The organism is Paenibacillus sp. QJM3NY_38 (assembly GCF_056173265.1).
The window spans coordinates 4,481,292-4,538,962 of the sequence record NZ_CM149665.1 but is presented as its reverse complement, the minus strand read 5'-3'; the positions used below and the strand labels follow the sequence as shown (position 1 = coordinate 4,538,962).

49 protein-coding genes (2 of these 49 cut by a window edge) are annotated in these 57,671 nt (G+C 48.3%); 40 read left to right on the top strand and 9 right to left on the bottom strand.

Annotation, left to right across the window (positions count from 1 at the left end; translation table 11 throughout):
* From essC to AC0VZ8_RS20825, 9 genes are all read left to right on the top strand, one after another.
* Positions 1–3,207: the 3' portion of a type VII secretion protein EssC gene (gene essC, locus AC0VZ8_RS20865; protein WP_475484280.1), read on the top strand. It extends 783 nt beyond the left edge of the window; 3,207 of the gene's 3,990 nt are visible here — the last part of the coding sequence; its start codon lies off the left edge, out of view; it ends in the stop codon at positions 3,205–3,207.
* Positions 3,208–3,223: 16 nt separating this feature from the next.
* Positions 3,224–4,030, top strand: a complete 807-nt coding sequence (locus AC0VZ8_RS20860; RefSeq protein WP_260065259.1) for a hypothetical protein — start codon at positions 3,224–3,226, stop codon at positions 4,028–4,030.
* 27 nt (positions 4,031–4,057) lie between these two features.
* Positions 4,058–4,570 (top strand): WXG100 family type VII secretion target, encoded by a 513-nt coding sequence (locus tag AC0VZ8_RS20855; protein WP_475484279.1) that lies wholly within the window; start codon positions 4,058–4,060, stop codon positions 4,568–4,570.
* A gap of 157 nt (positions 4,571–4,727) precedes the next feature.
* A complete protein-coding gene (locus AC0VZ8_RS20850; RefSeq protein WP_006211202.1) occupies positions 4,728–5,003 on the top strand; it encodes a WXG100 family type VII secretion target in 276 nt (91 codons plus the stop codon).
* 158 nt (positions 5,004–5,161) lie between these two features.
* Entirely contained in the window at positions 5,162–7,240 is a 2,079-nt protein-coding gene (locus AC0VZ8_RS20845; RefSeq protein ID WP_475484278.1) for a protein kinase family protein, read from the top strand.
* 43 nt (positions 7,241–7,283) lie between these two features.
* The gene (locus tag AC0VZ8_RS20840; RefSeq protein ID WP_071220489.1) at positions 7,284–8,036 is read left to right on the top strand and encodes a vWA domain-containing protein; all 753 of its coding nucleotides are present in this window, start codon (positions 7,284–7,286) and stop codon (positions 8,034–8,036) included.
* 13 nt (positions 8,037–8,049) lie between these two features.
* Positions 8,050–8,892 carry a hypothetical protein gene (locus tag AC0VZ8_RS20835; RefSeq protein ID WP_071220207.1) on the top strand — a complete coding sequence of 281 codons (843 nt, stop codon included), beginning with the start codon at positions 8,050–8,052 and terminating at the stop codon, positions 8,890–8,892.
* 161 nt (positions 8,893–9,053) lie between these two features.
* Positions 9,054–9,851, top strand: a complete 798-nt coding sequence (locus AC0VZ8_RS20830) for an SDR family oxidoreductase (RefSeq protein ID WP_475484277.1) — start codon at positions 9,054–9,056, stop codon at positions 9,849–9,851.
* Positions 9,852–9,960: 109 nt separating this feature from the next.
* Positions 9,961–10,341 (top strand): DnaJ family domain-containing protein, encoded by a 381-nt coding sequence (locus AC0VZ8_RS20825; RefSeq protein ID WP_475484276.1) that lies wholly within the window; start codon positions 9,961–9,963, stop codon positions 10,339–10,341.
* A gap of 120 nt (positions 10,342–10,461) precedes the next feature.
* On the opposite strand, the gene gluQRS is transcribed toward AC0VZ8_RS20825, so the two are convergent.
* Complete coding sequence (gene gluQRS / locus AC0VZ8_RS20820) at positions 10,462–11,439, bottom strand: tRNA glutamyl-Q(34) synthetase GluQRS (protein WP_475484275.1); 978 nt, start codon at positions 11,437–11,439, stop codon at positions 10,462–10,464.
* A 180-nt stretch (positions 11,440–11,619) separates the two neighbouring features.
* Between gluQRS and hrpB the strand changes: the two genes are divergently transcribed.
* The 7 genes from hrpB (at position 11,620) to AC0VZ8_RS20785 (ending at position 20,011) form a co-directional block, all read left to right on the top strand.
* A complete protein-coding gene (hrpB, locus tag AC0VZ8_RS20815) occupies positions 11,620–14,130 on the top strand; it encodes an ATP-dependent helicase HrpB (protein WP_475484274.1) in 2,511 nt (836 codons plus the stop codon).
* Between the two features lie 78 nt (positions 14,131–14,208).
* Positions 14,209–14,760: a general stress protein gene (locus AC0VZ8_RS20810; RefSeq protein ID WP_475484273.1), complete on the top strand. Its 552-nt coding sequence runs from the start codon at positions 14,209–14,211 to the stop codon at positions 14,758–14,760.
* Between the two features lie 230 nt (positions 14,761–14,990).
* A complete protein-coding gene (locus tag AC0VZ8_RS20805) occupies positions 14,991–16,187 on the top strand; it encodes an acyltransferase (protein WP_475484272.1) in 1,197 nt (398 codons plus the stop codon).
* Between the two features lie 307 nt (positions 16,188–16,494).
* Positions 16,495–16,854, top strand: coding sequence for a replication termination protein (locus AC0VZ8_RS20800; protein WP_071220214.1), 360 nt, complete (start codon positions 16,495–16,497; stop codon positions 16,852–16,854).
* A 42-nt stretch (positions 16,855–16,896) separates the two neighbouring features.
* Positions 16,897–17,901, top strand: coding sequence for a Gfo/Idh/MocA family protein (locus AC0VZ8_RS20795; protein WP_475484271.1), 1,005 nt, complete (start codon positions 16,897–16,899; stop codon positions 17,899–17,901).
* 190 nt (positions 17,902–18,091) lie between these two features.
* Entirely contained in the window at positions 18,092–19,369 is a 1,278-nt protein-coding gene (locus AC0VZ8_RS20790) for an MFS transporter (RefSeq protein ID WP_475484270.1), read from the top strand.
* 81 nt (positions 19,370–19,450) lie between these two features.
* A complete protein-coding gene (locus AC0VZ8_RS20785) occupies positions 19,451–20,011 on the top strand; it encodes a winged helix-turn-helix domain-containing protein (protein ID WP_071220217.1) in 561 nt (186 codons plus the stop codon).
* Positions 20,012–20,077: 66 nt separating this feature from the next.
* Here AC0VZ8_RS20785 and AC0VZ8_RS20780 read toward each other — a convergent pair whose 3' ends face one another.
* On the bottom strand, positions 20,078–20,641 hold the full coding sequence (locus AC0VZ8_RS20780; protein WP_475484269.1) for a TraR/DksA C4-type zinc finger protein: 564 nt from the start codon (positions 20,639–20,641) through the stop codon (positions 20,078–20,080).
* 237 nt (positions 20,642–20,878) lie between these two features.
* Between AC0VZ8_RS20780 and AC0VZ8_RS20775 the strand changes: the two genes are divergently transcribed.
* Complete coding sequence (locus AC0VZ8_RS20775; RefSeq protein WP_071220219.1) at positions 20,879–21,256, top strand: DivIVA domain-containing protein; 378 nt, start codon at positions 20,879–20,881, stop codon at positions 21,254–21,256.
* 62 nt (positions 21,257–21,318) lie between these two features.
* Here the strand turns inward: AC0VZ8_RS20775 and AC0VZ8_RS20770 are convergent, their stop codons facing one another.
* A complete protein-coding gene (locus tag AC0VZ8_RS20770; protein ID WP_074961832.1) occupies positions 21,319–21,885 on the bottom strand; it encodes a cupin domain-containing protein in 567 nt (188 codons plus the stop codon).
* A gap of 250 nt (positions 21,886–22,135) precedes the next feature.
* On the opposite strand from AC0VZ8_RS20770, the gene AC0VZ8_RS20765 reads away from it, so the two are divergent.
* The 4 genes from AC0VZ8_RS20765 to nagE all read left to right on the top strand — a co-directional run bounded on the left by AC0VZ8_RS20765 (position 22,136) and on the right by nagE (position 28,312).
* Positions 22,136–24,820 (top strand): CHASE3 domain-containing protein, encoded by a 2,685-nt coding sequence (locus AC0VZ8_RS20765; RefSeq protein WP_071220220.1) that lies wholly within the window; start codon positions 22,136–22,138, stop codon positions 24,818–24,820.
* Between the two features lie 268 nt (positions 24,821–25,088).
* The gene (locus tag AC0VZ8_RS20760; RefSeq protein ID WP_071220221.1) at positions 25,089–25,976 is read left to right on the top strand and encodes a PRD domain-containing protein; all 888 of its coding nucleotides are present in this window, start codon (positions 25,089–25,091) and stop codon (positions 25,974–25,976) included.
* Between the two features lies 1 nt (position 25,977).
* A complete protein-coding gene (locus AC0VZ8_RS20755) occupies positions 25,978–26,475 on the top strand; it encodes a PTS sugar transporter subunit IIA (RefSeq protein WP_071220222.1) in 498 nt (165 codons plus the stop codon).
* A gap of 361 nt (positions 26,476–26,836) precedes the next feature.
* Positions 26,837–28,312 carry an N-acetylglucosamine-specific PTS transporter subunit IIBC gene (gene nagE / locus AC0VZ8_RS20750; protein ID WP_071220223.1) on the top strand — a complete coding sequence of 492 codons (1,476 nt, stop codon included), beginning with the start codon at positions 26,837–26,839 and terminating at the stop codon, positions 28,310–28,312.
* A gap of 92 nt (positions 28,313–28,404) precedes the next feature.
* Here the strand turns inward: nagE and AC0VZ8_RS20745 are convergent, their stop codons facing one another.
* Genes AC0VZ8_RS20745 through AC0VZ8_RS20735 form a run of 3 tightly spaced genes read right to left on the bottom strand, consistent with a single transcriptional unit; the run spans position 28,405 to position 32,065 of the window.
* On the bottom strand, positions 28,405–29,544 hold the full coding sequence (locus AC0VZ8_RS20745) for a Ger(x)C family spore germination protein (protein ID WP_475484268.1): 1,140 nt from the start codon (positions 29,542–29,544) through the stop codon (positions 28,405–28,407).
* Entirely contained in the window at positions 29,541–30,953 is a 1,413-nt protein-coding gene (locus AC0VZ8_RS20740) for a spore germination protein (RefSeq protein ID WP_071220225.1), read from the bottom strand. The genes AC0VZ8_RS20745 and AC0VZ8_RS20740 overlap by 4 nt, the downstream gene beginning before the upstream one ends.
* Positions 30,950–32,065, bottom strand: coding sequence for a GerAB/ArcD/ProY family transporter (locus AC0VZ8_RS20735; protein ID WP_475484267.1), 1,116 nt, complete (start codon positions 32,063–32,065; stop codon positions 30,950–30,952). The genes AC0VZ8_RS20740 and AC0VZ8_RS20735 overlap by 4 nt, the downstream gene beginning before the upstream one ends.
* Before the next feature lie 213 nt (positions 32,066–32,278).
* Between AC0VZ8_RS20735 and AC0VZ8_RS20730 the strand changes: the two genes are divergently transcribed.
* Positions 32,279–33,655: an amino acid permease gene (locus AC0VZ8_RS20730; RefSeq protein ID WP_475484266.1), complete on the top strand. Its 1,377-nt coding sequence runs from the start codon at positions 32,279–32,281 to the stop codon at positions 33,653–33,655.
* On the opposite strand, the gene AC0VZ8_RS20725 is transcribed toward AC0VZ8_RS20730, so the two are convergent.
* On the bottom strand, positions 33,652–34,287 hold the full coding sequence (locus tag AC0VZ8_RS20725; protein WP_427488795.1) for a LysE family transporter: 636 nt from the start codon (positions 34,285–34,287) through the stop codon (positions 33,652–33,654). The genes AC0VZ8_RS20730 and AC0VZ8_RS20725 overlap by 4 nt on opposite strands.
* 249 nt (positions 34,288–34,536) lie before the next feature.
* Here AC0VZ8_RS20725 and AC0VZ8_RS20720 point away from each other — a divergent pair, with 249 nt between their 5' ends.
* The 4 genes from AC0VZ8_RS20720 to odhB all read left to right on the top strand — a co-directional run bounded on the left by AC0VZ8_RS20720 (position 34,537) and on the right by odhB (position 40,466).
* Positions 34,537–35,046 carry a metallophosphoesterase family protein gene (locus AC0VZ8_RS20720; RefSeq protein ID WP_071220229.1) on the top strand — a complete coding sequence of 170 codons (510 nt, stop codon included), beginning with the start codon at positions 34,537–34,539 and terminating at the stop codon, positions 35,044–35,046.
* Positions 35,047–35,163: 117 nt separating this feature from the next.
* A complete protein-coding gene (locus tag AC0VZ8_RS20715; RefSeq protein WP_475484265.1) occupies positions 35,164–36,063 on the top strand; it encodes a DUF72 domain-containing protein in 900 nt (299 codons plus the stop codon).
* A gap of 246 nt (positions 36,064–36,309) precedes the next feature.
* Positions 36,310–39,186 (top strand): 2-oxoglutarate dehydrogenase E1 component, encoded by a 2,877-nt coding sequence (locus tag AC0VZ8_RS20710; protein WP_260065293.1) that lies wholly within the window; start codon positions 36,310–36,312, stop codon positions 39,184–39,186.
* 5 nt (positions 39,187–39,191) lie between these two features.
* The gene (gene odhB / locus AC0VZ8_RS20705) at positions 39,192–40,466 is read left to right on the top strand and encodes a 2-oxoglutarate dehydrogenase complex dihydrolipoyllysine-residue succinyltransferase (protein WP_194543476.1); all 1,275 of its coding nucleotides are present in this window, start codon (positions 39,192–39,194) and stop codon (positions 40,464–40,466) included.
* Between the two features lie 75 nt (positions 40,467–40,541).
* Here odhB and AC0VZ8_RS20700 read toward each other — a convergent pair whose 3' ends face one another.
* On the bottom strand, positions 40,542–40,709 hold the full coding sequence (locus AC0VZ8_RS20700) for a hypothetical protein (RefSeq protein WP_260065296.1): 168 nt from the start codon (positions 40,707–40,709) through the stop codon (positions 40,542–40,544).
* 173 nt (positions 40,710–40,882) lie between these two features.
* Here AC0VZ8_RS20700 and AC0VZ8_RS20695 point away from each other — a divergent pair, with 173 nt between their 5' ends.
* The 3 genes from AC0VZ8_RS20695 (at position 40,883) to AC0VZ8_RS20685 (ending at position 43,336) form a co-directional block, all read left to right on the top strand.
* Positions 40,883–41,965, top strand: a complete 1,083-nt coding sequence (locus tag AC0VZ8_RS20695) for a lactonase family protein (protein ID WP_260065298.1) — start codon at positions 40,883–40,885, stop codon at positions 41,963–41,965.
* A 239-nt stretch (positions 41,966–42,204) separates the two neighbouring features.
* Entirely contained in the window at positions 42,205–42,996 is a 792-nt protein-coding gene (locus tag AC0VZ8_RS20690; RefSeq protein WP_475484264.1) for an SDR family oxidoreductase, read from the top strand.
* A gap of 91 nt (positions 42,997–43,087) precedes the next feature.
* Positions 43,088–43,336: a YuzB family protein gene (locus tag AC0VZ8_RS20685; RefSeq protein ID WP_260065715.1), complete on the top strand. Its 249-nt coding sequence runs from the start codon at positions 43,088–43,090 to the stop codon at positions 43,334–43,336.
* Positions 43,337–43,436: 100 nt separating this feature from the next.
* Here the strand turns inward: AC0VZ8_RS20685 and trhO are convergent, their stop codons facing one another.
* Positions 43,437–44,342, bottom strand: coding sequence for an oxygen-dependent tRNA uridine(34) hydroxylase TrhO (gene trhO, locus AC0VZ8_RS20680; RefSeq protein WP_260065300.1), 906 nt, complete (start codon positions 44,340–44,342; stop codon positions 43,437–43,439).
* A 201-nt stretch (positions 44,343–44,543) separates the two neighbouring features.
* On the opposite strand from trhO, the gene AC0VZ8_RS20675 reads away from it, so the two are divergent.
* The 11 genes from AC0VZ8_RS20675 to AC0VZ8_RS20625 all read left to right on the top strand — a co-directional run.
* On the top strand, positions 44,544–45,182 hold the full coding sequence (locus AC0VZ8_RS20675) for an SGNH/GDSL hydrolase family protein (protein ID WP_076322084.1): 639 nt from the start codon (positions 44,544–44,546) through the stop codon (positions 45,180–45,182).
* Between the two features lie 291 nt (positions 45,183–45,473).
* Positions 45,474–46,514, top strand: a complete 1,041-nt coding sequence (locus AC0VZ8_RS20670) for an ABC transporter substrate-binding protein (RefSeq protein WP_260065716.1) — start codon at positions 45,474–45,476, stop codon at positions 46,512–46,514.
* A 58-nt stretch (positions 46,515–46,572) separates the two neighbouring features.
* Entirely contained in the window at positions 46,573–47,493 is a 921-nt protein-coding gene (locus tag AC0VZ8_RS20665; RefSeq protein ID WP_475484263.1) for an ABC transporter permease, read from the top strand.
* Positions 47,493–48,287 (top strand): ABC transporter ATP-binding protein, encoded by a 795-nt coding sequence (locus tag AC0VZ8_RS20660; protein ID WP_475484262.1) that lies wholly within the window; start codon positions 47,493–47,495, stop codon positions 48,285–48,287. Before AC0VZ8_RS20665 ends, AC0VZ8_RS20660 begins: the two co-directional genes overlap by 1 nt.
* A 322-nt stretch (positions 48,288–48,609) precedes the next feature.
* Positions 48,610–49,293 carry a response regulator transcription factor gene (locus tag AC0VZ8_RS20655; RefSeq protein ID WP_475487732.1) on the top strand — a complete coding sequence of 228 codons (684 nt, stop codon included), beginning with the start codon at positions 48,610–48,612 and terminating at the stop codon, positions 49,291–49,293.
* A complete protein-coding gene (locus AC0VZ8_RS20650; protein WP_475484261.1) occupies positions 49,294–50,295 on the top strand; it encodes a sensor histidine kinase in 1,002 nt (333 codons plus the stop codon).
* 94 nt (positions 50,296–50,389) lie between these two features.
* The gene (locus AC0VZ8_RS20645) at positions 50,390–51,073 is read left to right on the top strand and encodes an ABC transporter ATP-binding protein (RefSeq protein WP_475484260.1); all 684 of its coding nucleotides are present in this window, start codon (positions 50,390–50,392) and stop codon (positions 51,071–51,073) included.
* The gene (locus AC0VZ8_RS20640) at positions 51,070–53,661 is read left to right on the top strand and encodes an ABC transporter permease (RefSeq protein WP_475484259.1); all 2,592 of its coding nucleotides are present in this window, start codon (positions 51,070–51,072) and stop codon (positions 53,659–53,661) included. Before AC0VZ8_RS20645 ends, AC0VZ8_RS20640 begins: the two co-directional genes overlap by 4 nt.
* An 81-nt stretch (positions 53,662–53,742) precedes the next feature.
* On the top strand, positions 53,743–55,179 hold the full coding sequence (locus AC0VZ8_RS20635; RefSeq protein WP_475484258.1) for a VanZ family protein: 1,437 nt from the start codon (positions 53,743–53,745) through the stop codon (positions 55,177–55,179).
* A gap of 296 nt (positions 55,180–55,475) precedes the next feature.
* Positions 55,476–56,864 carry a helix-turn-helix transcriptional regulator gene (locus AC0VZ8_RS20630; RefSeq protein WP_475484257.1) on the top strand — a complete coding sequence of 463 codons (1,389 nt, stop codon included), beginning with the start codon at positions 55,476–55,478 and terminating at the stop codon, positions 56,862–56,864.
* 498 nt (positions 56,865–57,362) lie between these two features.
* A protein-coding gene (locus AC0VZ8_RS20625) for a helix-turn-helix domain-containing protein (RefSeq protein WP_475484256.1) crosses the window boundary here: on the top strand, positions 57,363–57,671 show its 5' portion. Its footprint extends 1,071 nt past the window's final position; only the first 309 of its 1,380 coding nucleotides appear in the window; its start codon is at positions 57,363–57,365; its stop codon lies off the right edge, out of view.

Genomic DNA, 57,671 nt, shown 5'->3' with positions numbered 1-57,671 from the left:
CAATGGCTGCGCTGGCTCCCACATACGTGGGATGATGATCGATCCAGCCGCTATCTTGCGGATCGACGGAGCAATGCCCATCAGCTTGCCGATGAAATATTTACTCACCTATACCGGCGTAAAAATAATCGCGCCGAGCATGGGAAGAAATCGATTGAGACACCGGCATACGTGGTGATTTTATCCGCTACCCAATTAATCGAGGAAGAACCGCTGCTGCCTCTGTTGATGGAAGATGCCGAAGCGACCGATGCGGTTACCATCATCTTGTCCGACCGCAAGGAAAGCTTGCCGATGCACTGCCAGCTTATTGTTGAGGTTGACCGGGAGCAGGCGGCGTATACGATTAAGAAAGCAGATGGCACGGTCTCCAAGCAAACTTTCCAATCCCATCATATTAGCAGGGAGCAAATTGAAGCCTTGGCCCGATACATGGCGCCGATCCGGCTGAAACGATCCTCTGCGTCGGATATCCCAAGCGTTTTGGCACTCTTCGAGATGATGGATATTCAAAAAATCAACGATTTGGATGTACACAGACGCTGGCAGCAGAACCGATATCCGGATTCATTACCCGTTCCGATGGGGGTCCGGGCGGGCGGAAAGAAGATAAATTTGAATCTTCATGATAAAATAGAGCGTCAAGGTCATGGACCGCACGGTCTGATTGCGGGAACGACCGGTTCCGGGAAAAGTGAGGTTATTCAATCCATTGTTGCCTCCCTGGCATCCGAATTCCACCCTCATGACCTGGCATTTATGCTTATTGATTACAAGGGCGGCGGCATGTCGAACACGTTTGTCAATTTGCCGCACGTTGTAGGAACCATAACGAACCTGGATAACAATCTAATCGAGCGCGCGAAGGTGTCGCTGAAAGCCGAGCTGGTCCGCCGCCAGAAAATATTGAACGATGCGGGAAATCTGCAGCATATCGACGAGTACTACAAGCTGCTGCGCAATCGGCATGGCGAACCGCTTCCGCATCTCGTTATTATCATTGATGAATTTGCACAGCTGAAGAAAGACCAACCGGAATTCATGGATGAATTGATCAGCATTGCCGCTATTGGACGAACACTCGGAGTCCACCTGATTCTTGCGACTCAGAAGCCGGCAGGCGTCGTGGACGATAAAATTTGGAGTAATTCGCGCTTTCGGATCTGCCTTCGGGTACAAAGCGAGGGCGATAGCCGTGATATGCTGAAGATTCCGAATGCAGCCTGGATTAACAAGCCCGGACGAGGCTATTTTCAGGTGGGCAGTGATGAAGTGTTTGAAGAAATGCAATTTGCCTGGAGCGGTGCTCCTTACATTGAAGAGAAGGATACGCCTGGCGCAGTGGTTATTCGCGAGGTGCGAATCAACGGGAAGACGGAGCCTCTGCTTGCATCTAATCCTTCCCTGGGAGCGCATCTGGAGGTACCCAAACAGCTCCAGGTGTTTATCGACCATGTAGCGGAAGTTGCCAAAGAGCAAGGAATCGAACGGCTACAGGGGCCTTGGCTTCCACCGCTTCCGGAGAGCTTGGATCTGGAGAGCATTCAGTCAGAGACCGAGCAGCAGAAGCAGGAGCTGTTCGGCGATTCGGCGCTTGTGTCCTACGTTGGGATGGTTGATGATCTGCCAAACCAATGCCAGAAGCCGTTGATGCTTAATCTCGAGCAAGGCCACTGGGCCGTGTACGGCATGCCCGGACTTGGTAAGACCACCTTTATTCAAACGATGCTGATGTCGTTAGCCAGTCGGTACACCCCGGACTTTTGGCATGGGTATATCGTGGATATGGGCCGAATGATGCGGGACTTTACAGGGCTGCCTCATATCGGAGGAGTCATGACGGCGGAGGAAGAGGATCGCATCAAGCGCCTGTTCCGTTTTCTGACGAAAACGGTGGCGACTCGCAAGGACATGATTGCCGAAGCGGGTGTGAAGACTGTTGCATCCTATCGCCGGGGCAACACAGGACCCGTTCCGCAACTGGTCGTGGTTATTGACGGTTATCTGAATTTCCGGAACTCCTATCCGGATGAGAATGATATGCTTGAATACCTGCTGCGAGAAGGCGGCAGTCTGGGAATAACGTTTGTCATTACGGCGAACCGGATTTCGGATATGTTCGAGAAGGTTCGAAGCAACATTTCGCAAGCAGTGTCGTACGAACTGGCCGATCCTGCTGATTACTACTATGCGGTAGGGCGTCCAACAAGAGCTCCCAGCCAGCTTCCTCCGGGAAGAGGTCTGGTCAAGGGGCAGGTGCCGCCGCTTGAATTTCAGACGGCCTTGCCGGCTTCAGGCCAGGAAGAGGGGGACCGCTCCGCAGCGCTCCGCGATATGATTCGCACTCACCGGGCAGCGTGGCACGGGGAGGAAGCGCCGCGGATTGAGTCACTGCCGGACAAGATTCCGCTTCATCAACTGCTGAAGGTACAAAAGCCTTACGAAACAGCAGGTATGGCGAAATATCGGGTTCCTGTCGGGGTGGCTACGGACGATCTGACTCCTTTTGCTATCAATTTGGAGGATGGGCCGCATTTTATTGTGGCGAGTCCGATGGAAGGCGGTAAAACGTCATTCCTTCTTAGCTGGATGTTATCACTTGCATATCATACATCGCCGGATGAGCTGGAAATCTATACGGTAGATACGCGCTATGGAAGCAGCGGTCTGAGTCGGATGAATCATCTTCCGCATGTCCGTGGACATGCGGAGAATGAGGAAGACCTGGCTCCGCTCATTTCAGGTCTTTATGAACGGGTTCAAACCCGGTCGAAAGACAGTGAAGACCCGACGATCCTGCTTATGATTGATGACGCTGACGTGCTCAGCAAGCAGCTTTCCGATTTCACCTTGAAAGACCAGCTGTCAGCCATCGTCAGACAGGGGAGGGATCGCCGGGTACACGTTATCGTTGCCGGTGTGCCGGCCGATTTCCCGACGTATGGCGTCGATTGGTTTACTGATATCAAGGCTGCACAAAACGGATTTTTATTCGGAACATTGGATTCCAACGATTTATCGTTCTTCAGAATTCCTTTTTCCGAATCTGCTAATAGTCCTGGAGGACTAAAAATACTCCCGCCAGGACAGGGGTACTACGTAAAACGCAAATTTTCCAGAATAAAAGGCGCAGTTCCGTTTGATGACGAATGGAACGCCCAAAGATGGGTCACAGAAATTCGCGACCGATGGCATGTTGTAGTTTGAGGGGAGGTGGCTCATAATGTTGACAATTCATGCTTCCAAACAAGAAACGATCACGCTGAATGACAAGGAATTTTTCTTCTTGGCTGGAATTATCGGATCGGACCGATTACTTGGTGTTGAAGATCCTTTTGTAGGATACTTAACGGAAGAAATCGCGGTTGAGTGGGAGAAAACCAAACAATCGCTCCTAAGCAAGCAATATTTGATTCAAGAGGAAGGCGGGGAATTGTCGATTCCACCCGAGGTCTTCTCAAGAGTGGCTATTGCCGGACTTGCGGAACGTGCGTGCTGGTTGAAATATGAAAATCAGGATTCGGCGTTTGAAGGATATCTGCATGTTACTGACGAACGGGTAATACAAGTATGCAGAAGCGGCGAAGACAACCGTTGTTACCTGCTAAGCGAACTTGGCACGATCGAACAAACCTGCGATCAACTGGTGCAGGATCTGGCCCTAAGCGACCAAAACTGGGGGGATATTCCGGCACTGCTCCTTAGCCGGAAAGAATTCGGAGATATTTACACTTCCGCTTCCGAACAGAACAGCGATGATATCGGCGATCGCTTGGCCAGGTTGACGGATGATGCGGAAGGTTCCATCGCTTTAGCGAAATGTATGAAAAACAAGGTGTCTTCGGGGGAACTCCAGCTGTCGATTTGGAACGGAAACAGCTGGGAAAGTCAAAATGCAGCATTTATAGTGAACGAGTCCATGAATTGGCTGCTGCGTATGAGCCTGGAGGGAGACCAGGACTGGTTAACCGCAGCGCCAGCGACCAAAGAGCAGTTTCGTCATATGCTACTCATGTGGCTGAAACAGTAACAGAGCCTGTATGAAAGGTGAGGACCAATGCGTATTTCTGTCGAGCCGGAGTCTCTCCGGACGTTAAGCCGTCAGCTGCAGCATAGTGGCGATGAATATTTAGCGATTACGAGAACGCTCAACCAAGCTATGGAATCACTCGTTTGGGAGACGTCTCTCAAAGCGGCGGTTATTGATGAGTGGCAGTCTGCCCGGAATCTTGGAGAGCATCTGGGAGCTCTTCTTGCTCAGCTGGGCAAGCATCTTCAAAGCAAAGCCGATCAATTTCAAGAAACGGATCATCAGTACCATACGATTTTGGAGCATGCCATCGTAAGTACAGTATCACCGACGGCTCTGTTTGCCGCTTCCGGCATGGAGGGGCGCTCATCCATATTACCGGAATATGGCAATTCATCGACGGTTATATCGAACCCGAGTTCGGTAGCCGCTGCCGTGGGCATGACCAGTGGAGACAACGGGGATTCGGCTAAACAAGCCGCGTTAGCCGGGCAAAGCTGGACCTTTACCGATCCGTCTTCGTTTGGCATTGCCAACTAAATCCCTATTCCTTTCGGGAAAATCGGGATGGTAAATGTTTCAAATTGGGACGTATAGGGTAACTGGAAATTAGGTCTGAGGACGCTTTGATAAACTGAGGCTCATGGGCTAAGATGTCAAGTGTCACCAGAAAACGAATTTCTAGGAGGTTACATAAATGGCAGGACGTATTTTAATTACGCCAGAACAAGTTGAACAAGTAGCAAACCAATTTAAACAGAGCGGTGATCAAAGTCAGCAAATCGTTAACAGCCTGACTCAATCGATCAACGGCATGGAAGGTCAATGGGATGGTATGACGAAGCAGCGCTTTTTCCAGGAATTCCAGGAAGCAAGCCGCTTGATGAACTCCTTCGTTCAAACGCTTGACAGCATCAGCAATGAGCTGAAAGCGATCGCTCAGAAATTCCGTATGGCTGACGAATCCCGTTAATATCCATTCGGAGACTTTTGCTTTATAATAGTTTAATAGGCAGAATAAACCGGGTGGTAGACAACCCGGTTTTCTTGCAATTTTGGATGTTTAGAATATAACCATGTGGTTAATAGAGTTATATAGTTAGGTAACGGAGTTAAGAGAGGATGACGTTCATGACATTTCAGCCAAACCCGGGCGATGGAATTGTTGTAAATGGAACGGCTTATACAGTAGGGCAGCATCCCGCAGCGCCAGGCGTAGCCTATGCCCAAGCTGGGCGTCAGGGAATCGTCTACCAGTTGATTCCTGTGGACGGGGAACTGCATGAAGCCAAAGCACTAAAGGTATTTTTTCCTAAGTTCAGAATTCCGGCTATGGTGTATCAATCCGAACATATGGGGAATTATCGCGAGATACCGGGTTTGCAGGTAAGCAGTCGAGAGGTGCTCACTCCCGAAAGAAACGGAGATTTGATAGCGGAATATCCGGATTTGCTCTACGCGGTCATCATGCCATGGATTCATGGATGTACTTGGTTTGACGTTATAAGCGATCAGCGTAATCTGGGACGTTCTGATAGTCTGATGCTTGCCAAGGCATTGGCAGCCATCGGCTCAAGCATGGAGCAGCGCGGATTAGCCCACTGTGACCTGTCTGCGCCTAATGTCATGCTTCCGTTTTTTTCGGAAGTGAAGCTGCCGGAAGGCGCTGCCGCCGTTGAGCTTGTCGATGTGGAGCAGATGTACAGCCCCAAAATGGATCGGCCTGATGTTTTGCTTGCTGGCTCTCCTGGATATGCGGCTCATCGTACGGTGCATAGCGGGTTATGGAGTTCATATGCCGATCGTTTCGCAGGTGCTGTTATCATTGCGGAAATGCTGGGATGGAGCGATCCGGCTATCGTGAATCGGGCATGGGGCGAAAGCTATTTTGATCAGCATGAAATGCAGACCCCGTGCGAGCGTTATTTTTTACTGAAAAAATCGCTGGGTCTGCGTTGGGGCACACGGATTGCGGATCTGTTTGGCAGAACCTGGGACAGTCAGGATTTGAGCAGCTGCCCTACCTTTGGTGAGTGGCTGATTGCTCTATCATCCTTAAGCGAGGAAGAAGTAGTCGAGGAAGCGCAAACTCCTGTAGCTGCTGCTGCCCATGACGACGATACGAATGAAGCCCGCTCTGAAACCGTCAAAGAGGTGCCGGCTGAAATTATGGCATCGCTTGGCATAGAGCCAGGCACCCGAGAGGTCAACGACAATGTGGTTGGACGCTTGTTTCATCAAGCCCGTGATCTGGAGGATGCGGGTAATCTTTCCGGGGCGTTGGAAATTTTCCGCTCCGCGTATCATTTCGTTAAGAAGGACAGTCCGCTTGAAGTGGAGCTTGCCGCCGCTATACAGGGGCTCGAAGAGCAGCTGCGTCCGGCTGAAGAATCATCCAACAAAGGCATAAAAGCACTGTTGTTATCCCGTAAATTCATGCTCTCAACCGCTGCGGCCATCGTCATATTGGCAGGTTCTGCGATTACGGTGAATCAGATTCTGGCGGAGAAGGCAGAGAGCCGTCAGCTTACTGCTCAGCGATTAGCCGAGCAGCAAGCGCAGGAGAAGGAAGAAGCAGCGCGTAAGCAAGAGGAAGAAGCACGGAGGCAGCAGGAAGAGGCTGCCCAGAAAGAGGCAGAGGCTAGGAAAGCGGAAGAGGAGCGCAAGAAGGCTGAGGAGGCCAAGAAGGCTCAAGAAGCTGAGCAGGCACTGAAGGAACAGGAGAAAGCTGAGCTTCAGGCCAAGTATGAGAAGCAGGCGAAGTATGAAGCTTATCTGGCATCACTTGAAGAGAAGAAAAAGAAGCAGGCATTGCAAGAGAAGTATGATAATCAGGCCAAGTATGAGGCGTATTTAGCTCAGCTGGAAGAGAAGAAGAACAGGCAGGCACAGGAAGAGGCGGCGGCTAGGGAAGCTGCCAAGGCGGAGGCGGAGCGCCAGGCGCGAGCCAGAGCTGCCCAACAAGCCCAAGCCGCAGCGCTTCAGAAACAGCGTTCCCAAAACGTTGTAGAACTGGTTGCTTTATATAATAAAGCGTATAATGCGCAGGTGGCCGGGAACAAAGACCGTGCTAAGAATGCCGCACGTGAATTCATACAGTTATATAACAAGGATAAGGCCTATTATAAAACCGTTGGTAAAATGAGCAGCCGCCTTAGCAATCTGCAGCAATTCATAAGTGACGACAGCCACTGGATACCAAAACTGTAAGGAAGTAAACATGACGAAAATGCAGGGGTGAATGTTATTCACGATGAACTATACCATTCAAGCATCACAGCGCACGCCAGCGCTTATTATATATCTGATTGATATCAGCGCGTCCATGAACATGCTGATGGAGGACCGGAGGCGGATCGATGTCGTTTACGAGGCCTTGTCCCTGGCCATTCGGCAAATGGTATTTCGGTCCACGAAGGGCAATCGGCTGACGCCTAGATACCGGATTGCCATCCTTGCTTACAGCGATGATGTCTATGATTTGTTAAACGGGATTAAGGGCATTGACGAAATTGCGGCGATCGGATCGCTTCCGGATTTAACGCCGAAGCGTTTCTCCGATTCGGCGAAAGCGTTCCTGCAGGCCGAGAAAATCCTGCAGTCGGAGATTCCGAACATGCAGGATTGCCCTGCCCCGCTTGTGTGCCATATGACGGATGGCGTGGCTACGGGGGAGGATCCGGAACCGATTGCCCGCCGCATCATGAACATGAGTGTTCCGGACGGCAACGTGCTTGTGGAGAATATATTCATATCCGATCATCTGATGAACCAGCCGATATCCGAACCGCGCCGCTGGAAAGGGATTTTGGCCGATACTTCGCTTGAGGATGAACACGCGCGCAAACTTAAAATGATGTCTTCCGTTCTTCCCGAAAGTTATCGAGAAATGCTGGTTGAGGCGGATTATCAACTGAGCCCGGGAGCTTTGATGATGCTTCCAGGCACTTGCTCTGAGCTGGTGTCCATCGGGTTTCAGATGTCAGCTGCCACGCCGGTAAGGTAAGAGGGTCACAAAGATGAAGCGATCATACGCAAGAAGCATGGAATCGTTGGGAATTCGTAAACGGAAGGCTCAAGCAGCATCGTTTTATTACGAGAGCAAGCAGACCGTGGAAGAACCGGTTACGAAGATTAAAGATTTGTTCACATGTCGTTATGCGTATGGCAGAGCGGCAGAATCTGTCATGCTCTCCGAGATGGGTCAGGATTTCATTGCTTTGAAGATGAATGAAGATGTGTGCCATTTTGTATTGTGCGATGGTGTCGGATTGAGTTATCGGGGCGATGTGGCCTCACGTCTGCTTGGCCAAGGGTTAATGAATTGGCTGGAGACGGTTGAGGAACTCACGACCGCATCGCTTGAACGCAGACTGAAGGAGCTTACGCAGGAAGCCGATCGGGAAATGCGGACTCATTCCCTGAGTTCCGAAACGCCCAAGCTGCTTCGCGAAGTGCTGGAAGAGAAGCAGCGCAAGGGAAGCGAAGCTATGTATATTTGCGGCCGCATAGAGCTCTCCTCGGGTTTTCGCCGCAAAGGAAGATTGTGGCTCGCCTGGCAGGGTGACTCCAGGGTACGCTTGTGGCGTAAGGAAGACGAGATTACCTCGGTATTCGGAGATCGTTTCCGGACGTCGGAACGTTGGTCTTCCCGTAGTGGTCCGATCGGAGGCAGTCCTCATGTGTTTTCGTGCAAATTAGATCCGGAGACCGAATATCGGCTTCAGTTATACAGCGATGGGCTCAACGATCTGGATCCGATGAAGGAGCCGATTCCTGATGAGCAAGTGCAAGTATTAATGAATGCTCGCCATACAGACGGTCTGGAAGATGACGCTTCGTTTCTGGAGATTGTATGGTAGGTTTCTAATAATGTCAGATTATGGTAAACAATGGTCGGACCCAAGAGGTCCGGCTTTTTTGTGCAAAAAATTAGAAATCATGATTATAAAACAACTCCTTTTGGGTAATCTTGTGACAGATGAATGCATAACGGATTACGATAATAAGGAGCGTGTTGATAATGAATGAAGGACACGGACGTTTTCATGGGAGAACAGCGATCATTACCGGAGCCGGATCAGGCATAGGGAAGGCAGCCGCCATTCAGCTGGCGAAGGAAGGCGCAAATGTTGCTTTATTCGATCTGTTGGATGACCGAACGAATAAAGCGGAATCGGAGATCAACTCTATTCGCGAAGGTTCCGCCAGAGCCTTTGACGTAGATACTACAGATCCTGACCGGGTGGAGAAGGCGGTCCTCGAAACGGTGGAGATTTTTGGCGGTGTTGATATTGTATTCGCCAATGCAGGGATAAACGGTGTGATGACGCCAATTGACGAAATGAAGCTGGAGGAATGGACCAAGACGCTGAACGTAAATTTGAACGGGACGTTTCTGACGGTCAAATATGCGATTCCGCACCTTAAGAAAAGGGGGAAGGGCAGCATTATCATTACCAGCTCCGTCAATGGTACCCGAACCTTCTCCAACTTTGGGATGAGCGCATACAGCACAACCAAAGCGGGACAGGTGGCTTTTGCGAAGATGGCTGCGCTGGAGCTGGCGAAATTCAAGATTAGGGTGAATGTCATCTGCCCCGGCGCCATATCCACCAACATTGATCAAAGCACGAAGAAGCAGGGAGATCTGGAAGAGATCGTGATTCCGGTTGAATATCCTGAAGGGAGCCAGCCGCTGTCTGATGGACCGGGTACGCCTGAAGAGGTCGCGGATTTGGTGGCGTTTCTCGCTTCCGATCAATCAAGACATATTACAGGGGCACAAATCTTCATAGATGGAGCCGAATCCCTGTTGTAAATGAGATCGGGAGAGTTCTCGAGGGTTTCCTGCATTCAGAACTTGGAATATAAACTGCGCTGCTATATGATGAAGAGGACAAAGGGAAAAAGGAGGAGGCTGTGTAATCATGAGCATCTTTTCCAGATTGGCTGAGCAGAAGATCGAAGAAGCGATCCGCAACGGAGAGCTCGATCATATGCCATATGCCGGAAAGAAACTTCCGATCGACGATCTTTCGCACATTCCGGAGGATCTGAGAATGTCTTATCGCATCATGAAAAATGCGGGTTATGTCCCTGAAGAAGTTACGCTTCGCAAGGAATGCGTTCAGCTGTATGACTTGCTCGGTGCTGCCCGCAGCGACGGTGAGCAGGAACAGCTTCAACGCAAGCTCAATGAAAAGCATCTAAGACTGCAATTGCTGATGGATCAGCGCGGGCTTAGCGGCAATAGCGCGTTTACGCAGTATGAGTCCAAGGTCAGGGAACGATTAACTCATGAGGAATAGCAGAACAGCGCCAGCCTTTCTTCTCTTAGCGAGGATGAAAGTGCTGGCGCTGCTTGTTTATCTGGATAAGAAGATGTAGTTTAATAACTCCTGCGAATCCCTTATTTCGATGAGTTGCATCTAGGATTCAAAGAGCTGATTTTTGACATGATCCGTCATTTTGATCGGGACAGAAGATACTTTCGATAAGTCAAACACAGGAATTAAATCGACAGGTCGAACGGGTTCCGGATTGTCCAGGAGACCGGCGGTCCAAGCGAGCCAGCCGATGATGCGCTCGGGCAGGATGCCCTGGCCGCGAAGAAAGGAGAGGCTAAGCCCGCGGGTCCTCTTGGCAAGCCTTCTGCCTTCAGCATCGACCATTAGCGGGGTATGTGCAAAATGTGGTGGCTGATAGCCTAACGCATGGTATAAGAGCAGCTGACGTGGCGTGGAGTCCAGTAGATCGGCTCCTCGGAGTACATGGGTTATGCCCATTAAAGCATCATCCACAACCACCGCGAGTTGATATGAGATGATATCGTCCGCCCTGCGAACCACAAAGTCTCCTCCGTCAGATAGTCGATGGCACTGCACCCCGGCGATGCCGTCGACGAAGGAAACGATGTCTTCCGGTACCTTCATCCGCAGCGAAGGCTTCTTATGAAGCTCTCGAAGCGCCGCTTCCTCTCGAGTCAAGTCTCTACAAGTTCCCGGATAACGGAGGCCTTCCGATGCAATGCCGTGCGGTGCGCTGGCTGCGGCCGTAATATCGGCCCGACTGCAATAGCAGGGGTACAGGTTATTGGTTTCCAGCAGCTTGGTGATTTCCCGCTCATATAACGCTTGGCGCGCCGCCTGATGATAGGGTCCGTAGTCTCCGGCAACACCGGGACCTTCATCCCAATCCAAGCCGAGCCATTCCAGATCTCTCATCATCTCGACGGCAAGTTCCTGGCGGGAACGCTGGACATCGATATCTTCTATACGGAGTATATACTGTCCGTTCATACTCCTCATTTGCAGCCATCCAAGTAAAGCGGTCAATGCATTGCCGATGTGCATCTTTCCTGATGGCGTAGGGGCAAAGCGGCCGCGAAATGTGGCATGCTGCTCCATACATTTCACCTTCCGACTACATGAATCTTGATGTTGACATGGGAATGATATTCCTATTGTATCGCAATTATATCGATACTTTCCAGCCGTGGCGACAAGCAGCTCCCCTTGACGTACATCGGCTGTTTTATATAATTAAGGGATTATATTGATATTTGATAGGATAACGGAGATGTATCCATGACTGAATTACCGATTCACCGAATACTTCCACAATTGAAAATGGCTTTATCTGCTGGAACCCGTGCGGTTTTGATCGCTGAACCGGGGGCGGGTAAGACAACCCAGGTGCCCTTGGCATTTCTGAATGAACCGTGGCTGGAAGACAAGCGGATCATTATGCTGGAACCTAGAAGAATTGCAGCTCGCTCGGCTGCGAGTTATATGGCATCCTCTTTGGGAGAGGTTGTTGGTGAGACGATCGGATATCGCGTCCGAATGGACAGCAAGATCGGTCAGAACACTCGGATCGAAGTTGTGACGGAAGGCATCATGACGCGTATGCTGCAGGATGATCCGGAATTAACCGGCATCGGTATGATTATATTCGACGAATTTCATGAACGAAATTTGCAGGCTGATACCGGCCTGGCTTTTGCGATGGAATCCCAGTCGGTGCTTCGGGAAGATTTAAGGCTGCTCGTCATGTCTGCTACCCTAGAGGCTGAGCCAGTCGCGAAGCTTCTTGGCGACGCACCGGTCATCGTTAGCGAAGGTCGTGCTTTTCCAGTGTCCACTCACTATTTGCGCTCATTCTCTCTCGACGAGCTGAATAAAGGTGCGGCGAATGCCATTATGCGAGCGCTCTCCGAACAGGAAGGCGATATCCTTGTATTCTTGCCGGGTGCCCGCGAAATCAGGAGAACCGCTAATGAATTATTAAGAACAGGTTTAAGCCAAGATGTCGTCATTCGGGAGTTGTACAGCGCGCTTCCGGCAGACAAGCAGGACGAAGCGATCAGACGCGATTCGAACGGCAGGCGTAAAATTGTACTCTCCACAAGCATTGCCGAGAGCAGTATTACCATTGAGGGGATCAAGACGGTTGTTGACAGCGGTTATATGCGCACGGAGGTGTTCTCGCCCAGAACGGGACTGCCGCAATTGATTACGAGACGGTTATCCAGGGCATCCGCGGATCAGAGAAGGGGAAGGGCCGGGCGCGTATCGGCTGGTGTATGTTATCGCTTATGGAGCGAGGAAGAGCATCGTCATCTGTCGGAAAGCACCATTCCGGCGATCCGTGAATCCGATTTGACGCCGCTGGCCTTGGAATTGGCGGTGTGGGGAACGCGTGACCCGGAGGAGCTTGCTTGGCTTGATGCGCCGCCCCGACTAGCTCTTGCGCAAGGACAAGCGTTATTGAAGCAGCTGTCGGCTCTGGACGATTCAGGCAGTATCACACAGCATGGCCGAGCGATGGCGCTTCTTGGGCTTCATCCGAGGCTCACTCACATGCTGCTGAAAGCACAAGAAATAGGTGAAACATCGCTGGCTATCCGAATTGCTGTACTGCTTCAAGAGCGTGACATCATGAGCAGAGGTGAAGCCATCAGGGATCAGGATTTGCGCTCACGTGTGGAGCGGCTTCTCTTGATTGAACGACAAGGTCAGCGATCGGCTGAACAAGACATGACAAATGAAGCCGTGCTGCAGCGGATGAAACAAGAGATCAGAAAACTGCATGCACAGCTGAATATCGCATATACGACTAGCGGGGACTTGAATCTCTGCGGCCTTTTGCTGTCGTTCGCCTATCCGGATCGGATCGCGAAGAACAGGGGAGGAACCGGTTTTTTGATGCGCAGCGGCAGAGGCGTGAAATTGGTGTCGGTTCAGCCAATGAGCCGCGCACCGTATATTGTGGTCGCTGCCGTTGATGATCAAGGCCCGGACGGGAATGTTCAGCTTGCTTCTGAAATGGATGAATTATGGCTCGATAAGTATTACCATGACGAGATGGAACAGCATAATGAGGTTGTGTGGGATTCAGCTTCCGGCAGCATCAGGGCGAGACTGAAGCTGATGCTTGGAGCCCTCGTTATCAAGGAACAAGCCTATTCGAATCCGACAGGGGAGGAAATAGCGGAAGCCATGCTGCAAGGGATCAGGCTGGAGGGTCTTGGATTGCTGCAGTGGAGCAAGGCGGCATTGCAGCTGAGAGAACGACTGGCCTTCATGTTCCGGCATGATCCCGAGGGGGAATGGCCTGATGTTTCGGACGAAGGCTTGCTGAATCAGGCGGAGGAGTGGCTGCTCCCATACTTGGAAGGGCTGCGGAATCGAAATGATATGAGACGACTTGCTCCGGGAACGCTCTTGGAGCATATGCTGAGCTGGGAGCAAAAGCAGAAGCTTCAGAAGGAAGCGCCGACTCATATTAGGGTCCCGAGCGGGTCCTTGATCCCAGTTAACTACAATGACCCTGAACAACCGTTCCTGGCCGTTCGACTGCAGGAGATGTTCGGACTTCAGGATACGCCGCGAATTGCTGGCGGACGGGTTGCGTTGACCTTACATTTGCTGTCGCCGGCTCAAAGGCCCGTTCAGGTTACCTCGGACCTGTCCAGTTTCTGGCGCAGCGGCTATTTCGAGGTGAAAAAAGACTTAAAGGGAAGATATCCTAAACATTATTGGCCTGATGATCCCATGGAGGCGACTGCAACCCATCGGACTCGGCCCAAGGCATAACACAACAGCGTCACGTTTAATTTCCCCCTCCGTCGGGTAATGTTAATTATGAACGACCACCGATGAGGAGGGTTTATCATGGAGAAGAAAATTGTTGGAGTATTCCGTTCGGAACAGGAAGCAGCCCAAGCAATCGAGCAGCTTCAGCGGCATGGGATTCCGAACGAGGCCATTTCCATTATAGCGAAGGATCAACGCGAAGCAGACATGATAGCCGAGCAGACGGGGACGATGGCGCCTGAAGGGGTAGCTGCAGGCGCAGCAACAGGCGGCATTCTTGGAGGTACGGCAGGTTTGCTGGCAGGACTCGGGGCTTTGGCTATTCCCGGCATCGGCCCGATACTTGCCGCAGGACCTATAGCGGCGACGCTCGCCGGCGCAGCAGTCGGTGCGGGAGCCGGGGGGCTGGTCGGTGGTTTTATCGGCCTTGGCATCCCGGAAGATGAGGCAAAAGAATACGAATCCTATATAGAGCAAGGACGGATTCTGGTGCTGGTGGACGCCGATCAAGAAAACACAGGCATCTACGATATATTCCGCGATTATGATTACAGAAACGAGGGCCGTGCGGGAGCAGTTGATCTGGAACGGGACGACACGCTTCCGCCGCGCGGCACTACGCTGCTGTAAGGAAAACAAAACCCGGTTCCGATGGGAACCGGGTTTTTTAATAGAGATCAATCGCATTCTGTCTTCGGTAAAGGTACGATCGACAGGTGTTTTTCTTGATACATAGCCCAATAGAACGTACTTAATAGTGCTGGTAACATCAGAATCAGTAAATAATTGGATTACCCGATCAGGGGCAGTGTCCCTTACAATGAGGTGTGCGCACGAAGTCAGACCAAGGGGGGAGCAGTATGCCCAAAGAAAGAATACCGGAAATCGAGCGCTTACGGGGAATTGCATTTCTAGCCGTGGTCTTGCAGCACTCCATCGCACATTATTCGGTCGCGCCGGGAATGACGACAGGTGATGGTTTGATGATGGCAGTTCTTCTGATGGCGACGAAATTTGCTGTACCCGTCTTTATTTTTATTACAGGCATGGTGCTGTTTTATAACGATAAAGGTCAGCTGCATTACGGAAGGTTCATCAAGAGGCGTTTTGGCGACATCTACGTTCCGTTTGCTGTATGGACCTTGATTACTTTATTAATCAATCATAGGTTTAATCCTGCTGTCATTGAGGATTGGAAATATCTTGGAGAAGTATGGCTAACCGGGAAATCGAGCTCGCATTTTTGGTACATCATTATGCTGTTTCAATTCTATCTGCTATACCCGTTGTTCCGCTCCGCTATACTAGGAGTCAAAGAAAGATGGGGCTGGCAGACGCAGCTTACGATATTGATCTTATCCGGACTATTGTACGTGGGTTTGACAGGAATGATTAACGATATTGGCCAATGGATGGGGAGCTTGAATATCCCGGTATGGAGTGAGCTGTTCACAACCTACGCAGATCGGAATGCACTTTATTACTTCTTCTATTTTGCGCTGGGGGCGGCAGCCGGTTTATACCATGACTCTTGGAAAAAATGGATTCAAAAGGCACGGCCGGTCATATGGCTGGTCTTCGCATTTTTGTTCGGATGGATGCTCATGCAAGCCGTCCATGAAATCCGTTCTGCTGAGAATGGCGCGATTACGTTCTATTCCTTATCGCTGCTTCGCCCGATGATGGCACTTTTCCTGATTAGCTCTATATTGGTCATGTACGATGTGGCCGGCTGGATATGTCGTCATGCCGGAGCGGGTGCGAATGCGCTTTTGTCCTCCATTGGGCTCTATTCGTATGGCGCTTACCTGATGCATCTATTGACACTGCGTATAAGCTATGCAGTCGATGAATCTTTGCTGATCAGCATGCACCCTCTGGTTCGGATCCTCTCTTCATGGATTATCAGCGTGGGCGTGGCTTATGGTGCCACTCGCATGCTAGCCAAGCTGCCGTTCGGGAAGTGGCTTGTCGGAATCGCGGGAGCAGGAAAAAGCCGCGGGGTTCGCCCATACGGCAAATCGCGACCAAGCACAGACACGTCCGCCGGAATGTGAAGAAATTAAACCCACCCTTCAGGGTGGGTTTTTTGTTTGAAACAATCTGAACGAGCCACGCCAACAACCCATAAAACAGCAGATGAAAAATCATATACTATATAATTTCAACATATGAAAAATTCACAATAGAATAAAAGCTGACGTTATTGCATCACATTTATTCAATTAACACCCGACCACGTTTCAATCTACACCTTCTTGGTTTAAAAAGAGGGGGATACTTCCTATTGTGCAAACTGGGAAACTGTGGGTTATAATTAGGTATATTATGGGACAAGTAGCTCGTGAAGGAGGAGGCGTCCAGATGGCATTTATGATCGCCCAGCGTGCTTTTATCAAAGTGTATCTCATTACCATGGTTGAGCAGCAGCGCGGATATGGATATCAGATGCTGGAAGAACTGCGGCAAGAATTCAAGAGCCATGGGTACTCACCGCCGCAAAGCGAAATTTACCGGGCTCTGCATGAGCTGGTGCAGGAGGGTGTGTTATACCGTACCAAGCAGCTGAAAGGGAATGATCCGCGGGTCGATTTTCAAGAAATCGTTCTTTACCATTTTACCGATGACGGTGCGGAGAAAGCCAAACTCTACAAAAAACAGGTTAAAACAGATTTGGATCGGTGTTTAGGAATCCTTCATAAAGCCGTAAACGATAATTTTTAGCAAATAATCTGAATGGAATGCAGCCAAAGGAGGAATGACCTCGTGAGCAAGAAACTGCGCTTTGGAATTATGAGTACTGCTCGGATTGCAAGAAATTCAATGATACCAGGCATATTGAAATCGGAACGCTGTGAGGTCGGAGCGGTTGCTAGCCGCAACGCAGAAAAAGCAAGTGAGCTCGCCGAGCGATATCATATCGGGAAATACTATGGTTCATATGACGAGCTTCTGGAGGATCCCGACATTGATGCGGTATATATTCCTTTGCCGAATCACCTTCATAAACCTTGGACCATCAAAGCCGCACAGGCTGGCAAGCATATCTTATGCGAGAAACCGGCAGCTCTGACCGAAGCGGATGTCCGAGAAATGGCTGAGGCTGCTAAAGCACACAACGTGTTTTTTGCGGAAGCCTTTATGTACCGATATCATCCGAAACACGCGCGTGTACGCGAAATCATCGAAAGCGGCGAAATCGGGCAGCTTCGCGGGATTCACGGATCGTTCACCTTCAACAATGCGGAGGATAAAAGCAATGTCCGTTACAGCAAGGATATGGGCGGAGGCTCAATCTATGACGTGGGATGCTATCCCATCTCGGCAGCGCGAATGATTTATGGGCAGGAGCCCAAGGCAGTAACGGCCCATGCTTTTTTCTCTGAGGAGCATGACGGCGTGGACATGATGGTCCACGGGATGGTGGAATTTGAAGATGGATTGGGGCTTACGTTTGAGTGCGGGATGTGGACCTATTCCAAATGCTCTTTAGAGATTGCAGGTACCGATGGCAGGATTGAGCTTCCTTCAGCTTTTGGATGGGAGAGGATGGAGGACATGGCCCAGATCTGCGTTCATACGGCCAAGGGCTCCCGCGAGGAGAAGGTAGGGATTTACAACCACTTTGCACTGCAAGCGGATGCTATGGCAGCGGCCGTAATGGACGGCACGCCGCTGCCCTATGGTCCGGAAGATGCCATCAGCAACATCAGGGCCATTGAAGCATGTCTTCAAGCAGCCAGATCCTCATCGCGAGTGATCATTAAATAAAGAAGCAACTCTTTCATCCGTGAGATCGAATAAATCGCCCTGTTGGCGATTTATTTTTTTTGCCTATTGCATTCCTCTTCGAAATCATTAAAATAAACTTAACGATAAAATAATTTTAACGTGAATATTATTTTAATGGATTAAAAAAGTTTAATGTTGTTATCCATTTAACGAAGAGGAGAAGGAAACCATGCAAAATGCCGCTGTTTTGGAAAAGGAAGGCTTTGGTCAGCTCTTGAAAATCCGCCCCTATCTGATTTATTTATCTGCCCAGGTCATTACCCGATTCGGGGATTCCCTGGACTCCATCGCTTACAGCTGGATGGTCTATATGCTCACAGGTTCTGAACTATTAATGGGTACGTTGTTCGCCTTTAACTTTCTGCCTGGATTGCTTTTCAGTTTGTTTACCGGGACCTATGTCGATCGCTGGCCGAAGAAACTGGTGCTTGCCTTAACCTATCTCAGCCGCGGCATTGTGGTTTCGCTAACGGCCTTTCTGTATGCTGTGGGGTCTCTTGAAGTCTGGCATTTGTTCCTGTTCACGTTTCTAAATTCAACCCTGGAATGCTTCTCCAGACCCGCCGAGACTTCCATCGTCCCCCGGTTGCTTCCCAAGGATAAACTGCTCGCAGGCAATTCCTTCTCAACTTCCGTAAGTCGGAGCGCTGAATTAATCGGTTTATCTATCGCTGGTGCTCTCATCGCTTTGGTCGGAATTTCGGGGACGATCCTGATCGATGCCGTAACATTTCTCATTGCCGCCACCATTATCGCGTTTATGCCGAATCCGGAGGCAGCCGAACAGGCTGAAGCCAAGGAAGCCTCCGCACGGCCTACGACAGAGACGACGAGAACGGTGTTCGGCGATATTAAAGAGGCTCTTCTTTTTGTGAAGCAGCATACGCTGCTCCTCATAACAACGGTGCTCGCCATGATCAATAATTTCTGTTTGGCACCGCTGAATGTACTGCAGCCGGTCTACGTTAAAGAGACCTTGGGTGCCGGAGCCGGAGGTCTGAGCGTACTGGGAACGGCCCTCCTGATCGGCATGATTTGCAGCGGGCTATGGATTGGACGTTACGGGAAGAGCTTTAAAAAGAGCACCTTGATCATGTCAGGATCTATCCTGCTCGGAATCGGTTATTTTGCGTTAGGGATCCCAGGACATCTGCCGGCATGGCGGGTGGAGTCTGCAGCGTTCTGCATGTTCATTACCGGTTTTGCCGTCTCTATGCTTACCGCACCTATCTCGACGTATCTGATGGAAGTAACGCCGAGGCATATGCTCGGCAGAATAGGTGCCCTTATGACGGTAGCTTGCACAGCTGCCATTCCTGTGGGGAGTTTGATTACTGGATTTGTAGCGGAGCATTACTCCCCTCCCATTCTGTTTTCGATCATGGGATTCATCATGATGCTGCCCGTGATATTCCTCATTCGGAAGAAGAGTTTCCGTGCCATTTAAATCCTCGGCGTTTTGTAATTTCGACATTCTCGGCCTATAATGAAAAGAAGTGAAAAATAACATGAAGCTGAGGTGTACGGTGTGGAAACGAAGGAACTGACTACACTGGAAGAGATCAAAATATATTCAGATCCATATCGGCTCCAGATATTGAATGTATTGAATAAGATGGACCGTCCGGCAACGGTAAAGGAAGTCGCGGACAAGATCGGGGATGTGCCGGCTAAAGTTCATTATCATATGAAGAAGCTGGAGCGAATCGGACTGGTCAAGATCGTATCCACGAAAGAGATCAACGGTATCATCGCTAAATATTATGAACCTTTTGTCGGTACGGTAAAGATCAAACGCGGGGCAGATTCCGACGAGCCGGTCATCAAGGAATTAATTCGATCCGAAACGAACAAATTATTATCCGAGTTGTTTGACCAGAATAGAGACCGTTTCTTCAAAAATATGAGTCAAGAGGGCGAAACGACCTCCATGTTGACCAATACCACCTTGTATATGAGCGAAGATGAAGCGCGCGAGTTTTTTGTTGAGCTGGATAAAATGCTGACCCCTTATAAAAAGAAACGCGGGGAAGGTTACGACGAATATGAGTTTTTTGCTTCCAATGTTCGGACTCGTAAAGAATCCTGATCACGGAAAACAAGCTGGTACCTAACGTGCAGGTACCAGCTTTCCCTTCTATTTTGCTGTACCGGTTCATACATTCTTCTTATAATCGTCTTGTCCGGGTTTAATGGACATGCCGGGCGACGTCGACGTTCCGTAATCTTCAACGGCATCCCACGCGCCTGTGTCATCAAATTTGCCGTCGGCCGCTTGGCGGTTGACGCCAGCTCCGGAGGGGGGCGGTGTCATGACATCCTCTTCTACCGGCCGGTTGTTGTTGATATCTTTCCGCGGTGCATGTTCGAGACAATGTGCCGTATATGGCAAAGCTTCCAGCCGCTCATACGGAATTTCCAGGCCGCACACGGCACAGGCTCCGTATTCGCCCTGGTCCATTCGCTGCAAGGCAGAATGGATTTGCTCCAATTCATGCTCTAGCGTTCCCTGGATGGCCAGATCACGCTCGCGTTCGAATACCTCAGTCCCTACATCTGCAGGATGGTTATCGGCTGCACTCAGCTCACCTGTAGAGTCCCGGAGAGAGTAATCCCTGTTGGTTTCATCGCGGGACTCCAGCTGCTCTTCCAATCGTTCTTTATCACTGAGCAACCGCTGTTTAAGTTCGTTGTATTGTTGTTTTGTCATCGTTGTCATAGAAAAGTCGCTCCTCTCTGGGTTGAAGTACGTAATATAGCTCCTTATGTACAATCAATACCCGAAATGGATTGGTAACAATCACATGAACCATGGGAACGGCAGCCTCTCGTTTTTGGAACATTCTCCAAAAAAGCCCCGGAGTGTTTTAATCCCAGTGCTTAATATGATATAAACAAAGATAGAGAGAGAAGGCTGAAAAAGTAGGGCTGCACCAATATTTGGAGGTAAATCATTATGGATGAACACATGAAACGCCGATTGGATAAACAGAAAAAGCTATTTCGGCAACTAGGCATTCAACTGGACGCTTTGTCTATCCATGAAAAGAATTTTTCGAATAAACTGCGGGGTTATGATCAGGAGGAAGTGGATTCCTTTCTGGACGAAGTGATTCAAGATTATGAGCGGTTTTATGCCACCATCTCCGATCTTATGGATAAATGGCAGGAGCAGCAGATCACCATTCGCGATCTCAGGGCTGGCGTTAAGCCAGAGGCAGAACGTCCGGCGCTGAACCCGGAAGAGATTGAAGAAACGGTGGCGAAGCTGGAAGCCGACCTGCGTACCCTTAAGAAACAGATCCGCCCTGAACAAAGATTTTATATTGATTGATGTTATACGATCGAAATCATTACATAAAAAGCATCTCTACAACAATAACCACACATGGCCGATCACCGGCTGCGTGTGGTTTTGTTGTTTGGATGCCCGGTTATGAGTAAGGGTGGGGCCGGCAGAGGTCCGCCTGAAACGTCGCTCTCCGTCATTTTATGTAACGGGACAGGTGTTATAAGCGCCTTCGAATGAGGTTTCATGTTCAGGCCATTGCATTGCAGCGCTTCACTTCCCATGAGCGTATTAGCCCAGACTGGCGCAATGTCCATTTGATGTGGGTGCTCGGTGTTATAGATCAACAGCAAGATCGTTCCAGGGGTTAGCGCAGTTACCCAGTGACACCAACCAATGGGAGCGTGAACCACCTGACCGGGTACTACCTGATATACAAGATTCTGATGAGTGTCCGGATCAATTAGGGAATAACTGATTTCACCGTGAATGACATAACACAATTCGTCCGTGTCCGGGTGGCTATGGGGAGAGAGACCCTTACCGCGTTCAAGATGGGTTTCTGACATCATCATGCCTTGCAGAAGGGGCAGCTCCAGCGACGACACATTCGCAACTCCGTGGCCCGCTAAACGCTCTGCCTGTTTCCTGGAATGATAAACATGCCTTGTCAATGCAGTATCCCCGCAAGCGCTCTTAAGGTCATCATATAAGGTACTCTCCTTTTTTAAGAATGAGAACGAAGGATGTTGTACAAGCGTGTTCCTTTATAATATATGCCCAAACGTTTCTAAATCTGACTGCCTACGACTAAAGAATCATTGATGGCTTCAAAACTGGTTTTGCTTGTAAACCATTTTCATAACAATTACTATGAGGATAGGAGCAGACTTAGACTGATAGATGACAAGGGAGGTTAGCCATTTGTCTAACAACCTGAAATTCAACATCCGCAGCAAGATCGTAGTCGGATATTTAATGATATTATTATGTCTTGGAGCTTTTCTCTGGATTGTATCAGACCGCATCTCTTCCCTGCAGCAAGAGGCGGATTTTATAGAGAAGCACGATATCGAAGTACATAATCTCACGCACGAAATTGAGAAGAATTTACTTGAAATGGAGACCGGTCAGAGGGGGTATGTCATAACAGGGGATGATACCTACCTGGAGCCTTTCAATCAAGCGCTGTCGTCTTGGCAGATTAACTATAACAAGCTATACAAGCTTGTTAGCGATAATTCGGAGCAAGCCAATCACCTTGAAAATATTAAGGAGAATATCAAGGAGTGGATTACCAACGCCGGTCAGCCTGCTGTCCAATTGAAGCAGCTCGGACAGGATGAGGAGGCTCTTCATTTCTTTATTAACGATCCCGGTCAGCAGGCCATGAACTCGATTCATGAGCTGTTCCTCTCGTTTCGAAGCAAGGAGAGAGAACTGACAACCAGCAGGATCGAAGAGATGAAGGAGAGCAATACCCATTTATTGTATACGATGTATCTCCTGTGGGCGGGAGCAGCGCTGATTACCATTTGTGCAGCTTTGGTGATATCAAAGAGCATCGTAAGGCCGATCACGCAGGTAACTCATATCATCTCCGATATTGTCAAAGGAGGGAACCTTTCCCAGCGGATTCACGTGCGATCCAATGATGAAGTCCGCCAGTTGGCGGATACAACCAACGAACTTCTTGCACAGGTCGGTAGGCAGAACTGGGCGAAGGATCATATTTCGGTTATGTCGACGCTTCTCCAATCATCCGATCGCGTGGAGACGGCCGTACAGTTTTTCATTCATAAGCTGGCTTTGATCATGAAGCTGCCGTACGGCGCCGTTTTTATAAACCGGGGCGGATCGGAACTGGTAAAGGCCGCTGCTTTTGCCGATCCGGATGGTGAGCCTTGGAATAAGGTCAGAGATCGTTTTTTACCAGGAGAAGGTTTGGTGGGACAATGCATGCTGGAGCAGCGCATGATTATTCTGGACGATATACCACCTAACTATGTGCGGATTGAATCAGGGCTGGGTGATGCTGAGCCTACCACGCTGATGCTGGCGCCTGTTATGTTTGAAGGACAAGTTCTGGGTGTGATTGAATTGGCCAAGTTTAAACCGTTTGACGAGCTGGAAATTCAGCTGATCGAACAACTGAATTTTCAGCTTGGGGTAACATTGAACTCGATTCAAAGCAAGATGGAAATCCAGCAATTGTACCATGAATCCCAAACGCTGAATGAGGAGCTTCAGAGTCAGACCGAAGAACTGCAGGCGCAGACCGAGGAGCTGCAGACCCATTCTGCGGAAATGTATATGCTGAACGAACGATTAGGAGCCCAGAAGGAAGCCGCATTAATCGCGGCCAGCGAATTGGAAAAATACGCGAAAGAGCTGGAGAAGAGCTCGAAGTACAAGTCTCAATTTCTGGCCAATATGTCCCATGAACTGCGGACACCGCTGAACAGCATGTTAATTCTTTCCCAGATTTTAGCTGAGAACAAGCAAGGGAACCTGACGGAGGAAGAGCAGCATTACGCTTCTGTCATTCATAATTCAGGCAGTGAATTGCTGAATTTAATCAACGATATTCTCGATCTGTCTAAGGTGGAGGCCGGTAAGATGCAGATCGAAATGGACTTGGTTAATTTGACGGAGCTTCCAGAACTGATGGAAGGCTATTTCTCCAAAAGCGCGGAATCCAAAAATCTGGAATTTGAAATTGAGATGGCCGACGACTTGCCTGACATGATATACAGCGATGGAATGCGGCTTCACCAAATTCTGCGTAATCTGCTCTCGAATGCGATTAAGTTTACGGAGAGCGGCAGCGTTAAACTACGGGTGAAGAAGATGAATTCCATTGTAACCTCGGATTTCGTGATCAGTGGAGACGTCATTGCTTTTTCCGTTGAGGATACTGGCATCGGGATTGCTGCAGAGCATCTTCAACCGATCTTCGAAGCGTTCCAGCAAGGCGAAGAGACTACAGCCAGAAGATTCGGGGGGACTGGTCTCGGCTTATCCATATCGCTGCATTTGGCGAAGCTGCTTGGCGGGTATATTACCGTGGAGAGCGAGGAAGGAATCGGGAGCACGTTTGTTTTATATTTACCGCTGCTAACGGAATACGGCTCCAATGAAAGTTTGTTTATGCTGCCTGAAGTGGCTGCCTCCTCGAGCAGCGCCAGTTGGAGTGATCTCCCAATGGAGGCATTCGACATGGAAGTAACCAGCCGATTGGAGCACAAAACCGTATTGATCGTGGATGATGATATTCGGAATGTATACGGTTTGACCAACGTATTGGAGAAACTCCAGATGACCGTGCATACGGCCCAGAACGGGTTCGAATGCTTGGAGCTGTTATACAAGCATCAAACCATCGATGCGGTGCTGCTGGATATGGTCATGCCGGAAATGGACGGAATCGAAACGATGAAGCGGATTCGCGAGAACCCGGAATGGGCGGAACTCCCCATTATCGTGATGAGCTCCAACACCATGAGGGATACGGATCAGTTTATTGCAGACGGTGCGAATGGATATCTGCACAAGCCCATTCATATCCAAGAAGTGATCCATGCGTTACAACAATGGATTGGGGCTTGAGGAGATTTTTTTACCCGTTGCGGTAGCCTAGCAATATTGTCGTTATGTCGTATGTTGACGAATGTAAGCCAATTGTTTTATGATGGATTCATAGCAGAAACATAAGACGGCGTGTTACCTTAATAGGGCATGAGCCAAGAAGAGACAGCTTTCATTTGGGGTCTTTTCTTGGCTTTTTTAATGTTTAGGAGAATCGGTATGCAGCATTACTTCGTATATGAATCCTTCGCCGTTTCTCTGATTAAACTTAAAGGAAAGGGGGAAGTTAATGAGCGGGATCGAGTTGTTTACAGTCGTACGTGTTATTGGTAACAATGTCGTGATGGTCACAGGCGGCAAGAAAGAATCGGAATACGTCATCCTGGGCAAAGGGATTGGCTTTGGCGCCAAAGCAGGCGGAACGATCGCTTCGGACGATAAGCGGATTGAGAAGCTCTTCAGGCTCGAGGATCGGGAGCAGTGGAGTCAAGCTCACCATCTGCTGGAAGAATTTGATCCACTGGTGATGGAGATCACGGATCAGATACTCAATCTCATTGGACAAGAGTTTCCGGGCACATTAAATGACAAGGTGTACCTGGCGCTTCCAAGCCATATTCAGTTTACGATATACAGAATCCGCAAAGGCATGGATATTATTAATCCTTTCCTTGAAGAGACCCGGATCAGCTTCCCAAAAGAATATGATATTGCAGCCAAAGCAGCGGAATTAATCGGTCAGACCTTCGATATCGAAGTTCCGGAGGATGAGATCGGCTTCTTGACCTACCATGTGTATTCCGCCGTCAGCCATGTTCCAGTAGGCCATCTGGTGAAGGCATCGAATGTGGTGGGAAACCTGGTAAGGTATATTGAGGAGGAGCGGCAGGTCGCTTTTGACCGGGGAAGCATGGATTATGTCCGTCTTCTGATGCATTTGAGGTTCTCGGTAGACCGGATGCTGAATCAAGACATCCAAGTGGATAATCCGTTCGCGGATCAGATCCGTTCCAAGTTCACGAATGAATATGGTCTGGCTACACGTCTCGCAGGCATGATGGAGAAAGAACTCGGCAAGAAAGTACCTGAAGCGGAGGTTTGCTTTCTAGCGATGCATCTATATCGGCTCTTCACAGGCCGGCTACAACAAAAGAATCAACCCAGGGAGGAATCTTAACATGTTTGATCGTTGGAAAAAGAAAAAAACAGCTACTGCTATTCAACTCACAGCACCATTGTCGGGTAAAGCCGTGCCTTTATCGCAAGTACCGGATGAGGCATTTGCTGCTGGTCATATGGGCAAAGGCATAGCCATCGAGCCTTCAGAGGGCAAATTAATTGCGCCTTTTGACGGGACGGTTGCGCATGTCATCAAATCCAAGCACGCCGTGATGCTGGAGGATCCAGCGACCGGTCTGCAGTATTTGTTCCATATCGGGATTAATACAGTCGGATTGAAAGGCGAAGGTTTCACAAGCCATGTCCAAGCAGGCGATCAGGTGAAGTCGGGTCAGACGCTCATCGAATTCGACATGGCCGCAATCCAAGCCGCAGGTTATCCGACGATTACCCCGATCATCGTGACCAATGCGGATGAGGTGGCTTCCAAGGTTGACGGTCAGACCGGCAGTGTCGTGATCGGCCAGGATCCTGTCATGACCATTGAATTGAAATAGTTCAATTCTATAGGCGCGAATGATTTAAATATTGGTTATTGACAAACAGGAAGTCGTGAATTAAGATAACAACATCAAATGAATACGTTTTAAGGCGTGTTACCATAAACATGGGCATGAGCCAAGAAGAATCGGACTATAACTTTTATAGTCACCGTTCTTCTTGGCTTTTTTTGTTGGTATGTAATCATGATGGCATCCATGCCGCCTTAAAATGATGAATATATGTACGACCAAGGAGGAGGATTTTCTAAGTCTTTTTTGTTCCTTGAAGGAAGGGAATAAATGGTTATTCATTCGACGCATTATGTAAACGGTTTCAGTAAAAAGCTAAATTATTGAAGTTGAAAGGATGATTGACATGCTGGCTAAATTGCAAAAGCTGGGTAAGTCCCTTATGCTGCCGGTGGCCACCTTGCCTGCTGCTGGGATCTTGCAGGGGCTTGGAATGATCGACTATCAAAAAGATATACCTTTGGGTGCCCTAGGCGCTTTTCTAAATCAATATGTAACTCCGTTCATGACCTCTGGTGCCCTTGCGATTCTGGATAATCTGCCGTTTATCTTTGCGATCGGCGTTGCAATCGGGTTCGCCGGAGACGCCGTTGCGGCTCTATCTGCTCTTATTGGGTACATGGTGCTAACAAGAGTGCTGGAACAAGTACCGCTGCAGATGCCGTTTATACCGGATGACGTGAAGCTCAATATGGGCGTTCTTGGCGGTCTCTTTGTTGGTATGTGGTCCGCATACCTGTATAATAAATTCCACAAGATTAAAATGCCGGATTGGCTGGGCTTCTTTGCGGGCAAACGATTCGTTCCGATTATCACAGCAGCCTCCACGATGGTGCTTGCGGTTCTGATCGGTATGATTTGGAGCCCCATTCAAGATGGCATTTCCGTCTTCGGCAACTGGGTTGTCGGCCTTGGAGGCATCGGATCCTTCATATTCGGTACGGCCAACCGCTTGCTGATCCCTCTGGGTCTTCACCATGTATTAAACTCCATCGCATGGTTTCAGATCGGCGATTACACGAATGCCGCGGGTGAAGTCGTACACGGTGACCTATGGCGTTTCTTTGCTGGAGACCCGACGGCTGGTATGTTCATGTCCGGTTTCTTCCCGATCATGATGTTTGCGATGCCGGCTGCGGCGCTGGCCTTTATGCATACCGCCAAGCCGTCCAAACGCAAGCTCGTCGGATCCATCTTTATCGGTTCGGCAGTGGCATCGTTCCTGACGGGAATCACCGAACCGCTTGAATTCGCGTTCATGTTCATTGCACCTGTATTGTATGTGGTGCATGCGATTTTAACAGGGCTTTCCGGATTGATCATGTATGTCCTGGATGTGCATTTGGGCTTCTCGTTCTCGGCGGGCTTGATCGACTACCTGGTGAATCTGAAGCTGTCTACCAATGCTTGGCTGCTTCTCCCGGTTGGATTGGCTTTCGGTGTCGTTTACTATCTGCTGTTCAGAATCCTCATCATCAAGCTGAACTTGAAAACGCCTGGACGTGAGGAAGATGACGACGTGGATACGATTTCTGACGATGCTGATACAGATGCCCCGTCCCCATCCGGCGCAGCATCCAATGAGTCCAAGGCGGCCAAGGTGCTGCAAAACATCGGCGGAGAAGATAACATTGTCAGCGTCGATGCTTGTATCACACGTCTCCGTCTGGTTGTTAAGGACGAGAAGGCTGTGAAGGATTCGGAGCTCAAAAAGTTAGGAGCATCCGGTGTCATGCGTCTGGGTCAGGGCGCGGTTCAGATCGTATTCGGACCGCAGGCGGAATCCATTAAGGACGACATCAAGGAAATTATGAAGAAATAAAGAAACAACAAAAAAGAAGCAGGCTGATAAAGGTCTGCTTCTTTTTGTTGTTTTCACATTTCAGGCATATGCAGCAGTTCATAGACCCGCGTTCATCGGTTCAAGCTTTTGCGCTGTCCCCAATATCGGAGGTTGACGTCAACTTCAAGCTCAAGAGGCGTTTCATCATTGATTTCCTTTTTCTGTTCCACTAGTTTCTTCCAGAGCTTCGGATCCGTTCGGTACAATTGGAGACATAACTCATACGGATCCGCTTGTATCAATGCTGCTTTATGGAAGGTATTATGCATTTCTTTTCGCAGGGTCTCTTCTGTTAACCGCTTCATTTCATTAATTCCAACCTTCTTGTACATTGTCTGTACCGTCCCGGTTACGTTAAGCTTGATTCGATATGAAGCATTGTTGGGTTTGCGGATAACTTCAATCGAAGAGTGCGGGTTCTCCAGTCTTATACTCCCGATGGCTTCGCCATCCGCCTTAACGATGACGGCAGCGTGAGTATTAGCCGATGCTAACCAGCGGGTCCCCAGCAGATCGGAACGTTTAAGCCAGCCCATCAATTCCTTGTTTTTGATCAGAAATCCGCCGTTGACTTCCAGAATCGGATGCTGCTTCAGATTTTCCGACCAGTTCTGCGTTGAAATATGAAGGGAAGGCAGCATAACGGTGGCGGCTTTTTCCCGGTAGAGACGAATAAAGTTCACGAATTGAATCGGACGAATAAACGAGAATTGGACATAGCTTTCCCTGGGTTCATGAAGCAGCGAATGCAGGGGGGAGAGCTGAAAGAACGGAGACACCGTAAAGAGATCCTCCATCTTATCCTTGGTGCCGTAAAGCCATTTCGTATACCGGATTTCCTGCGAACGGTTGGTCAGGTCGAACACTTGGGACAACTGCTTAGGTTGTAATACGGATTCCGTAAGCACCAAGGCCGTGACATGGCCCCAGGAGACCCGCTGCTGACTCGATGTATACAAATCAATAAGGGCCTCAGTCAATGTGGTGCCGGTTCCTCGGCCGACCCAAATTGGCGCTTTTTCAGTTGGCTTGCTGCTTTCTTGCTTGGCAATCGTGGCAAAGTCGAGCATCTGCACATAGATGATATACTTATTGTCCTTGTAATCGATACCCAAAGCGGTGATATAGTTGATATCCTGTACTTCTTTGTTGTCCCAACAGCCGGAGAGCAGCAAAGACAGCATACTCAGGAGCATCAATATCCGTTTCATAGCGCGCCACCCTTTTTTCGCTTACCCGGAAATCGCATGAGGTTTCCAATGATTTTGGAAATGGAGAACGGGGAGAAGGGAGCAAGGTACGGCTGTCCGAAGGGGTTATGGTTGGCTGCATACTGAACGATTAAGAAGAGCGATATGAAGAAGCCGAATAACCCAAACATCGAGGAGATGGTTAGGACAAAAAAGCGAAGGATCGTCTGCGTGACAACAAAATCCTGGTTGGAGTGGGTGGAGCCCGCAACGAAGGAAAGTGCACCAATCACCGTCAACGTCGGGGAAAAGAAACCGCCCCGAATGGCTGCGTCGCCGATAATGATACCGGATACAACCGTAATGGTTGACGCGATGGGAGAAGGCATCTGCATGCCGGCTTCTCGCAGCAGGCTGAGCAGAAACAGGATGATGAGCATCTCAAACCCTGTTGGAATAGGAAGCCCGAGCCTGGTGTTTGCCACGGTTGCCAGCAGCGGAAAGGGGATTTGATCCTGATGAAAGGACAACAGCGTTATATAAAATCCTGGAAGGAAAACGGAAAGTATGAAGCCAACCATTCTCAGAATTCTCCAGGGCATGATGAAATAAAACGGCATTTGCGGATCCTCCGCGGCAAACAGAAGTTGCATGAAGCTGGCAGGCGTTATCAATAGCACGGGGCTTCCCTGCATAATAATGATTAATCGGCCGCGAGTTAACGAGTCGTAAGCCAGATCCGTCCTGCCCGTATAATCGAACATCGGGAGCACCGTGAAGCGATACGGTGATAAATGCTCGGCAAGCTCGCCGATGCCCACGGGAGGGTCACCGGAGAAATCATTGAGTTTATCTACGACTGCCTTGACAGTCTCCGGTATCACCTTGTCCTTTAAGTACATGATGCCGACAGAGGTTTTACTCTTGTCGCCCAGCTTAAAGGAGGAATAGACAAGGCCGGGAGATTTCAGCCGTTTGCGAATAAGCGATACATTGATATCCAAATCCTCGACAAATCCGTCACGAGGTCCTTTGACAGAGGTTTCTGTGGCACTTTCTTCAGGTGCACGTCCAATACTTTTGCTTGCGCTGTAAGAATAGAGCATGTTGTCCTTTGGAAAATACAACGCGACATAACCAGAGTAAACAATGTCATCGACCGACTCCATGTTGGACTCGTATATGTCAAGGGTAAGATGATATTCCAGATGTTTTGGATCGAACGGTTGTCTTTGGGAAACCGCCATATTCCATTCTTTACTGATAACAGGCAGCAGAATTTTGGACAGCAGTTGTGAATCGCACATTAACGGACTGTAAACTAGGATCGCCCATGGCAATAAATCGCCTTCCTCACCCGGATAAGACGTAATGTATACGTCATCGGAATCGGTATAACGGTCTCGAAGTTGTTGTTCTGTCAAGGTCATGACTGAGGTTCTCCTTTCGCTGAAGTGGATTTCTGTTGTTGCTGTTGTTGCTCGGGCTTGCGGATCAGGAAGAATAGCAGGAGGCTTAAGATGGTAATATAGATGGCGGACACGGGCAAAAAATAGTCGGCCATCGCATAATACATTTTGAGATTGCTGATCGGGGAGGCGCACAAAATAATGAGCAGCGTGGAAGCGGCTAATATGCCGACACTTTGTTTGGACTTGGGAAGCAGGGTTTCGCAGAGCATAAAAATCGAAACCGATATCGAGATGTAAGCACCGCTAAGCCATTGAAAAATGGATAAAAAATCGACATGCTCCACGAATTTGCCTAACTTAACGAGACGCCACTGTTCATAGGCAGGATACCGCTGAAGCTTCATTTCTTCCGGACCAAATTCGGCAAGACCTCCGACGGTGGGTCCGAACGTAAGGAATATGAGGACGATATGGATGAGTAGGATCGTAAGAAAACTAGGCTTTTTCTGAAGATGGGGACGCAAGAATAATATCAATATAAACTGGGATAGCCCTCCGAACATAACGGGGATCCCGCTAATCACCGGCAGGAAGCCGTCCTCCAGCACGGGTAGCAGATAGTTATAGTTTTTTACTTTAACGTTGGATAAGGATACGAAGATCCCCAGCAATACAACAAAAGGAAGCAATATGCCGGCGGACACGCCGATGGTCTTTATGCCGTGATTCATAGTGACAAGGCATAACACCATGAGTATCAATGCCGTTGCAATGACGGGAGTATGGATCATATAGGAGGACTTCGTCCAATCGATAACTTCCTTCAAGGTATAGAAGGCAAAGGCGAAAAAATACAAACCTGACATACTCATCACTAGCAAGCGGAACCCTCTGCCGCTGCTTTCGTCTAACGCCTGCGTAATGGAACGATTGCCGATCTTATTGATGATCCCGTAAATAAGCAGAACCCAGGGCAAGAATAATACGGCGGACACCATAATGGTGATCCAGGCATCCCGTCCGGATTTCTCCAGAAGCACAGGTATGATCATGACATGATTGGTCAAGCCGGCCGTAAGCATCATAATCATAAACGCCTGATTCGTTGGAATACCGCGAACTCCTGACATGTGTGATCCCCCAATTCAGCTTTCTTCCCGTTTATGGTTCACGGAGAACAACCATAATATGCGAAAGAACCCAGCAAGAGGTTAGGACATAGCCTTCTGTTTTTCGAAAAAGGTATTTTTAGGTCAGCCGCCTTGTACATAAAGCACGGACGTTCCCTTCATAATAAGGAAAGTTTTGAACGAACCCATAACAATATTCTGGAGGATTGAACCGTGAACAAAGGGGCGAAGACGGAGGCAGGGAACTTGAAATGGTGGCAGCTATCGCTGTTGGGGGTTGCATCAACGATCGGCACAGGGTATTTTCTCGGATCTGCATTAGGTATCCGGCTGGGAGGACCGGCTTTTCTTCTATCGATAATACTGGCGGCGACAGCCACCTTCTTCGTATTTGATGTGCTGTCAAGGATGACGGCCGAGGACCCGCAGAAGGGCTCGTTCCGAACCTACGCCAAAAAAGCCTATGGCCGATGGGCAGGCTTCTCTACAGGATGGATGTACTGGTGCTCCGAAGTGTTGATCATGGGGAGCCAGATGACGGCGCTTGCGATTTTCTCGCGTTTTTGGTTTCCTGGCATTCCGATGTGGATATTTGCGTCAGGTTATGCCGTATTGGGGCTGTTTGTCATATGGATCGGGAACAAAGGCTTTGACCGGCTGGAGAATGTATTGGCTGTGATTAAGATCGCCGCGATTGTCATGTTTCTCGTCATTGCTGCTGCCGCCCTGATGGGGTGGTTAAAAGGAGGGTCGAAGCTGCACGTTCCAGGCAGCCTGAACGCAATTTTTCCGGCAGGCGGCATGGGCATGTGGTCGTCCCTGATTTTTGCGTTTTATGCCTTTGGCGGAATCGAAGTCATGGGGGTTATGGCGATTCGCTTGAAGAATCCGAAGGAAGCGCCTAAAGCAGGTAGAGTGATGATTCTGCTGCTATCCATCGTATACGTTCTTTCTATTGGGATGGCGGTGATCATGGTGGCCTGGAATCAATTCTCCACGACGAAAAGTCCCTTTGTGGTGGCGCTAAGCTCCTACCAGCTTCCTTTTATCCCGCATATATTTAATGCTGTATTGATTATAGCCGGTTTCTCGACCATGGTTGCTTCGCTGTATGCTGTGACGACGATGCTGGTTACGTTATCCGAGGATAAGGACGCTCCCAAGTTGTTTGCCATGAAAAAGTTTAAGCGGGATACGCCTATATATGCACTATCCCTTACAGCTGTCGGATTGATTGTATCCATTGTGTTGTCACTGCTCATGCCAGGCAAAATTTATGAGTATTTGACCACCGGTGCAGGACTTATGCTGCTGTATAATTGGTTCTTCATCCTCATATCGGCGGGCCGGCTTATAGAGCTTACGGTTTGGGGCAAGATCAAACGATATATCGGAATGCTTCTGATTGCGGCTGCTGTAAGTGGAACCGCACTGCACCCCACGAGTCGGCCGGGGCTCTGGATCAGTCTTGGGTTTATTCTGGTAATCGGTCTGGTGGTACTATGCATGCGCTCCGTGTGGAAGAAATCCGGGCAAGGCCATGCCAGAGAGGCGGACAAGCCCAAGCTTCGTCCTAAGCCGGCCCGTTAGAATATGAGCGGATATAGCAGGGCAAGAGCTCGGATTCCAAAATAAACGCCGAAGATGATCAACGAGATTCCGGATAGAATGGAGACCAGGGAAAGGGCTCTATTGCTCAAATATCGGCGGAATACGCTGCCAAGCGCAGCCATGAACAAATCCCATATCACGACTCCAGCGATAACGGCCACGCTGTAGAGGAACAGATTTCCGGATCCCTCATCCGCCGCAGTTTTGACAAGAATGGAGCCGTAAATGCCAAGCCAGAATAGAATCGTCATCGGATTGGATACGGACATGAGAAATCCGGAGAGCATACTTCTCCATAATGAATCTTCACTACTCTCTTGGCTGATCGTCACTTTATGGGCATTCAGGATGCTTTCCAGCCCGGAGTAAATAAGAACAAAGGCACCAAACAGCCAAAGGAAGGTCTGCATAAACGGCGTACTCAGAAAGTGAACAACGCCCAGGTAGACCAAAATCATATAAAGGATATCCGCCAGGACCGCACCGATGCCAAACAACCATGCATGCCAAAAACCTTTCTTGATCCCCTTGTCGAGCTGCGCTGCATTGACCGGGCCTACGGGGGCTGATAGAGAAAGGCCCAGAATCATGTAGCTAATAAAAATACTCATTGACTTCCACCTCTCGTCATGAACATGGATAAGTAAGAAAGCTTGTACCCTCATGCTCGTACATTGTATTCAGCACATGGACAAACTAAAACTTAAGATGGAAATTTTTTTCTGTCAGGTAACTGACCAGCAAACCGCGCAGCTCACTCTGCGCGGTTTTGTTTGGATTCGATTATTTGGTAGGATATAGATTGGTATTAGAAAGCAGATTTCTCAGCATTTCATATCATGAAGAAGGGGGCCATCAAGATGAGTCATCCATTTCGGATTACGGTATTGTCAGACACTCATATGCCAAGAAAAGCGAAAGAGCTCCCAGCCTCGCTGCTTGAAGATATAAGGCATTCGGATCTTATCCTTCATGCTGGTGACTGGTCCAATTGGGAGCTCTATGAACAGCTTAGTCAATATGCCACGGTGGAAGGTGTAGCCGGAAATGTGGACGATGAGCGGATCATCGAACGGTTAGGTTACAAGAAGCTGGTCGAAATCGAAGGCAAACGCATCGGTATGGTGCATGGGCACGGACAAGGAGGAACAACGCCCTCTCGCGCAAGGAAGGCTTTTGCGGACACGGAGGTGGATTGTATCTTGTTCGGTCACTCCCATATCCCGTTTAAAGAACATGTGCAAGGGGTGCTGCTCTTCAATCCTGGTTCCGCCACGGATAAAAGGCGGCAGCCCCGGTACTCCTATGGAAGGATGCTCATCGAGAACGGAATACTGGAGGCGCATCATGTTTTTTACGATCAGAAGTAAGCGTATTTGAAGGCATTTGTAAAATCAGTAAGGGGTTGCCTGCTTTTGAAATATCCCGCTTGAGGTTAATTAATAGAAGTCCCCGATATGGTAAATCATGTGGATGAGAGGATTGTTATGTTAAAGGAAGAAAAGTATGAGCATGTAATTCAGGTGGGCCTGTCCGGCTGGGGAGATCATGACAAGCTGTATGATGAAGGGGCGAGGCCTTCGGACAGGCTGGAAATGTACAGCCGGCATTTTCCCCTCGTGGAGATGGACAATTCGTTCTATGCCATACCGTCAGCGGAACAAATGAATAAGTGGGCAGCTGCCGTCCCAGACCACTTCGGTTTTATTGTAAAAGCTTATCAAGGCATGACAGGTCATGCACGCGGCCAGGGCAAGGACAGATATCCTAGCGTCAAAACGATGTTTGATCATTTGCTCACGTCAGTTGAGGAGTTGCGGGCTGCGGACAAATTAAGGACCGTTCTGTTTCAATACCCGCCCTGGTTCGGGTGCGAACGCAAACACGTGGACATTCTGAAGCGGACGCGGGAGTGGATGAAGGATGTGCCCGTAGCCCTGGAATTTCGGCATCAGAGCTGGTATGCGCCGGAGTTTCGGGAGAGGACGCTTGAGTTTATGCGAAGTGAGGGCTGGATTCACAGCATCGCCGATGAGCCGCAAGCAGGTATTGGATCCGTACCGGTCGTTCTTGAGACAACGGGTACAGAAGCTGTGATGATCCGGATGCATGGACGTAACGCCGAAGGGTGGCACTCCAGCGGTCAGCCCAACTGGCGCGAGGTGCGATATTTATACCGTTACAGCTTAGAGGAATTGGAGCAGTGGAAGGGATGGATCGAGCAATTGCTTGAGAAGTCGAAGCAGTGCTGGATCATATTCAATAACAATTCGGGAGGCGATGCTTCCGATAACGCCAAACAGCTTCTTCAGCTGATGGGGATGGATACCGGACCTGAACCGCTGCGGCAGATGGACTGGCTGGAAGTGGATACTTTTTCAGAATAATGACTTTAATTGGAACCCTATACAGAGAAATGGGTGGTTCATGGACAAATCGTCAAAAAATTGACGCAAATTCATCTGTTTCTGAGATCATTATTATATATAAAGGGTATTTTCGGTATTGAGGCCAAGTGTATTATAATGTAATCGTAAGAAAACGTTTATTTAATGTAAAATGCAGTACGTAAAATGTAAAATTAGAAATTCCGTCCTTGAGCAATCAAAATAATCTGACGGAGGGAGTCAGCGATGAAGACCCTTGACAGAATGACAGATGGACCTTGGCAGAAATATCACGGTCCGAACTTGGGGTACATTCAAGATCAGTATGAGAAGTTTTTGCAAGACCCGCAATCTGTGGAGCCAGGATACCGTGAGCTGTTCGCCAGCTGGGGACCGCCTCCATCTTTGGAAAACAATGAAAAGAAAGCGGATTCGCAGGGACAAGGTGTTAGCTACGACCCGCAATTGTTGAAAAAAGGGGTAGCTGCCGGCAAACTGGTATGGAACATTAGAACCTACGGTCATCTGGCCGCCGACATTGATCCGATTGGAATTGGAAACGAAGCTGACACGCGTCTGCTTCAACCAGAAAGCTACCAACTCAGCCAAGCGGATTTGGCAGCCCTGCCTGCAGAGATCGTCTGGGAGGAGGCTCCTAGCGATATCAAGAATGGCTTAGAGGCAATCCAGCGGCTGTTACAACTATATACAGGCTCCATTGCCTATGAATTTAGCCATGTTCACGATGAAGAAGAACGCAAATGGCTCAACGAGCAGGCAGAATCGGGACGTTATTTGTCCGCCATGAGCGTAGAAGAGCGCAGGGGGCTTTTGAAAAAGCTGCTTGAGGCCGAGCAATTCGAGGAATTCCTGCACCGCACGTTCGTAGGTGCGAAACGCTTCTCGGTTGAGGGCAACGAAGCACTTGTACCGCTGCTTGACGAGATTGTTCGCCAAATGGCCGAAGTGGATGTCAATTCCATTCTTGTGGGGATGGCGCACCGCGGTCGCTTGAACGTCCTCGCTCATGTACTGGGCAAGGATTACAGCAAGATTTTCTCGGAGTTCATGCACTCTCCGAATAAACATCTCGTTCCATCCGAAGGCTCCATGGGCATTAACTATGGCTGGACAGGTGACGTGAAGTATCATTTGGGCGCGGACCGTTATCTGAAGAAGGATGAAGCACGGCAGGTTCGGATTACCCTTGCGAACAATCCGAGTCACCTGGAGTATGTCAATCCGGTGGTAGAGGGCTTTGCTCGTGCTGCTCAGGAGGATCGCAGTGAAGCGGGTTATCCGAAGCAGGATGTAAACAAAGCGCTGAGCATTCAAATTCATGGTGATTCCGCGTTCCCTGGCGAAGGGATCGTGCCGGAAACCTTGAACTTTAATAAACTGCCGGCATTCCGTACGGGCGGATCGATTCACATTATCGTGAATAACCGTATCGGATTTACGACAGAAGGCAAGGATTCCAGATCCACTCATTATGCGAGTGACTTGGCAAAAGGATATGAGATTCCGATTATCCACGTGAACGCGGATGATCCGGAAGCATGTATCGCGGTTGCTCGTCTAGCCAGCGATTATCGCAACAAGTTCAAGAAGAGCATTCTGATTGATCTTGTCGGTTACCGGAAATATGGCCATAACGAAACCGATGATCCGGAAACAACCCAGCCGCTGATCTACCAGAAGGTGAAGAACCATCCAACCGTCAGCACGATTTATATGAAGAAACTGGTGGATGGAAACATTCTGACCCAAGAACAAGTGGACGGTCTGAAGAATAGCGTTCTGGAGGTCCTGAAGAATTCTTACGAGAGCGTGAAGTCGAAGGATCCTGTTGATCAGATCCTGCTTGGACTGAACGCTACGGACGGTAAATCCAAGACGGAAGCAGCTACGAATGTGTCTGCAGAAGTACTGCGCGGGATTAATCGCGAGCTCCTGCAGTGGCCGGAAGGCTTTACGGTATATCCGAAGCTTCAACGTATTCTCGAGCGCCGCAGCAACTCGCTCGACGAGGGCGAGAAGGTGGACTGGGGTCATGCCGAAACGCTGGCTTTCGCTACGATTCTTGCCGACGGCAAGCCGATCCGGATTACGGGACAGGATGCCGAACGTGCAACGTTTGCCCATCGTAACCTCGTGCTTCACGATGCGGTTAATGGAGAGACCTTCTGCCCGCTGCACCGGTTGCCGCAAGCTAAGGCATCGTTTGCGATCTATAACAGCCCGTTGACCGAAGCAGCCGTCGTTGGATTTGAATATGGCTACAATGTGTACTCTCCGGAGACTTTAGTGATCTGGGAAGCGCAGTATGGTGATTTCGTTAACTGTGCCCAGGTTATCATTGATCAGTTCATCACGGCCGGCCGCTCGAAGTGGAGACAGAAGTCCAGCTTGGTTATGCTGCTTCCTCACGGGTATGAAGGAAATGGTCCTGAGCACTCCAGTGCAAGACTGGAACGCTTCCTCCAGCTGAGTGGAGAAGACAACTGGACGGTTGCGAATCTGACTTCCGCTGCTCAGTATTTCCATCTGCTGCGCAAACAGGCTTCCTTGACGGAAACGGAAGATGCCAGACCGCTGGTGATTATGGCACCGAAGAGCTTGATTCGTAATCCGCGCGTGGCATCGCCTGTGAACGCGTTCAGTGAGGGCGGTTTCCAGAAAGTGATGGAGCAGCCGGGTCTTGGCCAATCACCGAAGAAGGTGGAGCGCCTTGTTCTGTGCTCGGGGAAAGTTGCCATCGATTTGGAGGATGCGCTGGATAAGCAGAAGGATCAGGATCAGTCCTGGATTCATATTCTTCGTGTGGAACAGCTGTATCCATTCCCTAAAGAAGAAATTTCCCGTGTGCTGCAGAAGTATCCGAACCTGAAAGAGATTCTGTGGGTTCAGGAAGAACCTCAGAACATGGGCAGCTGGAGCTTCATGGAACCAAGAATTCGTGAAATTGCACCTAAAGGCACAGAGGTCCGTTACAGCGGACGTCCTGAGCGTTCCAGCCCTGCTAGCGGCTATCAGGATGTTCATGCTTATGAGCAACAGACCATCATTTCTTTTGCCCTTAATCGTAAAACTATAAATCAAGAGATCTCATTGGGGAGGTAGCGGCTGTGAGCGAAATTACTGTACCAGCTATGGGCGAATCCATCACCGAAGGAACGATATTCAAATGGCACGTTAAAGAAGGGGATAGCGTTAACATCGGTGATGTGCTGCTCGAGTTAGAAACGGATAAGGTTAATCTTGAAATTAGCGCAGAGTCTGAAGGCGTTGTGGAAAAAATCCTTCGTCAAGAAGGGGAGAATGTAACGATCGGTGAAGTCATCGGTCAAATTTCTCCGCAGGAAGGCGTTGCAAGCGCACCGGCAGCGAAGGCGGCTGAAGCTCCAGCATCCGCACAAACGGAGGCTGCTCCGGCACCCGCAGCAGAAGCACCGAAGCCGCAAGCTCCGGTACCGGCTCAGAACGAGGAAGGAGCGGGTCTGACTGCATCGCCATCCGCACGCAAACTGGCTCGTGAACGCGGGATTGATCTGGACCAGGTACAGGGCCGCGATCCAATCGGTCGGATTTACCATGATGATGTGAAGAATCATAATGAAGCCAAGCAGCCTGCTGCACCAAGCAAGCCTGCAGCTTCCACTGCCGCACCGGCAGCACAAGCTCCGGCCGCTGAGTATGGCAAGCCGGTAGAACGCACTCGCATGTCCCGTCGTCGTCAGACGATTGCGAATCGTTTGGTCGAAGCGCAGCATACGGCTGCCATGCTGACTACCTTCAATGAAGTGGATATGACAGCGATCCTGGATGTGCGCAAGCGTCGTAAGCAAGCTTTCCAAGAGAAGCATGACGTAGGCCTCGGTTTCATGTCCTTCTTCACCAAGGCGGTTGTAGGTGCGTTGAAGAGATTCCCGCATCTGAATGCCGAGATCGATGGCGATGATATTGTTGTGAAGAAATTCTATGATATCGGTATTGCGGTGTCCGCGAAAGAAGGACTTGTTGTTCCGGTCGTGCGCGATGCAGATCGTCTTGGCTTTGCTGAGATTGAGAAGGAAATCGGCAATCTGGCTGCGAAGGCTCGAAATAATGCGCTGTCCTTGTCTGAACTGCAAGGCGGTACATTTACGATTACGAATGGCGGCGTCTTCGGCTCGCTGTTGTCTACGCCGATCCTGAATACGCCGCAGGTGGGTATCCTCGGCATGCACAAAATCCAGCTTCGCCCGGTAGCGATTGATGCTGAGCGTATGGAGAATCGTCCTATGATGTACATCGCATTGTCTTATGATCATCGGATCGTTGATGGTTCCGAAGCGGTTCGCTTCCTGGTAACGGTTAAAGAGCTCCTTGAAGATCCAGAGTCGCTGCTTCTGGAAGGCTAACTATCCAAGCTTTGCGACACAATCATAATAAGAAGGCCGCATGGACATTGCCATGCGGCCTTCTTACATTAGCGATTATGATTTTGATTTATCGTCTTCGTTCGGATCGGGGAGATCCCGAGGATTCCAATTTTCAGCCTGAGGCTCCACATCCTGATGTTTCTTCACCTTGTCTCTTTGTTCCTGAGAGTCATTCTCCGCATTCTGCTGATTGCGTACTTCCTCGCTGTTGGGTTGTTTCATGGGAATACCTCCTTCAGTCGATATAATACATACATACCCGGTATGGCAAAAGACAAACAGGCCTCGGACATCAAGTCATTTGATTTTCATTGGGGTTGAAGTTAACATGGTAACTGATAGTCCATTACATAAATCATGATCATTATAGATAAACGAGAGGAGAGATAGGCATTATGGCGAATCCATCCCAGCGTACGCTGCTATTTACAGGTGCGTATGCGGAAGACAACCAAAGCGGAATATGCGTATATGAATTTAACGAGGATAGCGGCGAATTGAAGCTGCTTGATGAGGTGTCCGGCATTAAGAATCCGACCTTCCTGAACGTGGACCCGGAAGCCAGACGTTTATATGCCATTGGCGAAATTTCAGAGGATGGCGGTAAGGCTGGCGAGGTCATCAGCTTTGAGATTGACCCTATTGCCGGCAAGCTGACCGAAGGCAGCCGTGTTCGCAGTGTGAGCAGCTCTACTTGCCATATCCAGCGAGATGAAGCGAGTAAGTATCTGATTGTTTCGAGTTATCATGGAGGGTTGGTAGGCCTTCATGCAATCGGTAAGGATGGACAAGCCGGTGAACTGCTGGATGAGAAGAAACATGCCGATCTCGTAACTGTGCAGGGAGATCAGCAATCCAGAGCGCATTCGGCGTTTTACAGTCCGGATGGTCAATACGTGTTCGTACAGGACTTGGGACTGGACAAAATTCTCGCTTACACGGTAAATGAGAATGCCCAAGAATTGAGCTTTCATGGCGAAACCCAGCTGGAAGCGGGCGTAGGCCCTCGTCATCTGGCGTTCCACCCAAGCGGTGCTTACGCATATGTCATCAACGAGCTGAATTCCAGTGTCACGGTGCTTCGCTATATCCAAGACGAAGGTCGTTTTGAGGTACTGGAGACGATATCGACACTGCCTGCGGATTTTGACGGGGAGAGTTACTGCGCCGAAATCGCCGTGTCTGCGGATGGCAAAACGGTATATGGATCTAACCGCGGACATGACAGCCTTGTTGTATTCAACGTGCATGAAGATACCGGTCGCTTAAGCCCGGTCCAATATATATCGACAGAAGGCGGGCACCCGCGTCATTTTACACTCATGCCGGGTGGCAAGTTCTTGGTTGTTGCCAATAGAGATGGGAATAACCTGGTATTGTTTAAGGTGAATCCGGAGGATGGCAAGCTTGCCTTTACAGGATATATGGTTTCGCAGTCCAAACCGGTATGCGTAAAACCAGCGGTATTCCAGCTTTAGGTTCGAAAGAACAAGTAATCGCATAGCGAATGAACTTAGAGATCGTTCTTACGGCTCAAGTGGTAAGCTGTTTGCCATGATGAGTCGAGGAGCGGTTTCTTTTTTACCTGACAGGAGATTTCGAGCAGAGAAGAGATTGATTACGTACACGCATCATAACAGCTCGAGGTACCAAGATTCAGACACGGACTCGTTGGGTTATCTATAATCAAGAAAACTTAAACGAGGAGGTTGTGGCAATGTCAACTAATCAACGTTTGGATGGTAAAGTAGCCATCGTTACCGGTGCTGGTTCCGGAATCGGCCAGGCCGCAGCCCTTCTTTTGGCAGAGCAAGGAGCTAATCTGCTGTTGATCGATATTGATCGTGAACGTGTGGAGAAGGTTAAACAAACGATTGAACAAGGCGGGGGCGAAGCGCTAACCGGCAACTGTAACATTTCCAAAGCGGAATCGCTGAAAGATTGCTTTAGCCAGGCTGCCGAGAAGTGGGGAAAGATTGATATCGTGTTTGCCAACGCCGGGATCAACGGGACCAAGGCCCCGATCGAGATCATGGAGCTGGATGAATGGGATGCTACAATCAATACCAATCTAAGAGGAACGTTTGCCACGGTTAAATACGCGATTCCCTATTTGAAGGAGCATGGAGGAAGTATCATCATTACGAGCTCCATTAACGGTAACCGGGTGTTTACCGGCTTTGGTTTCTCAGCCTACAGCACCACGAAGGCCGGGCAGGTGGCTTTCATGAAGATGGCAGCTCTGGAGCTTGCACGTTATAAAATCCGGGTGAATGCCATTTGCCCCGGCGCGATTGCCACCAACATTGATGAGAGCACCATCGCGAAGCCAGAGCTGGACGAGGTGACGATCCCAATTGAATATCCGGAAGGTGATCAGCCTCTGGCGGATGGACCGGGACAGCCTTCACAGGTTGCCCAGCTTGTAGCATTTCTTGCATCCGATGATGCCTCCCATATTACCGGCACTGAAATCTACATTGATGGGGCGGAATCCCTCATTCATTGATCTTCCACAACGATCGATTTGACAAATTCGGGCGTTTTCCTCATAATGAATGAACGTATTGTCAAATTGAATAGTGGTGATGAAGATGGGCATGGGGATTGTCGTTGTGGAAATATGCGACAGCAACTTGATGAGTGCTTTGGAGCTTGAGCATCTTGAGGAATTGTATCCCGAAATCGCTGTCCTGCGGGCGGATTGCATGAATCTTTGCGGTCTGTGCAAGCTGCGGCCATATGCACTGGTGAATGGTAAACGTGTATTCGCGGCAACGACGGAAGAATGCATCGAGAAGATCAAAGCTGCTATCGAAGCTGAACTGGCTGTTTTCCATGATATTTAATACGTCTGAATGCAGACGAGATTGTATAGTAAAAGGGCAAGGTGCGAGTGATTCGCATCTTGCCCTTTCGTTTGGTTATAGCATTTATGGCTGGGTTGGCTCAGGAAGCATTGTGGCTTGCAGCAACAATCTCTTCACACTCCGCAGAACAGCAGCTATGATGAAGCTCCTCACACTCTTCGCAGCATACATGCTGCAGGTGGCAAGCGTCATTATCGCAATTGATGTACCGATCTTCCGGCTTTCCGCAATGGTGGCATTTACCAACGATGACATCCTCGTCCGTTTGATTGATCGGCACGGCAATACGCTCATCAAATACATAACATTTCCCGTCGAACAGACGGCCTTGTACTTCAGGGTCTTTACCGTAGGTGACAATGCCGCCCTCAAGCTGGGCAACGTCTTTGAAACCTTCCTTAAGCATGAAACCGGTCAGCTTCTCGCAGCGAATGCCCCCTGTGCAGTAAGTCAGGATGGTTTTATCCTTGTGCTCGCTCAGGTTCTCGCGAATCCACTCCGGAAACTCACGGAAGGATTGCACCTCTGGACGTATCGCATTGCGGAAGTGGCCGATATCGTATTCGTAGTCATTCCGCCCGTCGATGACGATGACATCATCACGCTGCAAGTGTTCAAAGAATTCCTGGGGCGACAAGCGTTTTCCGCTAATCTCGTTGGGGTTGAGTTCATCCTCGACACGAAAAGTAACGAGTTCTTCGCGGTGACGGACAAACATCTTTTTGAATGCATGTCCTTCGGAAGGGTCAATCTTAAACACCATGTCCGCAAATAGCGGGTTGGCGTGCATATCCTGCATATATTGCTCAGTTTGTTCAATCGTGCCGGATACCGTGCCATTGATGCCTTCGGAGGCAACCAGGATACGTCCTTTGAGTCCAAGATCTTTGCAGTATTGCAGATGCTCGTCTTTGAACGCTTCAGGGTCCGGGATTTGAACAAATTTATAATAGAGAAGGATCTGATAGTTCTGTTGCTCTGACATGATTTAATCACCTGTTCTTTTATATATTCAGCCATACGTGTACCTATAGAATTGTAGTGAATTCACTTCACATAGTCAACTTAAATGTATAGAAAGTTTGCCATGATATGTGAATTTAAGGGGTTTCACGATTGCAGGAAAGCGGTTATGATGAAGGGGTGAGCTTGAGAACACTTTCAATTATTGGAGGCGTTGAACAGCATGGTACATATCGAGCAAAATGCACTCGTCTTGTTTCAAGGCGACAGTATTACCGATTGCGGGCGAAATTACGAGGAGTCAGACAGTTTGGGGCATGGATATGCGCTGATGGCTGCTGCCCGGCTTGGAATGGAGCTGCCTTTGAAAAGGCTGCGTTTTGTAAACCGCGGAATCAGCGGTAACCGGGTCGTCGATCTGCGGGGGCGCTGGGAGGAAGATTGCATTGACCTGGATCCGACATGGGTATCCATCCTGGTCGGTATTAATGAGACCGGCAGGAAGTATAACCGGGGGGAAGCAACGTCCGTGGAAGCCTACTATGAAGGGTATCGTGAGCTGCTTATCCAAACCCGCGAGTTAACCGGCGCGAATTTTATTCTTATGGAGCCGTTCTTGCTGCCTGTTACGGAAGCGAAGAAGGAATGGCGGGAGGATCTGGATCCCAAAATTCAGGCCGTTCGCGAATTATCGCGAGAATTTGAGACGCTGTACGTTCCACTCGACGGCATTTTTGCTGCAGCCAGCTCCAAGATAGAGATGAGTTACTGGGCATCTGACGGTGTTCATCCTTCCCCCGCAGGTCATGCGCTCATGGCAGAAGCGTGGTTAGCGACGATGCAGGGCCGGTCCATTTTGTAGACGTTCCGAATTTTTTCTACTATATAAATAATATTTCGTTTAGCTGACATCCCCGGAAGCGTGTAATGTCCGGGGATGTTCTTTATGTAAACCATTACACGCTTTATAAAATCTTGATTGACGAAAACAATTGGGTACATATAAAATGTTCATAATAGACCGTTGTTCAATTGGAACGACCTATTTTTTGACTTTAATGCTTTCGTCGATGAAAGCGGGGAAGCGTTGTCGCTTTATGTAGAAAATTATGGTTTAAGAACGAAGCGGTTAACAAATGAGAGGGGAATCATGATGAAGAGAAAAATGTGGTTATCACTTACACTCTCCGCACTGCTGGTTACAGCTGTAGGATGCGGGGACAAGCCGGAAGGTGGCGGTACGACTCAAACGGGCAGCGGCGGAGAAGCGGAGAAGAAATCCTATAGCATCGCTATTTCGCAGATCGTAGAGCATCCATCCTTGGATGCAACGCGGGAAGGCATTCTGGCGGCATTGAAGGAAGCCGGAATTTCCGAGGAAGACAATACGCTGAAAATCGATTATAACAATGCGCAAGGCGATCCAGCGAACAACCTGTCGATCGGCCAGAAGCTGAAGGATACGAAAGCGGATCTGGTGGTCGCAATTGCAACCGATTCGGCACAGGCTGTGGCACAGAACGTGAAGGAGAAGCCGGTCTTGTTTGCAGCGGTGACAGATCCGCTTGATGCGAAGCTGGTCAGCGATTTGAAGAAACCCGGCGGCAACATCACCGGGGCATCCGATACGAATCCTGAAGCAACCAAAGAGTTGATGAATTTTGTTAGTACTCATTTTCCAAATGTTAAGAGAATTGGTTTGGTCTTAGATGAAGGAGAAGCAAATGCGGTTGTTATGGCCAACACAGCAGAAGAGGTACTTTCGGAGCATGGAATCGAGCTTGTAAAAGCTGCCGTTACCAATACTTCGGAAGTGAAGCAAGCAGCGGAATCGCTAGTCGGTAAAGTCGATGCCTTTTATATCACGCTAGATAATACTGTAGTAAGTGGAGTCGAGACAATTATTCAGACAGCACAAAAAAATAAAATTCCGTTCTTCTCCAGTGACCGCGATACGGTGGAGAAGGGAGCTTTTGCAACGGTTGGATTTAAGTATTACGACCACGGCTATCAAGTTGGACAGATGGCTGTAGAGATCCTGAAAAACGGCAAAAATCCGGCGGACATGGAAATCACGAAGCCGGATAAGCTGGATCTGATCCTGAACACGAAGGTTGCGGCTGAATATGGAATTGAAGTGACCGACGCCATGAAACAGGAAGTCAAAGACCCGGACAACAACATCATTGAGTAACTGTAAGGCGCGGAGATAACAGCCCGCGCCTTGCTTAATCCTAAAGGAGGTCAAAGACATGCTGGATTTCGTGATGAAGCTGGATGGTCCGATTGAATTGGGGCTGCTGTATGCGTTGATGGCGCTCGGTGTATATATTACGTTCCGAATATTGGATTTTCCGGATTTAACAGTGGATGGAAGTTTTACGACAGGCGCAGCGATTGCAGCGATTCTGATTACCAACGGTGTGAATCCATGGCTCGCTACGCTGGCTGCATTTGCCGGAGGGATGTTTGCCGGTATCTGTACAGGATTGCTGCACACCAAGGGTAAGATCAATGGCTTGCTCTCAGGTATTATTATGATGATTGCGCTGTACTCGATTAATATGAGAATTATGGGCAAGCCTAACATCTCACTAAGCCAGGAAAAAATTATCTTCGGAACTATTGATCCGATCTATATTATGTTGGTAATCGTGATTATCGGAAAGCTACTGCTGGATGCATTCTTCCGCACGGACCTTGGCCTTGCACTGCGGGCGACAGGTGATAACAAGCGGATGATCCGCAGCTTTGGTGCGAACACGGACACAACAACCATTCTGGGACTCAGCATCTCGAACGGACTGGTAGCTTTATCCGGGGCTGTGGTGGCCCAGCAATCCAGTTTTGCGGACATCGGCTCCGGTATCGGAATGATTGTTATCGGTCTGGCATCCGTTATTATTGGTGAAGCCGTGCTGGGGACCGGTTCGGTGTTCCGGACGACGCTGGCTGTAGTCTGCGGTTCGATTATTTATCGGATTGTTGTTGCTGCTGCTTATGAGATCCCATGGCTCGAAGCGTCGGATTTAAAATTGATCACAGCGATCATTGTCATTATTGCTCTCGTGGTTCCGACCATCAATCGGGCGATGAAGCAGCGTTCACAGGCACGGAGGCGCTCAACCGAACTATTAGCTACGCAAGGGAAGACCAAAGGAGGTGCGCTCTGATGCTGGAAATGAACCGTGTGTCCAAGCTGTTCAATCCGGGAACCGTGGACGAGAAGATTGCCTTGATGGATATCAATCTTCACTTGAAGCCGGGGGATTTCGTAACGGTTATCGGAAGTAATGGTGCAGGCAAATCCACGCTGATGAATATCATTTCCGGGGTAATGAAGCCCGATGCTGGTGAAGTGCGCATTGACGGCACTTCAATCGGTCATCTGCCGGAATTTCGTCGCAGCCGCTGGATCGGCCGGGTATTTCAGGATCCGATGGCGGGGACTGCGCCGCATATGACCATTGAAGAGAATCTTGCGATGGCTCATCGCCGCGGACAGTCCCGCGGGCTAAGCATCGGCGTCACAGCTTCCAAGCGCGGGGGCTTCCGCAAGCATTTAGAGCGGCTCGGCATTGGTCTCGAGGATCGGCTCCGAGCCAAAGTGGGGATGCTGTCCGGAGGGGAGCGTCAAGCGCTAAGCTTGCTGATGGCGACCTTCACGCAGCCGCAAATCCTGCTGCTGGATGAACATACAGCAGCGCTTGATCCGGCGCGTGCGGAGCTGATCACCCGAATAACCGATGACATCGTACGCGACATGAAGCTGACCACGCTCATGGTCACACATAACATGGAGCAAGCCATCCGTCTAGGCAATCGCCTCATTATGATGGACAAAGGACGTATCATTCTGGATGTGAACGAAGAGCGCAAGAAATCTCTGACGGTGGAGCAGCTGCTCGGGGAATTTGAGCAGATTAGCGGTCATAAGCTGTCGGATGATCGTTTGGTTCTTGGGTAAGCATCTTGCGCGGAGACGGGAATCATTTTAACGAATATAACGCTAAGCCTTCAATCTTGACAGGCTTAGCGTTTTTTTATACGCTCATTTTTTCCTGGCCAGTTATCTATCGAGGCCGGTTAATCATATGACTGGTTTCAGTTCCATCGCTTTTTGCAAGGATTCCTGATAACGTGTTAATGTTGGGTGAGCTACATCTTTAATCGGGAATAACATCAAGAGTGTGCTTTGAAAATGCCTGACGACCGCTAAGCTTGAGCTAGCGGACATTTGAATATAGGAGGCTTATTTCTTTATGGTCGTTCGTAAAGATGATCTGCAGATGAAAATATTATTAGTGGAAGATGATAAAACGATTGCGTCCGGACTGGAATATTCGCTGCAGCAAGATCGCTTTTCTACCGTTCTTTGCTATGATGTCGAATCTGCAAAAAAAGTGCTCACTGAACATATAGATCAATTCGCTCTATGCTTATTTGATTTATCGCTTCCGGATGGAAGCGGTTATGAATTGTGCAATATGGTGAAAGAACGACGAGATATTCCGGTCATCTTTTTAACGGCGATCGACGATGAGGTCAATGTCGTGATGGGGCTTGATATGGGAGCCGATGATTATATTACAAAGCCTTTTCGTATTCGCGAGCTTCTCTCGCGGATCAAGTCCGTCCTGCGTAGATACCATAAGTCGCCACAGACCCAAGGGATCATTAACCTGAACCAGGTTCGCATGAATACGCTGGAAGGAAAAGTGTATAAAAACGGAGCCGAAATTTCATTGACCGCTCTGGAGTATCGCTTATTGTTGATTTTTGGTAATCATATGGGGCAAGTTCTCTCAAGAAATCAGCTTTTGGAGCAGATTTGGGACGTGGCTGGCGACTTCGTGAACGACAATACACTAACGGTATATATCAAAAGACTACGGGAAAAGCTGGAGGATGATCCGCAGCATCCCACGATGATCAAAACGGTACGCGGTTTAGGATATAAGGTTGGTGATTAGATGCTGCGTAATCGAGAGATTCAGATTTTATTGTTGATTATGGGTTCCATCAGTTTAGCGGGGGGCGTTGCGGCTGCTTTTATTTCGTCTGCAGCTGCGGCGCTCGTTTTCATCATGTCTATTTTACTTATGGGAAGCAGTCTGTTATTCACGAGATGGAGATACCGCGAACTTGAAAAGCTGTCCGTCTATTTGCGTGAAATTAGCAGTGGTAATTATTCACTTGACGCTCGCGATAATCAAGAAGGCGAGCTTAGCATTTTAAAGAATGATATTTATAAAGTGACGCTTATGCTATCAGAGCAGCGGTCGCTTCTGCAGCGAGACAAAACGGGACTAACGGATGCCATTTCCGATATCTCGCATCAGCTTAAAACGCCCCTTACCTCCATGACGGTGATGGCGGATTTATTAAGCAAACCCGACCTGCCCCCAGCGAAAAGAACGGAGTTCACTCGCAATATCCGTATTCAGCTAGAACGAATCGATTGGCTTGTTTCTTCCTTATTAAAGCTATCGAGAATCGAGGAAAAGACAATCCAGTTCAAAAAAGATCAGGTATTCGTTAATAAGCTTATACAAAAGGCATTAGAACCGGTGTTGATTCCGTTGGAAATCAAGGACCAAGCGGTTTCCATCAAAGGCGATGACAACGTCTCTTTTGTCGGTGATTTCAAATGGACGGCCGAAGCGCTCATTAATATATTGAAAAACGGCGTCGAGCACACGCATGAAGGCGGACGTATAGCCATTTCTTTTTCCGAAAATGCGCTATTTACGGAAATTATCATTGCTGATAACGGTAAAGGAATTCCAAAAGAAGATTTACCGTATATATTTAAACGTTTTTATAAAGGGAAAAATGCGAGCGAGGGGAGCATCGGCATCGGACTTGCGATGGCTTACAGCATCATTGCGAGTCAGAACGGAGTGATTGATGTGACAAGCAGCTGCGACAAGGGTACGCAATTTCGAATTAAGTTTTATAAACAAGTAATTTAATCGTATGTGACTAAATTGTCATCTTGGCAGTCACTTGAAAGTCATTTTGGACAGGTAAAATGATATCCATCAGCAACGAGATGGAGGGTTTGCATTGGAAATTTTAAAAATCGAGCATTTGTCTAAAATATACGGCACAGGCGAATTGGCGGTAAGGGCGCTTGACGATATTTCATTTTCGGTTCAAAAAGGCGAATTCGTCGCGATTATCGGCCCGTCCGGATCGGGGAAATCCACGCTGCTGCATATGCTGGGCGGTGTTGATCGGCCGACTAGCGGCAAAGTCCTCGTAGAGGGTACGGATATGTATAACTTGGACGAAACGCAGCTGGCCATCTTCAGGCGGAGACAAATCGGACTGATCTATCAGTTTTTTAATCTGATTCCCGTCCTGACGGTGGAAGAGAATATTACGCTCCCGCTCTTGCTTGATAACCAGAAGGTAGATCAGAAGCAGTTGGATGGTCTGGTGAAGACTCTGAATCTGCAACATCGTTTAAACCATCTGCCCAATCAATTATCAGGCGGACAACAGCAAAGGGTGTCGATCGGCAGAGCGCTCATTAGTAATCCTGCCATTATGCTGGCGGACGAACCCACTGGGAATTTGGACAGCAAGAATAGCAGCGAGATCATCGACTTATTACAAATGTTGAATAAAACCTATCGCCAGACATTGATCGTGATCACGCATGACGAACGAATCGCTTTGCAAGCGGACAGGGTCATTTCGATTGAGGACGGAAGAATTGCCAAAGACGAGGTGATTCGTCCTTGAATATTGTCAATAAACTTACCGTCAGACATTTGAGGCAAAACAAGAGACGAACGCTTGTAACCATCATAGGTGTCATGTTGTCAGTTGCCATGGTGACGGCTGTTGCTACGCTTGGTTTTTCTTACTTGGATTTAATGAAAAGGCAAACCATCGCGGATGAAGGGGAATGGCATGTCTTATATCAGGATGTCAACAAGGAACAGCTTGCAGCGATAAAAAACGATGACGCAACCAAGACCCTTGCAATCACCAAGGATCTTGGCTATGCCCCATTCGAAGGGGGACAAAATCCAAATAAGCCGTACTTGTTCATCAAGGCGTATGATGCACAAGGTTTAGCGCAATTTCCGATTGAATTGAGCAAGGGGCGTCTGCCGCAAACAGACAAGGAAGTTGTAATTTCTGAAGCTATTGCGATGAATGCCAAGGTGAAATACGAACTCGGAGATCGTCTCACCCTTCGCGTCGGCAAACGATTCGAGGTAGGGAACGATCAACCGCTGGGTCAAACCGAATCGCTGCGCATCGTAGATAACGAAAAGAACGAAACACTGCATAATACAATGACTAGGGATTACACGGTCGTAGGCTTCATCAAATCTCCCGTATGGGAACCGGCGTGGGCCCCGGGGTATACGGCCATTAGCTATGTCAATGAAAACCTCATCGGGGCAAACGATCGAGTCAATGCGGTGGTCGTCTTGCAAAAAGTCAATCAGTCTTTGTTCGCTCATGCTGAAAATTTGGCAGAGAACAACCATATCGAAACAGTCCAATATCATCACGATTTGCTTCATTATTATGGTGTCTCCAAAAGCGAAGCCTCGTACAGCACGATGTTCTCCTTATCGGTGATCCTGATGGCGGTTATTATGATCGGCTCGGTTTCGCTGATCTATAATGCTTTTGCGATTTCCGTCTCGGAACGTTCCCGTCATTTAGGGATGCTTGCAAGCGTGGGGGCTACGAAAAGGCAGAAGAGAAATTCGGTGTTTTTTGAGGGGGTCATTATTGGCTTGATCAGCATTCCCGTTGGAATCCTATGCGGTCTTGCCGGGATCGGCATTACTTTTCAGTTTATTAACGCTACAATTCAAGGAGCATTAGGAATTACTGAAAAGCTAACGGTAATCGTCACGCCGTTATCGCTTTTGATTGCCTGCACTGTTTCGATGTTCACGATTTTCATTTCGACGTATCTCCCGGCCGTCAAAGCATCCCGGATTTCCGCCATGGATGCGATTCGTCAAACTACCGATGTGAAGCTTACGGGCAAAAGCGTGGAAACGCCGAAATGGATTCGAAGGCTCTTCGGAATCGAAGCGGAGATCGGATTGAAAAACTTGAAAAGGAACAAGCGGAGATACCATGCCACCGTGTTTTCGCTCGTGATCAGCATCGTTTTGTTTTTAACGGTATCATTTTTTACCGGTAATCTGAAACAAACCTTGGCTATGTCGCAGGAAGGCGTCAACTATGATATCGAACTATCTTACGGCAATGAAAAAAGAATAGACGATCGGTTGGTTCAATCCATTGCATCCCTTTCGGATGTGTCGGAATACAGCGTAATACATGAGTTGTACAGGAACGCTTGGATCGAAGAAGCGTCTATCGCCGATGAATTGCAGGAGGCGGTCAAGAAGGATCGGAGTATCCTGAAGGACGGAAAATATCCTTATGATATTAAAATCGCTGCATTAAACGATTCGAACCTGCGGGCTTATGCCAAAGCAGTCGGCGCAGATTACGAGTTACTGACGGATCCGGATCATCCCGCCGCCATCGTGATCGATACGATCGATTATAAAGATATGGATACGGGAAAATACGTCCAAACGAAGGTAATTCATACGGGTGTCGGGCAAAGTCTCGATTTGACGACGATCCATGAGGAAACGGAGCAAGAAACGGATGTAAGTAAAGTGTACATTGCGGCGTTGACGGATCGATCTCCGATGGGGATGAACTTAGTCGGAAGAGGCGGGCTAAATATAGTCGTTTCGGAACAGGTCCTGAATCAACTGGCAGACGATAAGAGTGGGGAGTTCGTTCAAACCTTTCTCTATCTGAAAAGTGCGGACCCGCTGAAAACGCAGCAGGAAATCGAAGATATGAAAGAGCCTAATCTGTATGCGTACAATGTGTACCAATCCAGAAAACAGGAAGAACAGATGATACTATTGATGTCCGTCTTTTCTTATGGCTTTATCGTATTAATTTCAGTGATTTCGATTGCGAATATTTTTAATACGATCTCAACGAGCATCTCCCTTCGAAAGCGGGAATTTGCGATGCTGAAATCCGTTGGAATGACGCCAAAAGGCTTTTCGAAAATGATGAACTACGAAAGTGTTTTTTACGGGGCTAAATCACTGCTGTTCGGGCTTCCTATCAGCTTCGTCGTGATGTATTTGATCTATATGGCATTTGCGAACAAATATAGCTACGGATTCGTCATTCCCTGGGTGAGTATTCTGTCTGTCATTGCCGCTGTATTTGTCATTGTCGGTTCTGCCATGCTATATTCCAGCGCGAAAGTAAAAAAGGAAAACATTATCGACGCGTTAAAGCAGGAGAGTATATAAAAATGACTGACTCTGACTTGAAACTGCAAGGAAAGACAGTGTCAACCATCATTAGAATAAAGTCATAAGGGGGACCTCGTCTTGGGGATCGATGCAATCTATACGAATCTCCGTATTTTAATGCTGCCGGTCATATTAATTATCGGGATCGAATTCGTTCTAATCGGGTTATATTATTATCTTTATTATAGAAAACAACAATCAGAGAGAAAGCCAAGGATTCATATGAAAAAGCTTTTTCTTGGCGCCTTGTTCATCGGATATGTTGTATTTGTGCTTGAGCTAACCATGCTCGGGCGCGGCCATTCCCATTTCTTGCAGATAAATCTCCATCCATTCAGCGATTATATCGAAGCGTGGAACAAATATTCCTTACGTGATCTTCAGAACGGCATATTTAATATCATCATGTTTATCCCTATGGGAATATTGCTGCCCTTCATCAGCCGAAAATGTAAAGCGTTTAAGTGGCTTCTTCTAGTCGTTGTAGGTTCTACGCTCTTTATTGAAACCTACCAGACGCTGTCAGGTGCAGGGCTGTTTGAGCTTGCTGATATCATGAACAACACGCTTGGTGGTATTTTTGGATATCAGTTATACAGACTTACTGCTTCCATTGCTGACAACAAAAGAGTAAAAATGAAAAGTCTGCTGGGAAACCTGGCGATCCCTCTAATCATGGGTTTGTTTTTTGTCGGTATGCATATTGTGTATTCCCAACAGGAGTTCGGCAATCTGGCCATAAACTCGTATACCAAATGGAACATGACAGATGTTCAAGTGACAACATCCCTTCAGCTAAGCACGGCACCTGCAGTCGCTCCCGTACACAAGAAAATCACTCAGCGGGATGGTGTAGAGACCCTGCTGCAGCAGAAGTTAGGATTATCTGAGTTGTTGAAGGTTAAGGATCGAGGCGGCGATCGTGAGGTTCTAATGGAAGACAAATCAGGAACACCATATACATTCTATCAATCCCAAGAGGGAAACTGGTCGTTAATTGAGGACAATTATACACCAGAGCGAACTGCACTCGCTGACCAAGAACCGATGCTCTCAAAAGCCAAAACCATAATAGCCGATCTTGGCCTACTCCCTCAAGAGGCTCATTTAACAGCATTGGATAGCGGAGAATTTCAATGGTCCCTCCAGGATAAAGCGGGGGTTAACGAAAGTTATTGGACTGGCGAACTGTTACTCGGTCTTAAACAAGATGGCAGTATCTATTCGATAAATAATGGGCTTCAAGAGAATCAATTTATTAAGGAAGTAGATATACTGTCCCCTGCAGAGGTATATGAGCGTATCCAGGATGGAGAATTTCCGCAAATCAAAAGAAATGCAATATTAAAGCCTGATCAACTCGTCATTAAAAAAGGTGACCAACTAGATATAACAGGAATTGAGCTTACGTTTATATATGACACGAAGGGCTTCTATCAGCCTGTATACAGAGTACACGGTGTATTTAATGGGGATTCGGATTGGTTCACCTTAATTCAGGCAAGAAGGAGCTAGGAGAGGATATAGTAAGTAACGGCCCTGACTTGATTGAAGTCAGGGCCGTTAAGGTGTAATCCAACTTTCAAAGCGCTTCCGAAAATTTCGGAGCGCTTTTTCTCATCGTAGTGATCCATATGACGATATATAAATAGTAAAGAAAAGTGCTGAATTTGGCATTTTTAAATTGTATTGGTTATTTTTTGTAAAAAAATGACGTAAATAAGTATTGACCGCTGGAATATTAATCAATATGATTACTGTATAGAGAAATATACTAATATTTGGGTTCGATCCTAGAGGGTGGTGTTAGCTTGGAAAGGACAGCCACGATTCGCGAACAAATGGAAGAGTTTCTACATAAGCACGAAATGACGATTAATCGATTTGCTGAGATATCGGGGGTCAATAGCGGCACGCTCAGCAACATTCTGAATGGGAACCGCCCGATTTCCATGCAGCAGTTGGACCGGATTACGTTAGGTATGGGTCTGGAAGAGGGTTATTTTTACGAGCTGTATATAGAGGAATGCATCTTTCATGCTACGCCGGATTGGCGTCGGCTGGGTCCGTTTCTTCACCGATGCGCGGAACTGGGGAAGCTGGATTGTCTGGACAAGGCTGTCCGGATGACGATGGATAATATCTCTTATTCCCCCTTACTCTTTGAAACGGCAGAGCTATTTTTCAAAGAGGGAAAACATGAGGCGGCTGTACTGCTGTATAAAAGCGTGGCGGAGAGTGAACGATTTCAGCATTCCGAGAGATTGGCCCTTTGTCAGTATCGGTTGTTTACGCTTGGGTTAAGCGATGATCAAGATGCAAATTTGCAGGCAGCCGTTTATTTTGAGCCATACGTGGATCGGTTGGATGAGATGTATCAGTTGGATGCGTTAAAAGAATTGGTAAATTTGAACCTATCTTTACATCGTTGGGATAAGGTTGATGCAATAGCTCAAAAAATGGGTACTAAAGCGACTATTCAATACCAACATATTGGTGAAATTTTTGAAAATCAAGAAGGACAGAATAAACCCCTTATATTTTATATTCTATATTCGCATTTAATTCGAGCAACTGTTTGTTATGAGTGTGGTGATTATGAAAAGGCATTAGAATTTGTAACCTTTTATGAAGATCCTACCTGGATCGATGATCCTGATCAGGAGGAAATCAAAGTCATTGAGCAGTTTAAAGAGTGGGCAGAGGCTAACAAATATCTATATAAGTTAATGGCTGGAAGTGATGATTTATTAGTTGATTATGTAGATTTTATTACCAGTAGAGAAGATGAGATATTTTTAGGGCTTTGTAGCATCATGATTGCAGCTAATCGATATCAATTAGATGTGGACTATATTTTGGATAAGTTTAAAAAATATATTGTTCTTAAGGAACAACGAAATCATATTGGAAAGATAATTCAGCAGGTTACAGCAGATCGATATACAAGATTACTCGCTGAACTTGGAATTTATTATCTGAACACTAATCGCTATGAAAGTGGACTTAAGTTTATTTTAGAAAGTTTAGAAAATTCGATTAAGATAAATAGTGATAAGGGAATGCTTAGATGTATGGGGGTTTTCGAACAATTTCGTCATTACTCCTCAAACGAACTTCAACAAAAATATAAATACTTAGTAAAAGATGTTCAGAGTTTAAATAATAAAAAAATCGGAACATCTATTGCTTACCGATGATATTGTATCGCTACGATACTTTGTTTATGGAAAGTTTTCTTTTTGGTTATGTCAAGTAGACTCGATTTATGGTACTGTAAGGGGGAATATGGGGGATTTCACCATGTTTTATCAAAATGAAGAACAACAGTTAGAAAAATATTGGTAGAGAGGTGCATATAATAATATGAAAAAAAAACTAGCTTATCTAGTTACAATTTGTAGTCTTGTTTTTCTGTTCCAAGTTCCATCAATGATTATAAGTGCTGATACTATTAGCACTCCCAAAGCAGCAGTTTATAGTCATGGGTCAGGAACAAATATGACGTCTTTGTCTCATGGTGCGGGAACGACATAATATATAATCTTAATAGATTTAATCAAAAAGATGGTTCCAGACATAGTGGAGCCATCTTTATTTGATTAATGAAATTATTGACCTCGCGAATGTAAAATAATAGCATGTAATTAATTATTTACTATACTAACATTTGGTTTTCCATCTGGGGGTGTTGTTACTTGGAGACGACAGCCACGATTCGCGGAGAGATAGTTAGATATTTGCAGATTCAACGTATGACGATTAATCAGTTTGCCAAGAAATCGGGTGTCAATAGCGGGACACTCAGTAATATCTTAAATGGAAATCGTCCTTTGTCCATGCACCAGTTAGACCGGGTTACTGAAGGAATGGGGCTGAATGAGGGGCACTTCTATGAACTTTATATAACTGAGAGTATTTTTCACACCACTCCAGATTGGCGGAGATTGGGTCCTTTTCTTCAGCGATGTGCAGAACTGGGTAAACTGGATTGCTTGCATAGAGCT

Excerpts from the sequence above, each read along its gene's own strand:
- AC0VZ8_RS20860 (WP_260065259.1), top strand. The coding sequence starts at position 3,224 with ATGTTGACAATTCATGCTTCCAAACAAGAAACGATCACGCTGAATGAC.
- AC0VZ8_RS20855 (WP_475484279.1), top strand. The coding sequence starts at position 4,058 with ATGCGTATTTCTGTCGAGCCGGAGTCTCTCCGGACGTTAAGCCGTCAG.
- AC0VZ8_RS20850 (WP_006211202.1), top strand. The coding sequence starts at position 4,728 with ATGGCAGGACGTATTTTAATTACGCCAGAACAAGTTGAACAAGTAGCA.
- AC0VZ8_RS20845 (WP_475484278.1), top strand. The coding sequence starts at position 5,162 with ATGACATTTCAGCCAAACCCGGGCGATGGAATTGTTGTAAATGGAACG.
- AC0VZ8_RS20840 (WP_071220489.1), top strand. The coding sequence starts at position 7,284 with ATGAACTATACCATTCAAGCATCACAGCGCACGCCAGCGCTTATTATA.
- AC0VZ8_RS20835 (WP_071220207.1), top strand. The coding sequence starts at position 8,050 with ATGAAGCGATCATACGCAAGAAGCATGGAATCGTTGGGAATTCGTAAA.
- AC0VZ8_RS20830 (WP_475484277.1), top strand. The coding sequence starts at position 9,054 with ATGAATGAAGGACACGGACGTTTTCATGGGAGAACAGCGATCATTACC.
- AC0VZ8_RS20825 (WP_475484276.1), top strand. The coding sequence starts at position 9,961 with ATGAGCATCTTTTCCAGATTGGCTGAGCAGAAGATCGAAGAAGCGATC.
- gluQRS (WP_475484275.1), bottom strand. The coding sequence starts at position 11,439 with ATGGAGCAGCATGCCACATTTCGCGGCCGCTTTGCCCCTACGCCATCA.
- hrpB (WP_475484274.1), top strand. The coding sequence starts at position 11,620 with ATGACTGAATTACCGATTCACCGAATACTTCCACAATTGAAAATGGCT.
- AC0VZ8_RS20810 (WP_475484273.1), top strand. The coding sequence starts at position 14,209 with ATGGAGAAGAAAATTGTTGGAGTATTCCGTTCGGAACAGGAAGCAGCC.
- AC0VZ8_RS20805 (WP_475484272.1), top strand. The coding sequence starts at position 14,991 with ATGCCCAAAGAAAGAATACCGGAAATCGAGCGCTTACGGGGAATTGCA.
- AC0VZ8_RS20800 (WP_071220214.1), top strand. The coding sequence starts at position 16,495 with ATGGCATTTATGATCGCCCAGCGTGCTTTTATCAAAGTGTATCTCATT.
- AC0VZ8_RS20790 (WP_475484270.1), top strand. The coding sequence starts at position 18,092 with ATGCAAAATGCCGCTGTTTTGGAAAAGGAAGGCTTTGGTCAGCTCTTG.
- AC0VZ8_RS20780 (WP_475484269.1), bottom strand. The coding sequence starts at position 20,641 with ATGACAACGATGACAAAACAACAATACAACGAACTTAAACAGCGGTTG.
- AC0VZ8_RS20775 (WP_071220219.1), top strand. The coding sequence starts at position 20,879 with ATGGATGAACACATGAAACGCCGATTGGATAAACAGAAAAAGCTATTT.
- AC0VZ8_RS20760 (WP_071220221.1), top strand. The coding sequence starts at position 25,089 with ATGAGCGGGATCGAGTTGTTTACAGTCGTACGTGTTATTGGTAACAAT.
- AC0VZ8_RS20755 (WP_071220222.1), top strand. The coding sequence starts at position 25,978 with ATGTTTGATCGTTGGAAAAAGAAAAAAACAGCTACTGCTATTCAACTC.
- nagE (WP_071220223.1), top strand. The coding sequence starts at position 26,837 with ATGCTGGCTAAATTGCAAAAGCTGGGTAAGTCCCTTATGCTGCCGGTG.
- AC0VZ8_RS20745 (WP_475484268.1), bottom strand. The coding sequence starts at position 29,544 with ATGAAACGGATATTGATGCTCCTGAGTATGCTGTCTTTGCTGCTCTCC.
- AC0VZ8_RS20740 (WP_071220225.1), bottom strand. The coding sequence starts at position 30,953 with ATGACCTTGACAGAACAACAACTTCGAGACCGTTATACCGATTCCGAT.
- AC0VZ8_RS20735 (WP_475484267.1), bottom strand. The coding sequence starts at position 32,065 with ATGTCAGGAGTTCGCGGTATTCCAACGAATCAGGCGTTTATGATTATG.
- AC0VZ8_RS20725 (WP_427488795.1), bottom strand. The coding sequence starts at position 34,287 with ATGAGTATTTTTATTAGCTACATGATTCTGGGCCTTTCTCTATCAGCC.
- AC0VZ8_RS20720 (WP_071220229.1), top strand. The coding sequence starts at position 34,537 with ATGAGTCATCCATTTCGGATTACGGTATTGTCAGACACTCATATGCCA.
- AC0VZ8_RS20715 (WP_475484265.1), top strand. The coding sequence starts at position 35,164 with ATGTTAAAGGAAGAAAAGTATGAGCATGTAATTCAGGTGGGCCTGTCC.
- AC0VZ8_RS20710 (WP_260065293.1), top strand. The coding sequence starts at position 36,310 with ATGAAGACCCTTGACAGAATGACAGATGGACCTTGGCAGAAATATCAC.
- AC0VZ8_RS20700 (WP_260065296.1), bottom strand. The coding sequence starts at position 40,709 with ATGAAACAACCCAACAGCGAGGAAGTACGCAATCAGCAGAATGCGGAG.
- AC0VZ8_RS20695 (WP_260065298.1), top strand. The coding sequence starts at position 40,883 with ATGGCGAATCCATCCCAGCGTACGCTGCTATTTACAGGTGCGTATGCG.
- AC0VZ8_RS20690 (WP_475484264.1), top strand. The coding sequence starts at position 42,205 with ATGTCAACTAATCAACGTTTGGATGGTAAAGTAGCCATCGTTACCGGT.
- AC0VZ8_RS20685 (WP_260065715.1), top strand. The coding sequence starts at position 43,088 with ATGGGGATTGTCGTTGTGGAAATATGCGACAGCAACTTGATGAGTGCT.
- trhO (WP_260065300.1), bottom strand. The coding sequence starts at position 44,342 with ATGTCAGAGCAACAGAACTATCAGATCCTTCTCTATTATAAATTTGTT.
- AC0VZ8_RS20675 (WP_076322084.1), top strand. The coding sequence starts at position 44,544 with ATGGTACATATCGAGCAAAATGCACTCGTCTTGTTTCAAGGCGACAGT.
- AC0VZ8_RS20670 (WP_260065716.1), top strand. The coding sequence starts at position 45,474 with ATGAAGAGAAAAATGTGGTTATCACTTACACTCTCCGCACTGCTGGTT.
- AC0VZ8_RS20665 (WP_475484263.1), top strand. The coding sequence starts at position 46,573 with ATGCTGGATTTCGTGATGAAGCTGGATGGTCCGATTGAATTGGGGCTG.
- AC0VZ8_RS20660 (WP_475484262.1), top strand. The coding sequence starts at position 47,493 with ATGCTGGAAATGAACCGTGTGTCCAAGCTGTTCAATCCGGGAACCGTG.
- AC0VZ8_RS20655 (WP_475487732.1), top strand. The coding sequence starts at position 48,610 with ATGAAAATATTATTAGTGGAAGATGATAAAACGATTGCGTCCGGACTG.
- AC0VZ8_RS20650 (WP_475484261.1), top strand. The coding sequence starts at position 49,294 with ATGCTGCGTAATCGAGAGATTCAGATTTTATTGTTGATTATGGGTTCC.